The sequence below is a fragment of the Shewanella glacialipiscicola genome (assembly GCF_023283485.1).
Taxonomy (GTDB): domain Bacteria; phylum Pseudomonadota; class Gammaproteobacteria; order Enterobacterales; family Shewanellaceae; genus Shewanella; species Shewanella glacialipiscicola.
This window is the reverse complement of sequence record NZ_JAKILU010000008.1, coordinates 57,672-115,342: the sequence shown is the minus strand read 5'-3', so window position 1 is coordinate 115,342 and position 57,671 is coordinate 57,672. Positions and strand designations below refer to the sequence as shown.

At 44.7% G+C, this 57,671-nt stretch carries 48 protein-coding genes and 1 pseudogene (2 of these 49 cut by a window edge); 29 read left to right on the top strand and 20 right to left on the bottom strand.

Features of this window, described 5'->3' with window-relative positions; genetic code table 11:
- From pnp to deoD, 11 genes are all read left to right on the top strand, one after another.
- Positions 1-78: the end of a polyribonucleotide nucleotidyltransferase gene (gene pnp, locus L2717_RS08840; RefSeq protein ID WP_220773227.1), read on the top strand. The gene continues 2,019 nt to the left of window position 1, outside the view; the window shows 78 of its 2,097 coding nt (coding positions 2,020-2,097); its start codon lies beyond the left edge, outside the window; its stop codon occupies positions 76-78.
- Positions 79-270: 192 nt separating this feature from the next.
- Positions 271-1,173: a lipoprotein NlpI gene (gene nlpI / locus L2717_RS08835; protein WP_220773228.1), complete on the top strand. Its 903-nt coding sequence runs from the start codon at positions 271-273 to the stop codon at positions 1,171-1,173.
- A 99-nt stretch (positions 1,174-1,272) separates the two neighbouring features.
- Positions 1,273-2,853 carry a peptide chain release factor 3 gene (gene prfC / locus L2717_RS08830; protein ID WP_220773229.1) on the top strand — a complete coding sequence of 527 codons (1,581 nt, stop codon included), beginning with the start codon at positions 1,273-1,275 and terminating at the stop codon, positions 2,851-2,853.
- Between the two features lie 81 nt (positions 2,854-2,934).
- Entirely contained in the window at positions 2,935-3,135 is a 201-nt protein-coding gene (locus L2717_RS08825) for a DUF5363 family protein (RefSeq protein WP_220773230.1), read from the top strand.
- Positions 3,136-3,144: 9 nt separating this feature from the next.
- Positions 3,145-3,909 (top strand): TatD family hydrolase, encoded by a 765-nt coding sequence (locus L2717_RS08820; RefSeq protein ID WP_248938029.1) that lies wholly within the window; start codon positions 3,145-3,147, stop codon positions 3,907-3,909.
- A 176-nt stretch (positions 3,910-4,085) separates the two neighbouring features.
- Complete coding sequence (locus L2717_RS08815; protein ID WP_220772861.1) at positions 4,086-5,384, top strand: NupC/NupG family nucleoside CNT transporter; 1,299 nt, start codon at positions 4,086-4,088, stop codon at positions 5,382-5,384.
- Between the two features lie 331 nt (positions 5,385-5,715).
- Positions 5,716-6,567 (top strand): nucleoside-specific channel-forming Tsx family protein, encoded by an 852-nt coding sequence (locus L2717_RS08810; RefSeq protein WP_220772891.1) that lies wholly within the window; start codon positions 5,716-5,718, stop codon positions 6,565-6,567.
- 416 nt (positions 6,568-6,983) lie between these two features.
- Positions 6,984-7,754, top strand: a complete 771-nt coding sequence (deoC, locus tag L2717_RS08805; protein WP_220772862.1) for a deoxyribose-phosphate aldolase — start codon at positions 6,984-6,986, stop codon at positions 7,752-7,754.
- A 183-nt stretch (positions 7,755-7,937) separates the two neighbouring features.
- Positions 7,938-9,269, top strand: a complete 1,332-nt coding sequence (gene deoA, locus L2717_RS08800) for a thymidine phosphorylase (protein WP_220772863.1) — start codon at positions 7,938-7,940, stop codon at positions 9,267-9,269.
- A gap of 9 nt (positions 9,270-9,278) precedes the next feature.
- Entirely contained in the window at positions 9,279-10,493 is a 1,215-nt protein-coding gene (locus L2717_RS08795; protein WP_220772864.1) for a phosphopentomutase, read from the top strand.
- Positions 10,494-10,585: 92 nt separating this feature from the next.
- Positions 10,586-11,296: a purine-nucleoside phosphorylase gene (gene deoD / locus L2717_RS08790; protein ID WP_220772865.1), complete on the top strand. Its 711-nt coding sequence runs from the start codon at positions 10,586-10,588 to the stop codon at positions 11,294-11,296.
- A gap of 113 nt (positions 11,297-11,409) precedes the next feature.
- Here the strand turns inward: deoD and L2717_RS08785 are convergent, their stop codons facing one another.
- Positions 11,410-12,420 (bottom strand): YtjB family periplasmic protein, encoded by a 1,011-nt coding sequence (locus L2717_RS08785; protein WP_246611728.1) that lies wholly within the window; start codon positions 12,418-12,420, stop codon positions 11,410-11,412.
- 64 nt (positions 12,421-12,484) lie between these two features.
- Between L2717_RS08785 and serB the strand changes: the two genes are divergently transcribed.
- Together serB and L2717_RS08775 are read left to right on the top strand one after the other, a co-directional pair.
- The gene (gene serB / locus L2717_RS08780; RefSeq protein WP_220772866.1) at positions 12,485-13,468 is read left to right on the top strand and encodes a phosphoserine phosphatase SerB; all 984 of its coding nucleotides are present in this window, start codon (positions 12,485-12,487) and stop codon (positions 13,466-13,468) included.
- A gap of 126 nt (positions 13,469-13,594) precedes the next feature.
- A complete protein-coding gene (locus tag L2717_RS08775; protein WP_220772867.1) occupies positions 13,595-14,590 on the top strand; it encodes an alpha/beta fold hydrolase in 996 nt (331 codons plus the stop codon).
- A 5-nt stretch (positions 14,591-14,595) separates the two neighbouring features.
- Here the strand turns inward: L2717_RS08775 and L2717_RS08770 are convergent, their stop codons facing one another.
- A complete protein-coding gene (locus tag L2717_RS08770; protein ID WP_220772868.1) occupies positions 14,596-16,968 on the bottom strand; it encodes a PilZ domain-containing protein in 2,373 nt (790 codons plus the stop codon).
- 100 nt (positions 16,969-17,068) lie between these two features.
- On the opposite strand from L2717_RS08770, the gene radA reads away from it, so the two are divergent.
- Entirely contained in the window at positions 17,069-18,433 is a 1,365-nt protein-coding gene (gene radA / locus L2717_RS08765) for a DNA repair protein RadA (RefSeq protein ID WP_220772869.1), read from the top strand.
- 89 nt (positions 18,434-18,522) lie between these two features.
- Here the strand turns inward: radA and L2717_RS08760 are convergent, their stop codons facing one another.
- Complete coding sequence (locus L2717_RS08760) at positions 18,523-18,894, bottom strand: PilZ domain-containing protein (protein ID WP_220772870.1); 372 nt, start codon at positions 18,892-18,894, stop codon at positions 18,523-18,525.
- 199 nt (positions 18,895-19,093) lie between these two features.
- Here L2717_RS08760 and torR point away from each other — a divergent pair, with 199 nt between their 5' ends.
- On the top strand, positions 19,094-19,804 hold the full coding sequence (gene torR, locus L2717_RS08755) for a two-component system response regulator TorR (protein WP_220772871.1): 711 nt from the start codon (positions 19,094-19,096) through the stop codon (positions 19,802-19,804).
- Here torR and torT read toward each other — a convergent pair.
- Positions 19,801-20,892, bottom strand: a complete 1,092-nt coding sequence (gene torT, locus L2717_RS08750; RefSeq protein ID WP_220772872.1) for a TMAO reductase system periplasmic protein TorT — start codon at positions 20,890-20,892, stop codon at positions 19,801-19,803. The two genes, torR and torT, sit on opposite strands and share 4 nt — an antisense overlap.
- Before the next feature lie 58 nt (positions 20,893-20,950).
- Between torT and torS the strand changes: the two genes are divergently transcribed.
- On the top strand, positions 20,951-24,004 hold the full coding sequence (gene torS / locus L2717_RS08745) for a TMAO reductase system sensor histidine kinase/response regulator TorS (RefSeq protein WP_220772873.1): 3,054 nt from the start codon (positions 20,951-20,953) through the stop codon (positions 24,002-24,004).
- A gap of 143 nt (positions 24,005-24,147) precedes the next feature.
- Here torS and torD read toward each other — a convergent pair whose 3' ends face one another.
- The 4 genes from torD to torE all read right to left on the bottom strand — a co-directional run bounded on the left by torD (position 24,148) and on the right by torE (position 28,795).
- Positions 24,148-24,768 (bottom strand): molecular chaperone TorD, encoded by a 621-nt coding sequence (torD, locus tag L2717_RS08740; protein ID WP_220772874.1) that lies wholly within the window; start codon positions 24,766-24,768, stop codon positions 24,148-24,150.
- A 122-nt stretch (positions 24,769-24,890) separates the two neighbouring features.
- A complete protein-coding gene (torA, locus tag L2717_RS08735) occupies positions 24,891-27,380 on the bottom strand; it encodes a trimethylamine-N-oxide reductase TorA (protein WP_220772875.1) in 2,490 nt (829 codons plus the stop codon).
- Positions 27,381-27,395: 15 nt separating this feature from the next.
- Complete coding sequence (gene torC / locus L2717_RS08730; RefSeq protein ID WP_220772876.1) at positions 27,396-28,574, bottom strand: pentaheme c-type cytochrome TorC; 1,179 nt, start codon at positions 28,572-28,574, stop codon at positions 27,396-27,398.
- Between the two features lie 44 nt (positions 28,575-28,618).
- Positions 28,619-28,795, bottom strand: coding sequence for a trimethylamine N-oxide reductase system protein TorE (gene torE, locus L2717_RS08725; protein ID WP_220772877.1), 177 nt, complete (start codon positions 28,793-28,795; stop codon positions 28,619-28,621).
- A 479-nt stretch (positions 28,796-29,274) separates the two neighbouring features.
- On the opposite strand from torE, the gene L2717_RS08720 reads away from it, so the two are divergent.
- Complete coding sequence (locus tag L2717_RS08720; RefSeq protein ID WP_220772878.1) at positions 29,275-30,627, top strand: NCS2 family permease; 1,353 nt, start codon at positions 29,275-29,277, stop codon at positions 30,625-30,627.
- Positions 30,628-30,666: 39 nt separating this feature from the next.
- Here the strand turns inward: L2717_RS08720 and L2717_RS08715 are convergent, their stop codons facing one another.
- Together L2717_RS08715 and L2717_RS08710 are read right to left on the bottom strand one after the other, a co-directional pair.
- Complete coding sequence (locus L2717_RS08715; RefSeq protein ID WP_220772879.1) at positions 30,667-31,098, bottom strand: CBS domain-containing protein; 432 nt, start codon at positions 31,096-31,098, stop codon at positions 30,667-30,669.
- 403 nt (positions 31,099-31,501) lie between these two features.
- Positions 31,502-32,860 carry a YjiH family protein gene (locus L2717_RS08710; protein WP_220772880.1) on the bottom strand — a complete coding sequence of 453 codons (1,359 nt, stop codon included), beginning with the start codon at positions 32,858-32,860 and terminating at the stop codon, positions 31,502-31,504.
- 695 nt (positions 32,861-33,555) lie between these two features.
- On the opposite strand from L2717_RS08710, the gene L2717_RS08705 reads away from it, so the two are divergent.
- The gene (locus tag L2717_RS08705) at positions 33,556-34,257 is read left to right on the top strand and encodes a DUF998 domain-containing protein (protein WP_220772881.1); all 702 of its coding nucleotides are present in this window, start codon (positions 33,556-33,558) and stop codon (positions 34,255-34,257) included.
- 126 nt (positions 34,258-34,383) lie between these two features.
- On the opposite strand, the gene L2717_RS08700 is transcribed toward L2717_RS08705, so the two are convergent.
- Positions 34,384-35,265, bottom strand: coding sequence for a U32 family peptidase (locus L2717_RS08700; protein ID WP_220772882.1), 882 nt, complete (start codon positions 35,263-35,265; stop codon positions 34,384-34,386).
- Positions 35,266-35,300: 35 nt separating this feature from the next.
- Positions 35,301-36,302, bottom strand: coding sequence for a ubiquinone anaerobic biosynthesis protein UbiU (ubiU, locus tag L2717_RS08695; RefSeq protein WP_220772883.1), 1,002 nt, complete (start codon positions 36,300-36,302; stop codon positions 35,301-35,303).
- 137 nt (positions 36,303-36,439) lie between these two features.
- Between ubiU and ubiT the strand changes: the two genes are divergently transcribed.
- Positions 36,440-36,973 (top strand): ubiquinone anaerobic biosynthesis accessory factor UbiT, encoded by a 534-nt coding sequence (gene ubiT / locus L2717_RS08690; protein WP_220772884.1) that lies wholly within the window; start codon positions 36,440-36,442, stop codon positions 36,971-36,973.
- Between the two features lie 71 nt (positions 36,974-37,044).
- Here the strand turns inward: ubiT and L2717_RS08685 are convergent, their stop codons facing one another.
- Both L2717_RS08685 and trhP read right to left on the bottom strand, forming a co-directional pair.
- On the bottom strand, positions 37,045-37,299 hold the full coding sequence (locus L2717_RS08685) for a YfhL family 4Fe-4S dicluster ferredoxin (protein WP_220772885.1): 255 nt from the start codon (positions 37,297-37,299) through the stop codon (positions 37,045-37,047).
- 4 nt (positions 37,300-37,303) lie between these two features.
- Positions 37,304-38,671: a prephenate-dependent tRNA uridine(34) hydroxylase TrhP gene (trhP, locus tag L2717_RS08680; protein ID WP_220772886.1), complete on the bottom strand. Its 1,368-nt coding sequence runs from the start codon at positions 38,669-38,671 to the stop codon at positions 37,304-37,306.
- Positions 38,672-38,970: 299 nt separating this feature from the next.
- Here trhP and L2717_RS08675 point away from each other — a divergent pair, with 299 nt between their 5' ends.
- On the top strand, positions 38,971-39,813 hold the full coding sequence (locus L2717_RS08675) for an HDOD domain-containing protein (RefSeq protein ID WP_220772887.1): 843 nt from the start codon (positions 38,971-38,973) through the stop codon (positions 39,811-39,813).
- 87 nt (positions 39,814-39,900) lie between these two features.
- Entirely contained in the window at positions 39,901-41,394 is a 1,494-nt protein-coding gene (locus L2717_RS08670) for a putative bifunctional diguanylate cyclase/phosphodiesterase (protein ID WP_220772888.1), read from the top strand.
- Positions 41,395-41,453: 59 nt separating this feature from the next.
- Here the strand turns inward: L2717_RS08670 and L2717_RS08665 are convergent, their stop codons facing one another.
- The gene (locus L2717_RS08665) at positions 41,454-41,885 is read right to left on the bottom strand and encodes a thioesterase family protein (RefSeq protein ID WP_220772889.1); all 432 of its coding nucleotides are present in this window, start codon (positions 41,883-41,885) and stop codon (positions 41,454-41,456) included.
- A 133-nt stretch (positions 41,886-42,018) separates the two neighbouring features.
- On the bottom strand, positions 42,019-43,275 hold the full coding sequence (locus tag L2717_RS08660; protein ID WP_220772890.1) for an adenylosuccinate synthase: 1,257 nt from the start codon (positions 43,273-43,275) through the stop codon (positions 42,019-42,021).
- A gap of 140 nt (positions 43,276-43,415) precedes the next feature.
- On the opposite strand from L2717_RS08660, the gene L2717_RS08655 reads away from it, so the two are divergent.
- Complete coding sequence (locus tag L2717_RS08655) at positions 43,416-44,306, top strand: LysR family transcriptional regulator (RefSeq protein ID WP_220773347.1); 891 nt, start codon at positions 43,416-43,418, stop codon at positions 44,304-44,306.
- Between the two features lie 3 nt (positions 44,307-44,309).
- On the opposite strand, the pseudogene L2717_RS08650 reads toward L2717_RS08655, so the two are convergent.
- Positions 44,310-44,570 (bottom strand): annotated as a pseudogene (locus L2717_RS08650) (amino acid ABC transporter substrate-binding protein); the annotation flags it as partial.
- A gap of 153 nt (positions 44,571-44,723) precedes the next feature.
- On the opposite strand from L2717_RS08650, the gene L2717_RS08645 reads away from it, so the two are divergent.
- Complete coding sequence (locus L2717_RS08645; RefSeq protein WP_220773346.1) at positions 44,724-45,152, top strand: OsmC family protein; 429 nt, start codon at positions 44,724-44,726, stop codon at positions 45,150-45,152.
- 114 nt (positions 45,153-45,266) lie between these two features.
- On the opposite strand, the gene L2717_RS08640 is transcribed toward L2717_RS08645, so the two are convergent.
- Positions 45,267-45,893 (bottom strand): TetR/AcrR family transcriptional regulator, encoded by a 627-nt coding sequence (locus tag L2717_RS08640; protein ID WP_220773345.1) that lies wholly within the window; start codon positions 45,891-45,893, stop codon positions 45,267-45,269.
- A gap of 390 nt (positions 45,894-46,283) precedes the next feature.
- On the opposite strand from L2717_RS08640, the gene L2717_RS08635 reads away from it, so the two are divergent.
- The 6 genes from L2717_RS08635 (at position 46,284) to L2717_RS08610 (ending at position 55,416) form a co-directional block, all read left to right on the top strand.
- Positions 46,284-47,522, top strand: coding sequence for an efflux RND transporter periplasmic adaptor subunit (locus L2717_RS08635; RefSeq protein WP_220773344.1), 1,239 nt, complete (start codon positions 46,284-46,286; stop codon positions 47,520-47,522).
- 10 nt (positions 47,523-47,532) lie between these two features.
- Entirely contained in the window at positions 47,533-50,694 is a 3,162-nt protein-coding gene (locus L2717_RS08630) for an efflux RND transporter permease subunit (RefSeq protein ID WP_220773348.1), read from the top strand.
- A 337-nt stretch (positions 50,695-51,031) separates the two neighbouring features.
- The gene (locus tag L2717_RS08625) at positions 51,032-51,709 is read left to right on the top strand and encodes a methylamine utilization protein (protein WP_220773343.1); all 678 of its coding nucleotides are present in this window, start codon (positions 51,032-51,034) and stop codon (positions 51,707-51,709) included.
- A complete protein-coding gene (locus tag L2717_RS08620; RefSeq protein WP_220773342.1) occupies positions 51,699-53,996 on the top strand; it encodes a bifunctional diguanylate cyclase/phosphodiesterase in 2,298 nt (765 codons plus the stop codon). The genes L2717_RS08625 and L2717_RS08620 overlap by 11 nt, the downstream gene beginning before the upstream one ends.
- Positions 53,997-54,097: 101 nt before the next feature.
- Complete coding sequence (locus L2717_RS08615) at positions 54,098-54,964, top strand: DUF3034 family protein (protein WP_220773341.1); 867 nt, start codon at positions 54,098-54,100, stop codon at positions 54,962-54,964.
- The gene (locus L2717_RS08610; protein ID WP_220773340.1) at positions 54,961-55,416 is read left to right on the top strand and encodes a group I truncated hemoglobin; all 456 of its coding nucleotides are present in this window, start codon (positions 54,961-54,963) and stop codon (positions 55,414-55,416) included. Before L2717_RS08615 ends, L2717_RS08610 begins: the two co-directional genes overlap by 4 nt.
- A gap of 88 nt (positions 55,417-55,504) precedes the next feature.
- Here L2717_RS08610 and L2717_RS08605 read toward each other — a convergent pair whose 3' ends face one another.
- Positions 55,505-55,978 carry a LabA-like NYN domain-containing protein gene (locus L2717_RS08605; protein WP_220773339.1) on the bottom strand — a complete coding sequence of 158 codons (474 nt, stop codon included), beginning with the start codon at positions 55,976-55,978 and terminating at the stop codon, positions 55,505-55,507.
- A 214-nt stretch (positions 55,979-56,192) separates the two neighbouring features.
- Positions 56,193-57,671: the 3' portion of a multidrug efflux RND transporter permease subunit gene (locus tag L2717_RS08600; RefSeq protein WP_220773338.1), read on the bottom strand. Its footprint extends 1,662 nt past the window's final position; only the last 1,479 of its 3,141 coding nucleotides appear in the window; its start codon lies beyond the right edge, outside the window — the gene reads right to left on this strand; it ends in the stop codon at positions 56,193-56,195.

Here is a 57,671-nt window from a genome sequence, read left to right as displayed (position 1 = left end):
AAGGTTATGGAAGTGGATCGTCAAGGTCGCGTACGTCTATCAATCAAAGAAGCACAAACTAAAGAAGCCGCTGAATAGTCATTCTTTGACTTATTATCAGCAGATACTTTTTAAGTGATTGCATAAAAAGGAGATCGAATGATCTCCTTTTTTGTTTTTGATATTCAGAAACTCAGTATTAATCTCAATTCCCCAATAGCAGTCCTGTGATGGGATTGCTATCATGAACATTCTTCTGCGTATGTTGGGAATCTAAAAAGGTAGAAATGGATGAGTCTTAAAATTAGAACCGCTGTCGTTGCTGTGCTGGCGGGCGCCAGTCTATTGTTAGCCGGATGCGCTACCACCCAGTCTCCTTTAGATAACCAAAATGATGTTGAAGGTAAATTGGTTATAGCCCCTGTGATGCCAGACTATAAAGTGGAAGTCACGTTAGCTAAGCTTAATGAGATTTTGTCTGCGGTCGAATTAAGTAACGAACAAAGAGCAAGGTTTCACTACGATCGCGGTGTGATCTACGACAGTGTGGGTTTAAGGCTGCTTGCACGGATTGATTTTATTCAAGCGCTGAAACTGCAACCTGATCTCGCCGACGCCTATAATTTTCTTGGGATTTATTACACTCAAGAAGGCGAGTATGACAGTGCCTATGAAGCGTTCGATGGCGTATTAGAGCTCGCGCCTAATTATGATTATGCTTATTTAAATCGTGGCATTGCCTTGTATTATGGTGGTCGTAATGATTTAGCCACTAAAGATATGCAAGCATTTTATGCAGGCGATAATACCGACGGTTATCGCGCATTATGGTTGTATTTAATCGCATCAAAAGATGATGCAGTTGAGGCTAAACAACAACTTATGGCGCATCGCCAGAATTTAGATAACGATGCTTGGTCTAGCGTAATTGTTGATTATTATTTAGGTCAAAAAAGCCGTGAACAGGTGTTTACGGCGGCTAAGGAAGGGCTTACCCATCCTAAAGAATATGCTGAACGTTTATGTGAGGCTTATTTTTATCTCGCTAAAATGTCGATAGAGATGAAGCAATACCAAGATGCTGCCAACTATTTCCGTCTGGCGTTGGCAACCAATATCCATGATTTTGTTGAACACCGATACGCGCGAATTGAGCTAGCTAAAGTCAAAGATTTGCTCGAAGCTACAAAATAACCCTCTTTCGCCCGAGCTCATCTCGGGCTTTGCCTAGCCAAGCTTGAACTGAGGCGCTATAATTTGCGCCTTTTTAGCGATACTAGTGCATAGGTTAACATGTCAGGCAATAAAGTAGAGGTCGATAAACGTCGCACCTTCGCGATCATATCGCACCCCGACGCGGGTAAAACAACCATTACCGAAAAAGTGCTGTTATTCGGCAACGCTTTGCAAAAGGCGGGTACCGTTAAAGGCAAAAAATCGGGTCAGCACGCTAAGTCTGATTGGATGGAAATGGAGAAGGACCGTGGTATTTCTATCACGACGTCCGTAATGCAATTTCCCTATGGTGGCGCCCTCGTTAACCTACTCGACACGCCTGGCCACGAAGACTTCTCTGAAGATACCTATCGTACTCTGACTGCCGTTGACTCTTGCCTTATGGTGATAGATTCTGCGAAGGGTGTGGAAGATCGTACTATCAAGTTGATGGAAGTGACTCGTCTGCGTGATACGCCGATTGTGACTTTTATGAACAAACTCGACCGTGATATCCGTGATCCTATTGATTTGATGGATGAAGTCGAACATGTACTTAAAATAGCCTGTGCACCGATTACTTGGCCTATTGGCAGCGGTAAAGAATTTAAAGGTATTTACCACATACTGCGTGATGAAGTGGTGTTGTATCAAGGTGGTATGGGCCATACCATCCAAGAACGCCGCGTGATTGCAGGCATTAATAATCCTGAACTGGATAAGGTTCTTGGCAGTTATGCCGTTGATCTGCGTAATGAGATGGAATTAGTGCGCGGTGCATCACATGAATTTGATCATGATGCTTTTCTTCAAGGTAAGCTGACGCCAGTATTTTTTGGTACCGCTTTGGGTAACTTTGGTGTGGATCATATTCTCGATGGGATTGTGGAATGGGCTCCTAAGCCATTACCGCGTGACAGTGATGTACGTAAGGTGATGCCTGACGAAGAAAAATTCACTGGTTTCGTGTTCAAAATCCAAGCAAACATGGATCCAAAACATCGTGACCGTGTCGCCTTTATGCGAGTGTGTTCAGGCCGCTACGAGCAGGGCATGAAAATGCACCACGTACGTATTGGTAAGGATGTCAGCATCAGTGATGCGTTAACCTTTATGGCGGGCGATCGCGAACGAGCTGAAGAGGCTTATCCTGGTGACATCATAGGCCTGCATAACCATGGCACGATCCGTATTGGTGATACGTTTACTCAAGGTGAAAAGTTTCGCTTCACTGGTGTACCTAACTTTGCCCCTGAAATGTTCCGCCGTATTCGCCTAGGCGATCCTCTTAAGCAAAAACAATTGCTCAAAGGATTAATGCAGTTATCAGAAGAAGGTGCGGTGCAGGTATTCCGTCCGCTCGATACCAACGATTTAATTGTCGGCGCCGTGGGTGTACTACAGTTTGAAGTGGTCGTAGGACGTTTAAAAAGTGAATATAATGTCGAGGCGATTTACGAGGGCATTAGCGTTTCAACTGCACGTTGGGTTTACTGTAAAGATGAGCGTAAACTTGAAGAGTTCCGCCGTAAGTGTAGCCAAAATTTAGCACTCGATGGTGGCGATAATTTAACGTACATTGCGCCAACGATGGTGAATTTGAACCTCGCTATGGAACGTTACCCTGATATAGAGTTTACTAAAACCCGCGAACATTAATCTCTTTGATTTGTTGTGGTTGGTGAAATGGCGGTAATTTACCGCCATTTTTGTATCTGATTGACTACACTGGACACTCTTATGGCCAATTGGGTTGTTAAAGCATGGCGAGCTTATATTCAGTGGTGTGACCATATGGGACTCACGCCTGAAAATCGTCGTTGTTGTATGCCGCGTCTTGAAGATCCACCACTAGTGATTAAATCTCCTAAAATTACTGCACAGGCTCAAAGCACTCCGCTCTGCAAAGCGCATTCGAGCGGTAAAACGCCATCCGAGTGAGATATGTCTATGATAGATACCCACGCGCATATCGATTTTACGGAATTTGATGCTGACCGCAATGATGTTGTGCAGCGAATGCACAATGTCGGTATTGATAATTTAATCATCCCTGGCGTATCACCTAGCCATTGGCAAAAACAACTCGCAGTCGCAAAACAATACCAATTTTATTACGCACTGGGCATACATCCTTGGTTCTGCCCAGAAGATGTTGATGCAAGTATCTTTGCATTAACATCCCAAGTGTCGGCGTTGCTCGAATGTCCTCGTTTTGTTGCTATTGGTGAATGTGGCTTAGATAAGCTTCATGTTTCAACTTGGCCAAGACAATTAGCTTTTTTTGAGGCGCAACTTCAACTTGCCCAGTCAGTCAACTTACCGGTTATCATCCATAGTGTAAAAGCCCATGCTGAGGTTTTAGCCTGTTTAAAAAAGCATCCATTACCTAGAGGCGGTGTGATACATGCTTTTTCTGGTAGTACAGAAATCGCACTTGAGTATGTTAAACGAGGTTTTAAGTTAGGTATTGGCGGCTTGATCATGAATCCTAATGCCAAAAAATTGCTCAAAACCGTATGTGATCTACCTCTCGATAGCTTCATACTTGAGACTGATTCTCCCGCAATGACACCGATAAATGTAATTGAAAAACGTAATCAACCCGCTAACCTTGTACTATTTATAGACAAAATTGCAACTTTGCAAAAAAAAACAAGTGTTCTAATATCAGAACACTTGATGTCAAATTCAGTGCAACTGTTTGACCTTTAGTAGTTTTTAAATAAACAGGTGTCGATCGCACTTGGGGGGAGTACTAAGCGGTTGAAATTAAACTCCAAAAATATGATCAAAACGACGATTTTCGACTTTGCCTCGGGTATAATCTGACTCGGAAATAGGTTGATTAACAACATAATTAAAAAGTGTTAACAATAGGGTGATGGTTAATGAATATATTAATGAGTTTAGTAGGGGTGGTCACCCTGCTTTTGATAGGTTTCCTCCTATCAAATAACAAAAAAGCAATTAATGTGCGTACAGTGGGTGGCGCGTTAGCCATTCAGGCTGCCTTCGGTGGTTTTGTATTGTATGTTCCAATTGGTAAAGACATTCTGAAAAGTGTGTCTGATGCTGTATCTAGCGTGATTGGTTACGCACAAAGCGGTATTGGCTTCCTGTTCGGCGATTTAGCTAACTTCAAACTTGGCTTTATCTTCGCTGTTAACGTATTGCCAGTTATCGTGTTCTTCTCTTCTTTGATTGCGGTTCTCTACTATTTAGGTGTTATGCAGTGGATCATCCGTATTATCGGTGGTGGTTTACAAAAGGCATTAGGTACAAGCCGTACTGAATCTATGTCAGCAACAGCTAACATCTTCGTCGGTCAAACTGAAGCTCCACTAGTGGTTCGCCCATTCATTCCTACAATGACGCAATCTGAATTATTTGCGATCATGGTGGGTGGTTTGGCATCAATCGCGGGTTCAGTTTTAGCTGGTTACGCACAGATGGGCGTTCCTATCGAATACTTAGTTGCCGCTTCATTCATGGCAGCACCAGGTGGCCTATTAATGGCTAAACTGATGCACCCTGAGACTGAAGTTGCTAAAAATGACATGAGCGATTTACCAGAAGATCCTGATAAACCAGCAAACGTGTTAGACGCAGCTGCAGCCGGTGCTTCATCTGGTATGCATTTAGCGCTTAACGTTGGTGCTATGTTGTTAGCCTTCGTTGGTTTAATTGCAATGATCAACGGCATCATTGGTGGTATCGGTGGCTGGGTAGGTTTCCCACAATTGACACTAGAATTGATCCTTGGCTATGTGTTTATGCCTTTAGCATTCCTAATCGGTGTGCCATGGAACGAAGCATTAGTTGCCGGTTCTTTCATTGGTCAAAAAATCGTTATTAACGAATTCGTTGCCTACTTGAACTTTGCACCTTACATTTCTGATGCTGCAACGGCTTGTACAGCGGTTGCTGCTGATGTCGTTAAAGGTCTGCCGTTATGTGTTGCTGAGACACAGGCTGTGATGTCCCATAGAACTCAAGCGATTATTTCGTTTGCACTGTGTGGCTTTGCTAACTTATCTTCAATTGCGATTCTGCTTGGTGGTTTAGGTGCAATGGCTCCTAATCGTCGTCATGATTTAGCGAGAATGGGCATCCGTGCGGTTATCGCCGGCTCTCTTGCTAACTTAATGAGTGCAACAATTGCCGGTCTGTTCTTAAGCCTAATTTAAGACAGACTTGGGGTAATACCCACTAACTAGGTCCTGCCCTGCATGGTCAGGACCTAAGTTAATTCAACCATTTTCCAGTAGTGAATATTTCTCCAATTGAAGCAAACAGAATAGCACTGCAATGACGCTGTTATTCTGTGTTAAATGTTGTGATGACTCGATTAAGTTAATTAATCATTATTTAAAAGTCGCGACTTTGTTCACAATTAAGAATTTTGTGTTTGTGATTTTGCGCTAGATTATTGAGGTTTTCTTTAATTTAGGTAAAATGCAGACGCCACAAAAAGAACGCTACCCTTGATGGTAGTAAATAAGATAAATGGGGTTGATGATGAAAAACGTTAAAACTTTAGCTTTAGCCGCTACTGCCGTAGCTGCAATCTCTGGCAACGCATTTGCTGCTGATCGTACAGATCTTCACGGTACTGATTATAAGTGGATGCAATTCAATGCTATGTACTCTATTGGTGAAAAGCCAGAGAACCCAGCATCAGGCGATCAGCATAACTATTTAGAAATGGAATTTGGCGGTCGTTCTGGCGTATTCGATCTATATGGCTATGTTGATGTATTCAACTTGGCCAACGAAACATCAAGCAATGGTGATAAAAATCCAGGCACTGGCAAAAGCAAATTGTTCATGAAGTTTGCACCACGTGTTTCTATTGATGCAGTGACTGGTAAAGATTTATCTTTTGGTCCAATCCAAGAAGTTTATTTCTCTACTCTGTTCAACTGGGATGGATTAATTAACGATAATGATGGCTCTGGCGTTAACTCTACGTTCTGGGGTGTAGGCGCTGACGTAAACGTGCCTTGGTTGGGCAAAACAGGTATGAACCTGTACGGTTTCTACGACATGAATGCAAAAGAGTGGAATGGATATCAGTTCTCTGCTAACTGGTTTAAACCCTTCCATTTCTTTGATAACAAGAGCTTCCTGTCATTCCAAGGTTACGTTGATTATCAATTCGGTGCCGACGAAGACACAACTGCTTTCGTACCAAAAACAACTAACGGTGGTAACGTATTCTTTGGCCTATACTGGCACTCAGATCGTTATGCTGTCGGTTATGGCTTGAAAGGCTACAAAGACGTATACCTGTTAGAAGATGGTGCTGGTGCGCTAGCTTTAGAATCAACAGGTTGGGCGCACTACCTGTCAGCAACTTACAAGTTCTAATCTCTTGTAATCCTTGCTTGTTGGAGCCGCATTATGCGGCTCCATTTTTGTTTTACCCTGAGTCTTTATCTAAACTTATTACCCTAAAAAATGTGTTTATATAAAGGTTTATGTTTTTCTCGCGCTAAAACGGATTTTTCGCGGAAAAGTAGGAACAAGACTTTATTCGTATCCTCTCTTCCGGTCTTCAAGGATTCAAGTCGTGGTCACTTATATGTTATTTAAGTGTCAGGATGCTTATACTCTTAGGGGTTAGGCAAGATTGAATACCTACAACAAGATAGTTTGTAACAGCAAATTACTCGGCACCGCCTGAAGGCTCGGCCATATAACAATAATCAAATAATGCCACCTCTTAAGCGTTGCTTTTGTGCAACTCATTTCTATTCATTTTATTTTTATTTTGGAGAGCAATTATGACTGATTTAAAAAAAACAGCACAACGCGCCATTGAGTTAATGGACTTAACGACGTTGAATGATGACGATACCGATCAAAAAGTCATCGACCTATGCCACAAAGCGAAAACACCTGCTGGCAATACTGCGGCTATTTGTATTTATCCTCGCTTTATCCCCATTGCACGTAAAACCTTAGATGAGCTCGGTGCTGAAGATATCCAAATCGCGACTGTGACCAACTTCCCCCATGGTAACGATGATATCGCTATTGCAGTGCTAGAAACTCGCGCAGCAGTCGCCTATGGCGCTGACGAGGTTGACGTGGTATTCCCTTATCGCGCGCTGATGGAAGGCAATGAAACAGTTGGATTTGAACTCGTTAAAGCCTGTAAAGAAGCCTGTGGTGAAGTGTTACTTAAAGTCATTATCGAATCTGGCGTGTTAGCCGATCCTGCGCTTATCCGTCGTGCATCTGAACTATCAATCGATGCGGGTGCGGATTTCATTAAAACCTCTACCGGCAAAGTGCCTGTAAATGCCACGCTTGAAGCGGCTGAAATTATGTTGACCGTGATCAGCGAGAAGAATACCCAAGTAGGATTTAAGCCTGCTGGTGGTGTTCGTGATGCGGCGCAAGCGGCAGAGTTTTTGGGTGTTGCGGAACGTATTTTAGGTGCTGATTGGATCACTCCACGTACCTTTAGATTCGGCGCATCAAGCTTACTTAATAGCTTGTTAAATACCTTAGAATTAGCCGATGCACCTAAGCCAACTCAAGGCTATTAATCGTATATTGCGCTGATTAATACTATCAGCGTAAAGCGAATCTAATTAAGTGTGACCTAAATCTATTTGACGAACTCAAAACTTCGATAGTATCAACTTGTAACATTACTACCGTTTTGATGTTTCATTGCAAAGATAAGCACTGGTAATCCTATTGCTGGTGCCTATCTTGGAGGCAGTATCATGTTTCTAGCTCAAGAGATTATTCGTAAAAAACGTAATGGTTTAGCGCTAAGTTCTGAAGAAATCCAGTTCTTTGTTCAAGGTATCACTACCAATACCGTGTCAGAAGGTCAGATTGCCGCACTAGGCATGGCAGTGTACTTTAATGACATGAATATGGATGAAAGAATCGCTTTAACAACTGCAATGCGTGATTCTGGCACTGTGCTTAATTGGCAATCATTAGGGCTCAACGGCCCTGTTATCGATAAGCACAGCACAGGCGGTGTGGGTGATGTGATTAGCCTGATGCTTGGCCCCATGGCTGCGGCTTGTGGTGGCTATGTGCCGATGATTTCTGGGCGTGGTCTAGGTCATACGGGCGGGACTTTAGATAAGTTTGATGCTATTCCCGGCTATCAAACTGAGCCTTCAAGTGAGTTGTTCCGCAAAGTGGTTAAAGAGGTCGGTGTGGCCATTATTGGTCAAACGGGCGATCTAGTGCCTGCTGATAAACGCTTCTATTCTATCCGCGATAATACTGCCACTGTTGAATCTATCTCCCTCATCACAGCATCGATTCTGTCTAAGAAATTAGCTTGTAATTTAGACGCACTGGCGATGGATGTAAAAGTCGGCAGCGGGGCTTTCATGCCGACCTATGAGGCATCTGAAGAATTAGCTCGCAGTATCGCCGCCGTTGCTAATGGCGCGGGTACTAAAACGACAGCTTTGCTTACTGATATGAATCAAGTGCTTGCATCTTGTGCTGGTAATGCCGTTGAGGTGAAAGAAGCCATCGACTTTTTAACGGGGGTTTACCGTAATCCACGCTTGTATGAAGTCACTATGGGCCTTTGCGCTGAAATGTTGCTGCTTGGCGGTCTTGCAAGTAATGAAGCTGACGCTCGCGCTAAATTAAATCGTGTACTCGATAATGGCCGCGCAGCTGAAATTTTTGGCAAGATGATATCGGGTCTGGGCGGACCGGTCGATTTTGTTGAAAACTACAGTAAATACCTGCCTCAGTCACAAATCATTCGTCCTGTTTTTGCTGATATACAAGGTTATGCCCATAGCATGGATACTCGCGAGCTTGGTTTAGCTGTGGTGACCTTAGGTGGTGGCCGCCGTAAGCCTGGTGATGCACTCGATTATAGTGTTGGGTTAACCCAAGTGTGCGCCTTAGGCGATAAAGTGGATTCATCGACTCCGATTGCGGTTATCCACGCACAGTCTGAAGCCGCCTTCGCTGAAGCAGAAGCAGCGGTGAAAAAAGCGATTCACATTGGTGAAACCGCTCCAGAAAAAACACCTGAGATCTATGCCTATATTCGTGCATCGGATCTTTAAGGAAAGATTATGAAACGTACCATTATTATGATGTTGGACTCCTTTGGAGTCGGTGCTTCTGCAGATGCAGCAAGCTTTGGTGATGTCGGTTCCGATACTTTTGGTCATATTGCCAAGGCCTGTGCTGAAGGCAAAGCTGATATTGGCCGCGAAGGTCCACTTAAATTACCTCATTTATCGCGCTTAGGCCTAGGCCATGCCGCGATGGAAAGTACGGGTGCCTTTGCCCCAGGTTTTGGCGACAATGTTGAACTGATTGGTGCTTATGGTCATGCGCAGGAATTAAGTTCAGGTAAAGATACCCCGAGCGGTCACTGGGAAATGGCGGGTGTACCCGTACTATTCGAATGGGGCTACTTTAGCGAGCACCAAAATTCTTTCCCTAAAGAGCTGACGGATAAGATTTTAGCCCGTGCGGGTCTAGAGGGTTTCTTAGGTAATTGTCATGCCTCTGGTACAACCATTTTAGAAGAGTTAGGCGAAGAGCATATGCGCTCTGGCATGCCTATTTTCTATACCTCAGCCGATTCAGTATTCCAAATCGCCTGTCATGAAGAAACCTTCGGTTTAGAAAATCTTTACCGTTTATGCGAAATTACCCGTGAAGAGTTAGAGCCTTATAATATAGGTCGCGTCATTGCCCGCCCATTTGATGGTACTGGCCCAAGTGACTTTGCTCGTACTGGCAACCGTAAGGATTATTCGCTCGAGCCACCAGCAAAAACCGTATTAGATAAGCTGAAAGAAGCGGGCGGTGAAGTCGTGAGTGTGGGCAAGATTGCCGATATTTATGCATATTGCGGTATCACTAAAAAAGTGAAGGCAAATGGTCTCGAAGCACTTTTTGATGCAACGCTAGCCGAAGTGAAATCTGCTGGCGATAACACTATCGTGTTTACCAACTTCGTGGATTTTGACTCTCATTATGGTCATCGCCGTGATGTGGCTGGATATGCTAAGGGGCTTGAATATTTCGATGCCCGTTTACCTGAAATGCTGGCACTATTAGGTGAAGATGATTTACTGATTTTAACTGCGGATCACGGTTGTGATCCAACATGGCCGGGTAGCGATCACACCCGTGAATATGTGCCAGTATTAGCCTTTGGCGCTGGATTGAAAGCTGGCTCTTTGGGTCGTCGTAAAAGTTTTGCCGATATTGGCCAATCTATTGCGAGTCATTTTAAGCTTGAGCCTATGGCCTATGGCGAATCGTTTTTATAAGCAAGATTAGTATTGAGTTCGATTTGGCGGCTAACATTTGCCGCCAGTAAACAAAGACTTAAGTCTTAATAAAATAAACAGGGGTTATTTCGATGGCAACACCACACATTAATGCTGTAGAGGGCGCATTCGCTGAAACTATGTTGTTTCCTGGCGATCCATTACGTGCAAAATATATTGCTGAAACATTCTTAGAAAATGTTGAGCAAGTGACTGATGTTCGAAACATGCTTGGTTTTACGGGTACCTATAAAGGTAAGCGTATTTCAGTAATGGGTTCTGGCATGGGTATTCCTTCATGCTCTATTTATGCAACTGAATTGATTCGTGATTACGGTGTTAAAAATCTGATCCGTGTGGGTACTTGTGGTGCAATTAGCACTGACGTTAAAGTACGTGACGTGATCATCGGTATGGGCGCTTGTACTGACTCAGCGGTTAACCGTTTACGTTTTAAAGGCCAAGACTTTGCTGCCATTGCTGACTATGAACTGATGAATGCTGTTATCGAATCAGCTAAAGCCAGAGGCATTAAAGTTCGCGTTGGTAATATTTTCTCTGCGGATTTATTTTACACGCCTGATCCACAAATGTTCGACGTGATGGAGAAGATGGGCGTACTCGGCGTCGAAATGGAAGCGGCTGGTTTGTACGGCGTAGCCCATGAATTTGGTGCTCGTGCTCTGTGTGTTGTGACTGTATCTGATCACATCCGTACGGGTGAAAAAACTTCTGCTGAAGAGCGTCAAACCACATTCAATGACATGATTATCATGACATTAGAAGCGGCGATTACGCTGTAATTATGAGGTAGTTGTTACTCTGTAACAATGTACTATAAGAAAAGGGTTCGCATTGCGAACCTTTTTTTATGGCGATTTTAGCGTGTTATCTATTTGTCTGGGTTATTTAGCGCTTAACCCGTTGGGTCGGTGTCGATATCGTTGGGCTTTATTGAAGCTTTAGCTTCTACGTTAGCTTTCGCTGCATGGGTTATGCGGCGGACCGTTTTCACTTTAGGTTTTGCTTTGATGGGGGCTGCTTGACTCGCATCATCATTGGCGTTTTCAACTTGGGCACTCGTTTGTGCCGTTTGTGCTTTTGTTGACGCTTTAGTCGCCTTTTTTTGTACGTTTATCTCATCTACAGCATCTATTACAGCTTTTGGCGTTTCAGTATGCTCAGCGGCTTTTGCTGCTATGGGCTGACCCTCGGTTGACACTTGCGCCGCTTCATCAGTGGTTTTTTCAGTAGGCTCTTTCACTACGGTTTTTTTCTTCGATTTCTTTGCTTTTTTCGGCGTTTTACGTAACTTTACGCGGGTGCGGCGGCGATCGAAGTCGGCGCGTTTGAAAGATAATGAGCGTGAAAGCAACATACCAATCAAGCCTGCAACGAGCAGCATAATTTGTTGCTGCTCCATGTTTAAATTATGAGCTTCTTTGATTTCGTTGAAAAATAATTTGGTATCCAGCCTAACTTCGACATAGCCTAAGTTTTTACCCTCTTGCAGCACAGGCTCCACATAAGGAGGGTATTTGCTGAGCAGCAAATTCATTTCTTCGGAGTCAGGGTCGATCACATCCTTAGTAATGCTTTGGGCGAAGGATAGTCGTATGCCTTGGTCACTGAAGATAGCGGCAGACATCACCTTAGGATCTTCCACCAAAGCGCTAGCAAGCCATTGCAGCTGCTCATCATTTTGTAGTTGTAGTGCGGGCGCAGCGCCATAGGCGGTTTGTTGCACCAGTAATCTTGCCATCTTTTGAGTTTGGCTCTTTAGAAGCAGCTGACCTTGTAGTAGGCTTGTTTGCCACAGCTGCACTAGGCCGATGATGAGGGCGAATGCCACAGCTATTTGGATCAGCCTACTGATTTTATGGCTTTTCTTTAGCCCTTTAAGATATAACACTTTGACCCTTAACATGTAGAGCGCTTACCTCATCATAATTGATTCTGAGTAAGCCCGATAGTTGGAGAATTTAAGTCAGATGGAAAGCTTGAATCAAGATGCGCTTTTTTTGTGGTTAGCTGCTGATCATTCCCTTAGGTTTGAACGCCAAGGGCAAGTGTTTGAACGTTATCAGGAGTCAGCGATACCAGCAGATTCCGCACGTTTAAGGATTATCTACCAAGATATATCAGCACAGGCGAGTTTATCGGCGTGGATAGCCCTGCTGGCTCAGTCCTCCCAAATTATCGGCATTAGCGATATTGAGCGCCAAGTCGGTTTACATTGTATTGAGTTGGCACTGGTCAGCCCTTTATCACAGGCGCAACTCGAGGCATTTCCCCTGTCTGTCGCTGAGCTACATGTGATCACGTTGGCTTTACCCCGTTTGAATCATCCCGGCCTTCTGGTCATGGACATGGATTCAACGGCAATTCAAATAGAGTGTATTGATGAATTAGCGGCAATGGCGGGCGTAGGAGCGCGCGTAGCGGCGATAACGGAGCGCGCCATGCAAGGCGAGCTGGATTTTGAGCAGAGCCTGCGTCAACGTGTGGCGCAGCTTAAAGGTGCCGATGCCAATATTATATCGACCTTGTGCGCTAACTTGCCTTTGATGCAAGGGCTTGAGTCTATGTTAGTGGAACTCAAATCCCATGGCTGGCGTTTAGTTGTTGCATCTGGTGGCTTTACACCGTTTGTTGGTCATTTAAAGCAGCTGCTAAGACTCGATGCCGCCTTTGCGAATGAGTTAGTGATTACTAACGGAAAACTCGCTGGAGAAGTGACGGGCAAAGTGGTGGACGCGCAGTTTAAAGCAGATGTGGTTGAACGTTGTAGCGAGCAGTGGAACATAGCCAAAGGCCAGAGAGTTGCTATTGGCGATGGCGCTAATGATATTCCTATGGTGATGGCCGCTGATTTTGGTATTGCTTTTCATGCCAAACCTAAGCTTGCGGCGGCGGCAGATGCGAATATTCGTCATTTAGATTTGCGGGTTTTGCCATACCTTTTACAAATGTAAACCGTTAGATATCAGTTGGAATAATGCTTTTGGCATAAGGCTAAGGCAATGATTAGAGTAATGGCTCTTGTCTTTTATTAATGAGCTGGTAGTTTAGATAAATTGATAAACTACCTGTGACTTATTTTGACTCCGCTGACCTCAAACGCTATTTCGACCCTTTCACAGTCCTCAATCTATCTGCCGTATCGCGATGGTCAGCTGCATTTACGCCAGTTATTACCGGCAGCGGCTGATTTTTCTAAAACCCCTATCTTAATGCTCCATGGCGCTATGTCTAATGGACGGGTGTTCTATAGCCAGAGTGGCCGCGGTCTTGGCTGTTTTCTCGCTAAAGCGGGATTTGTGGTATATGTACTCGATACCGCAGGAAGAGGGCTTAGCTTGCCTAAGATTAATCGTGATTTTACCCTTGGGCAGGGGGAGGTGATCCGTGAGCAGCTACCTTTAGTGCAACAAGCCATTCTCGATTTACATCAAACAGCCTGCCAACAACAAACAATGGCTCAAGCGAAAAAAATCGTCGCGCCCTCACAAGTGCATTGGTGCGCCCATTCTTGGGGCGGCGTGTTAATGGCGAGTAGTCTGGCGCGTTATCCTACTTTGCAGCAAAGCGTTCGCTCACTGCTGACTTTTGGCAGCAAGCGCACTATTCGAGTGAAGTCGTTTAAAAAGTGGTTGATGGTTGATGTTTTTTGGAACCGCCTAGCGCCGGGCTTAGCGATGGGGCAAGGTTATCTTGCTGCTGATAAGTTGCGTATCGGTATGGACAACGAAAGCCGAGCCTCGTTAGTGCAGAGCATTGATTGGGTGCGAGGTGATTGGCGTGATCACGACGATGGCTTTGATTATGCAAAAGCGGCAAAGCGCGCTGATTGGCCCACTGCTTGGTTCATTTCAGGGCAAAATGATAACGTGTTAGGGCATCCAGAAGATGTCGCAGATATGGTTAGTGAGTGTGGCTTTAAGCGGATAAAATCGACTTTGTTATCTAAGGCGAATGGCTTTAAACATGATTACGGCCATGCGGATATGTTGACGCATTGGGATGCGCCAACCGATCATTTCCCTAAAATCCGCGATTGGTACTTAAGCTTTGATCTTGCTGTATTAAACCGTTAATACCGCTATTGATATAACGCTGGATATCTTAATTCAACTGCTTGGGTGATATCGAGCAGTTCTCCGACACCAATAATTCGCCACAACTGATCTTCTAATTGTTTTGCTTTGTGGTTTGCATGAATATTAATGTATTCAAGCTCATGGCGCAGATAATTCATATCTGGCTTTTCTGTTGCACCGCGGAAAATACGTAGTGCAATGAAACGACCCGCAACTTTACTTTGTTTAATAAAAGCAATTTGACTTTGCTTATCGCCGACGTTGGTTGCTAACACACATTTTAAATGGATTTTCCCGCGCGACTGGCGCGTGAGTTGAATAAATACTTCAATAAAATCCATTTCTTGCTGTGGTTTCATTTTACGAATGGGATCGAGAATATCTCGCTTAAATAGGCCGTCCTTTAACAGCGGCGTTAAGTCATATTGCAGCGTATCTGAAGTGCCAGCAGCAAAAATATCGCATATATCGTCTTGTTGGGTGCTGACACCCAAGCAGGCAATTTGCGCTGACTTTGTCGTTCTCTCAATAAAATAGGGCACCGAATTTAATGTACGCATCAAAATATTTTTTAAGCCGTCGGCAAGCTCTTTATTTTCGCCATTGCTTTCCGTTAGTTGTTCTAATTTCGCTCTATTATGGCTAATGAGTTTATTTAAAAACTCGACCCCAACATGGGGGGTATGGCCCATTACAGCCGTTAGGTGCAGTGTCACTCCATTTTTTCGGGTACGAACTAAACGATAGGGCAGATTCTCTAGTTGAGTTTTACCTGCAATGGTTTGTAGCTTGGGAAAGCTGAGTATCAAGGGCTTATTGGATGAAAAGTCTGTCGCACTATCTAGCGTCAGCTGCATGCCTCGGCTAGAAATATCTAACGTGATCCCTGCGCAGGTCAGTTCGCCTTGAGAAACATTGACTAAGGTTTTAAAGGCGAAACGGGCTTCTTGGCGTCGTTCACTAAATTGCATCGCGATTGATTTAATTTGATGGCTGGTCGAGCGCTGCTGGCCAAAGGTTTTTAGAGCGTTGGCATCGCTTTCATCTTGCCATGCTTTGTAATGCCCTCTGGCATCTTCATTACTGATATCAATAAGCTGAAGTAAATGGCTAAGTTGTGATAATTGCTGCTCGACCAATGGGCTAAATTTTGCTTCATCCCCCGGTAAAGTGGCGTGGCGATACCCTTTGCCATGATAAATTTTATCTGCGGTTAATTTAAATATTCGCCAACTGGGTTTGGTGGAAGCAAAGCCTAAGAATAACGGCATCATGCCCTTAGCTTTTAACTCAGCTAAAGTGGCCGAGTAGAAATACAGATTACCTTGGGCATTATAGGTAAAGCTAAAAAATAGCCCATGGTCGGGGTTTTGCGGATGATTAAATAATGCCGATAACCGCTCTGGCGTTAGCATAGCCGGTATTTGGCTTATATCATTTTCATCTTGAAAATAATGTACTATTTGCTGGTTATCGCGACTGAGCAGCATATGGCTCAAGCCTTGGGTTTGAGTATTAAAATATAAGGGTAAGTGCGGTAGGTGCGGTAAATAGTGGCGTTCAAACCCGAGCCCCGATGCTGTGACTACCACATCATTCACATCGACTTTATATCTTAACTTATAGCCACGGATAAGATTACCTAGCATTTCAGCTAACGCGTCAGTCCCACCGATGCGCCTCAGTCTTAACCAAATATATTCGCTATTGGTTTGGCTATCGACTATCTCATAGTCAACACCGAGTTGCAGATCGGGATAATAAAACTCTTCACTGAGTTCCAGTAATTTAATTCTAAGTGGCTGGTCTAGATTAAAGGGATGATTTGCCGCAATACGAATGCGGGCGCCTCCAATGGATAAATCCGTGGTGATCCCAAGGACTTCGCTGCGGCCCCCTTGCGATGCGCTAATGCGAATACTGTAGTTCATCCGCTCTTCGGCGCGGTTAAAATAGCTGCCTAATACTACGCCAGGCACCATAAAAGGTTCTGGCTCAACTATTTCAATTAGTGGTGCGCTTTGGCGTAATTTTTGGCGACGTTGTTGATGTTCAGCAAGGACATTTTCATATACACCCAAGGTATACTGGTTTCGAAATAAAGAGATAGCTTGATGCAAACTATGTTTGGCGGGCTCATCTAAAAAATGTCGTTGTTGGCCTAGTTTTACTTCTGTACAGGGCAACTCAGATTTATCCCTGAGGTCGATAACCCGTGTGCAAGGTGAGGCCAAACGATTGAGTTCCATTTTTAATAGAAAACGGGTCGAATTGGATTCATCAATCGTCAGCTGTTGAAATATCTCTTGGAAGTTAGGTTCCATCACCAGAGGCTTGAGCTGTTCGATTATCGCGTTGTGGTTATCTAAACTCATTTAGGGTTCTTTTTAATGCTTATTTTGTATTGGACTGTTAGTCTTATGTCGGCAGTATTCGCAGTTACTTAAATTGATTTTATACAGATTTTAATGAGTTATGGCAAAGAATAAAACAGCATACGTGTGTAATGAGTGTGGGCAAGATTTCCCCCGTTGGCAGGGGCAATGTAGCGCGTGTCAAGAATGGAATACGATTACTGAGGTCAGACTCGGTGCAGCTTCACCTGGACAGAGCACTAAGTTTGTCGGTTATGCCGGTGCCAGCAGTAATGAAGTAAAGACATTAGATCAAATCGATCTCAATGCTTTGCCACGGATATTGAGCCATTTCGGCGAACTCGATCGTGTGCTTGGCGGCGGGATTGTGCCTGGCTCAGCCATTTTGATCGGTGGCCATCCTGGGGCGGGTAAGAGTACGCTGTTATTGCAAACCCTCTGTCATTTAGCCGAGCACATGCCGGCGTTGTATGTCACCGGTGAGGAGTCTTTGCAACAGGTGGCCATGCGTGCCCATCGTCTTGGACTGCCGACCAATAAACTGCGGATGCTATCTGAAACCAGTGTCGAGCAAATTTGCCAAGTAGCCCTTAGAGAATTACCCAAAGTCATCGTTGTTGATTCGATTCAGGTTATGCACATGAGCGACGTGGCATCAAGCCCTGGCAGTGTGTCGCAGGTACGTGAATCAGCCTCCTATTTAACGCGTTTTGCCAAAGAAAACGGCATTGCCGTGATCATGGTTGGCCATGTCACTAAAGATGGCAGCTTGGCCGGTCCTAAAGTGTTGGAGCACTGCATCGATTGTTCGGTGATGTTTGAAGGCGATAGTGATAGTCGCTACCGTACTTTGCGCTCCCATAAAAACCGTTTTGGCGCTATTAATGAGTTAGGTGTATTTGCCATGACCGAGCGCGGCCTAAAGGAAGTTGCGAACCCATCGGCAATCTTTTTGTCCCGTGGTGAAGAAGAGTCTTCGGGCTCTTTAGTCATGGTAGTGTGGGAAGGCACTCGGCCACTGCTGGTGGAGTTGCAAGTGCTGGTGGATAGCTCGGCCATGTCTAACCCGCGGCGCGTGGCGGTGGGGATGGACGCTAACCGTTTAGCTATGTTACTTGCGGTAATGCATCGCCATGGCGGTTTACAAATGTCGGATCAAGATGTATTTGTTAACGTGGTGGGCGGCGTTAAAGTTACCGAAACCAGTGCCGATTTAACGCTATTGCTTGCCATGGTATCGAGTTTTCGTGGTGATGTTTTACCGAGCGACTTAGTTGCTTTTGGTGAGGTGGGCTTATCTGGTGAAATTCGTCCAGTGCCTAATGGACAAGAACGGTTAATTGAAGCCGCTAAACATGGCTTTAAACGGGCGATTGTGCCTAAGGCTAATGTGCCTAAAAAACCGTTAGCCGGGATGGAAGTGGTGGGTGTTTCTAAGTTGTCTGAAGCGCTAGAAGCAATCTAAATATCATTAAGTTCTACGTGCGTTGCGATATAAACGTCTTAAATCAAAACAGCGCCATTAGGCGCTGTTTGTGTTTATTATCGTGTATTTTAATCAGTCGTATTATGTTGTTTAATAAATAACATCAGTTCACGATTAAGCAAAGAAGCATCACCTAGATTGAGTTCTACCATACGCTTTAGGTGGCTAATACTGTCAACATCGATGAAGTTGCACTTAAGCCCGAGTTGGGCATTTTTTTGATGCACTAATTCAGTATCTATACTGATTTCAATATCAGATTCTGGCAGAGTGAAGCAGAGTGTAATAGCCTCACCCGAGTTGCTAAAGTGTTGTGGTTCCTCTACCAAAGCACCATTCAGGCTCAGATCGAGAATGGTCGTCTCCCATTTCGTTTCGCCCTGCGTCAGACGAGCATCTGTGGCAAATAGAATCCGCGAAAACATGCGTCTTTCGTCCATACCCAATCCTTTTTCTTTCATAGTCAGCTAAAGAGTAGCCCCATCAGTGCCCTAAGCATAAGTCATATTGATGAGACTGTAAAAGCGCAGTTATTTTTTAGGCAATAAGGCTATCGAGATCGCATATTTAATCTATCACTCATATGCAAATGTGAAAAAGTATGAATAATTCACTTAAGAAAAATAAGAGAAATTGAAAATGGCTTATAGTGTGCTGGTTGTCGACGATGAAGCGGTTATTCGTGCGAGATTAAAAGGATATTTTGAAAAAGAAGGGTATCGCGTTATTGAGGCCGCGGATGGCGAGCAAATGTGGTACGAGTTTAATCGTCAACATATCGATTTGATTATGCTGGATATTAATTTGCCCGGTGTTGATGGCTTGAGTTTAACCCGTGAACTGCGTAGTCGCTCCCATGTAGGTATTATTTTGGTATCGGGGCGAGATGAGTCTATCGACAAAATTATTGGCCTTGAAATGGGCGCTGATGATTATGTGACTAAACCTTTCGAGTTGAGGGAGTTGCTGGTACGGGTTAAAAACCTCTTATGGCGAATTTCACTGGTGAAACAAGCTGAGTTAGCGGTTGCAAAAGCCTTATCTCAGCCAGATGATGTGATTTGTTTCGATGGGTTTCAGCTTGAATTAAATAGTCGTAAATTACGCGATGGCGAGCATGTAATTAAACTGACGAAAGCAGAGTTTGAGTTATTGGTCGTGTTTGCCTTGCATCCGCAACAGGTGTTATCCCGCGAGCGTTTGATGCAGCAAACCAGTCATCGTAATCAAGATGTGAATGACAGAACTATAGATGTGATTATTCGCCGCTTACGTAATAAACTCAACGCAGACTTATTTGTGACCATTCATGGTGAAGGTTATCTTTTTGCCGCAAAAGTGGATGATTAGTCGGTTACAGGCCTGACTTTATACAGTGGATAAAAATCGGCTTCTGCTAGGCTGAAGGTTAATGTCGATAAAGCGTTAGACGGCGTCCGCGCTATAATCGCTGGGCCGATATCTCCGAACGGCTTAGCCCCTTCGAGTTGCTTTACGGCAATATCGATAGCCAGTTTTCCCTGCAGCACGACTAAGTCATCATTACTGTAGATGACTTTTTGTCGTTTAAGCCCGCGTAAAATGGCAGGGGACAAGTAACTGCTCACGAGTTTAATTTGTTGGCTTAATCCTTTTTGCTTCAAGGTGCTGATGGCAGACTCAATCGCCACGGCGCTACCGAGAATATAATCTGGCTGCTGGGCTTTAAGTAGTATTTGCAGCTGATCGCGATAAAGATTGCGATTATTATCGGCATGCTGAATGGCACTAATCGAGACTTGGCTGCCTTCGAGTGCTTGACGAATACCTTGTTCAACCCAATCAGTGCCACCTAGGTTTTCTGGCCCAGCAAGGAGCGCTAAGGTTGCTGTTTTATTGGTGTGTGTTGCTTTGGCATCGGCTTTAATGAATTGACCTGCAGTTAGCCCCATTTGATACCAATTTACCCCAATATGGGTTTGCACTTGGTTGCTATTGAGCCGATTAACTAAGGCTATGACGGGTTTGCTGAGCGGTAGTGTAAATTGAGCTAATAAATCTGGGCTCACGGCGCCAAGCAGTATGGCGTCATAATTGCCTTGCATACAGGTTTTGAGCTGTTCGAGTTGTTTTTCTTGGTGGTAATAACTGCCCGCTTCGAAAAGATCAAGGGAGATGCCGAGCGTTTTAGCGTGGTGAATTAATCCATAGTCGATGCCAATCCAGTAGGCATCTTTAAGGTGCGGTACTAGGGCGCACAGATGCCAAGGCTTTTGTGCTGTTGTCAGCGGTAAGTAAGCTAACGCTTGAGCTTGCTGGATTTTAACATTGAATGGCGTACGCTGCTCTAATGGCCAAGTGATTGTTTGACTAGCCGTAATGCTTGAAAATATCAGGCTAAAGGTGGCGAGTGTGAGCGTGGCAAATAGGTGTAATCGCCGCCAATATTTTTGCATCATCCCGTAGTATCCATTTAGCGTTATTTGGGGTGATATTGTAACAGTTTAAGGAAGATGTGTGACTCCTTTATCTTTATCGCGCACCAGTTTAACCGGTCGATTAATGCTCGCCTTTAGTGTGTTAGGCATATTGTTGTTGCTGCTTGTGAGCCTAGGTAGCTTGAGTTTGCATTGGCTAAAACAGGCCGATAGTTATTTATATGAAGAATCCCTGCCAGCATCTCAGGCCGCACGCCAACTTGTGCAAGCCTCTAATGCGTTATCCGATGGCGTACAGCAACTTGTACGGGTTGAGAATGAACGCCAACGTGAGTTTATTGGCCGTAAACTAAATATTGAAAGTGCCAATATGCTAAATGGCATCAAAATATTAACCACTTTAGATGTTAACGAAACACAACATTTATCGGAGCTGGCTAAGCAAATCATCAGTCAATTAACCTCGCTAGGGAACAGTGTTGGCCACCGGTTGACGATGGGCAGTGAGCTACAACTTGCCGCGGGTAAATTATCCATCGCGGCAGGGCGTACCTCCGAATTACTTCAGTCTGAACTGGCGGTTGTTGACTCGGCTATCTTGGCTAAGTTAAGTCAGGCCTATCCCGATATGGCTGGCATGAGTCGTAGCGGCCAACTGCTCGATGATGTCATTGACCGCGAGTTAGATATTCAAGAGCAACTTAATCGAGCCCTTAAGTTAGTCCATCAAATAGCCCTGTTAGGTCAATTATTTGAATCCTCCGAGTTGCAGTCCCAATTGCAATTAAGTGTGCCAAGTTTACTGGCAACCTTTGCCAGCACTAACCCAGCTTATCGTTCTAAGATTGTTGAGCCCACACTGGCGAGTGCAATGGACAGGGCGTTAGTCCATAAAATAGAGGATACCGAGCCAAGTGGCGTGAGCATCGATTTAATGGCACTTGATAATGTGCCTGAAATTATTCGCGATCCTGGTCGATTGCAGGCCTTAAAAACCAAATTAGCCGTACTGGCAGAAACCCCGCAAATCATTAAACTGCAACGGAAATTGAGCTTAACGCTACAGCAACAGCAGCGGCAACAGCAGGAGTTAGCCGAAAAGCTTTATGGGCTCAATACCTTGGTAGATAGTGCGCTCAATCAGCAACAACAGCAGGCTGAAGTGGCACGCAGCGATTATTTACAGCAGATGTCCCTCGCTCGGCTTGGACTTTGGGGCACGGGTGCCTTGATGTTTGTCGTAATGGGGTTGGTGATTTATCGGGTGATTTATCGTGGTATCGCACTAAGATTAAATAAGGCAACTAAAGCTATGTCGCGTTTGAGCTTAGGCGACACAGATGTGAGCTTAGATGCCCATGGCGATGATGAATTGACTGCAATGGCGAATGCTATCGAAGCCTTTAAACGGAAAACAGCCCATAATCTTAAATTACAGGCAGATTTACGTCAGGTTGCCGATGAATTGATTGAACACAAAAAGGCGTTAGAACAGACCGTTGCCACTCGTACGCAACAACTTGCTGAGACGAATATCCGCCTTGACGCCGAAGCTAAAGGCCATGCTAAGGCACGGCAAATAGCCGAAGATGCAAGTCAGGCAAAATCTCAGTTTCTTGCGACTATGAGCCATGAAATTCGTACACCGCTAAATGGTTTACTTGGCACCTTAACCTTGCTCGGCCACAGTCACTTGCCTCCCGCACAGCAGCAAATGTTAGCTCTGTCGCAATATAGCGGCACGTTACTGCAAACTGTGTTGAATGATATTTTGGATTTTTCGCGTTTAGAGCAAGGAAAATTAACCCACGAGCCAAGGCCTACCGATATTAATAACTTACTTGATGAAGTGCTGGCGATCATGGTGGCGGGCGCCAATTTGGCAGGGCTTAGCCTAACAGTGAACAAGCCTAAATTACCCCGCTGTATCAATATTGATGGTCCTAAATTGCGTCAAGTGCTGTTTAACCTAATTGGTAATGGCATTAAATTTACTCAGAAGGGCGGCGTGACGCTAAATGTCAGCCTGCAAGGGGCTAAATTGTCTTTTGTCGTGCAGGACACTGGCGTAGGTATTACGCCTGCTGCACTAGAGACTCTGTTTGTTCCCTACGCCGCTTCGCCTAACCCCGGGCGTAGCCGCGGCACGGGGTTAGGGCTCGCTATTTGTAAACAATTAGTTGAGTTGATGGATAGTAATGGTCGGGGGATTTGGGTTAAAAGTCAGCCTGAAAAGGGCAGTGAGTTTGGCTTTACGCTGGCCTTTAGCGAATGCGATATGACCCATGCTATAGGAGTAAAAGAGAGCGCCTTAGTCCCCATTAGGCGAGTGCTGGTGGTAGAGGATAATAACGTTAATGCTATGGTGGCGCAGGGTTTTTTAGCGCATTTAGGCCATGAGTCAGTGCTTGCTATCAGCTGCCAGCAGGCGCTTGAGCTTGCTTCATCAAGCGGCTTAAACTTTGATGCTGTGATGCTGGATATCCAGCTCAGTGACGGTTCAGGTATCGATTTATTACCGCAATTAAAAAGCTTGTTCGCCACGCCTAAGGTTAAATTTGCCGCCTTCACCGCGCAGATGCAGAGTGAGGATTTACAGCTTTACCATAAGGTAGGATTTGATACCGTACTCGCTAAACCTCTGAGCCTACAAACCTTAATAGAATGGTTAGGCGTTGCTGTCGCTCTATCACCCAGTGCCGCATTGACAGTGCCATCGGCGGCCAATAACGCGCAAGCCTCGGTATTGGCTCCAATGGCATTAGCGTCTACAGCGCAGGCTATTGATGATGGGCCATTATTAGATTTAACACAGTTAGAGCAAGATAAAGAAGTGCTTGGTGTCAATGCGCTTATTGCTATGTTTGAGTTATTTAGTGATTCCAGTGCTGAACAAATTGCCAGTTTGTCACCCGCTGCAACTAATTGTGACGCAGCAAAACTGCTACATGCACTTAAAGGCAGTAGTGCCAGTATGGGGTTGATAGCGTTAGCGCAATTAGCGAAGAGATTAGAAGTAGTGCCAAAAAGCAGTGCTGATAATGTGTTAGAACTTACCCAGTATCAGCAACTAGAGTCTTGCTGGCGGGCATCGATAGCCGCTTTACAGCAATGGTTAGAACCGCAGAGTTAGTTAACTTATCGGTTTGTTGGCTATTTATGGTCGATAGCCGGAGTTAAAGTGGGTTAATAAAGGCAAAAAGCGAATGTCATCGGCATGATATTCGCTTGGTTGATTAACTCAACACTAGCGGATTAATGCAAGCTTGAGCCCATTTACGCCATCTGTGGTTCAAACTGTAAGGTATCTTGCTTCACCCACTCGAGAGTCAGTATTGCCACCGCGCTATAAAAACCATTTTTGTCGCATTTGATCAGTTGTGCTGTAAACGTGGCTAACCAAGAATTGATGCAGGTTTCCAAAAAACGCAATTGGGTGCTGTCATCACTGTGACAACATAAGTGCGCCATATAGGCGAGCATAACGGCCAAATGGTCTGCAGGCTCTGGAAAATGGCTTTGTACCTGTAATTTACTTTGGTGCAAAAACTCACTCATTTGTTGATGTTGCTGACCAAACATGAGTGGCTCATCTTCCGTATTTAAATACAGGCTCGCATAGGGTGAAGCGCTGTGCTTAGTGCCGACAAGGAAGATACCGCAGTAATCGGCAGCGAGTTCGAGTAGCGCCTCATGGTCTTGTATTCCATTGAGTCTGCAGCGTATTTTATCTACAGATGGCGATAACTGAGTGTCAGCACCAAGCTGGATCCAGAATTGCTGCGCCGCTTCGCTAGTAAGCTCTTTAAGCCTTTTCTCATCAATTTCGCGGGCAAACAGTGACGATAATAGTTGATAAACCAAGGCTCTGGCATGGTTGATATCGACTTGGCTCATTGTATATTCCTCAATGTTGATGCTTAAGTTTGGCGCTAAGATTGAATACTTAGATTTTGGGGATTAGATTTTTACACGCAGGATACGCCATATTCGGCGCACCCAGCGTGATGGGTTTAAGCTTAGATTTCAACTTCCAGTGGGCCATCGAAGGAGCTGACCTTAGGTACTTTACCTTGGTATTTCTCAAACTCAACTAAGCAAGTATAAGCAGAGCAAGCTTGGGCAAGCTTTGATGTGCCTATGTCCAAGGTGAGAGTGTTAGGATCGCCATAGCTACACAACGCGCCGACTTCAGCACCGCCCTCAACGCTGCCATCTTTACCCACAGGGCCATACCAGGCGCCTTCGTGAATACGCACAACGCCTTTAGGGAAATTGTTTGATATCACAGCGCCCGCCAACAGTTGGCCACGGTCGTTAAAGACTCGTACGATATCGCCATCTTTGATGCCGCGCGCTTTTGCGTCGACAGGGCTGATATATACAGGCTCGCGGCCATTGACTGCGTAGGTTTCGCGGTACTCTTGCGATTCACACATCTGCGAGTGCAAACGTTTATCAGGGTGGCAAGATTGTAACCACACTGGGTGTTTGTCTGAACCGGGTCCGCCATGGCTACGCTCGGCTTTTTCCATCCAGGTAGGGTGGCCTTTACAGTCGTCGTAACCAAACTGGTCTATTTTACGGCTAAATATTTCAATTAAGCCTGATGGAGTGCCTAGTGGATTGATTTCTGGATCGTCTCTAAAATCGGCATGGCGCGTCCATACTTCTCCATCGCCAAAATGTACATAACCTTGTTTCCAAAAGGTGGCAAAGTCTGGCATGTCGAATTTGCCTGCATTAGCGGTTTTACAGTCGTTATAGAGGTTTTGGATCCATTCCATTTCGCTTAAGTTACGAGTGTATTCTTTTTCCTTGCCAAGCACGGCGGCAAAACGAGTAAAAATTTCAAAGTCAGACAAACTATCAAATAGCGGCTCAACCATTTTTTGCATAGCCAAAATACCGCGGTTGGCGTAAGCACCATAAACATCAAGATCGTTGCGCTCATAGGTCGTACAAGCGGGTAGCACAATATCCGAGAAACGGCAGGTCGCTGTCCAGTTTACATCGATACTGACCACGCACTCTAATTTGTGGAAAGCCTGCTTCATACGGTTTCTATCTTGATGGTGGTTCCATGGATTATTACCTGAGAACACCATCATTTTAATATCGGGATAGACCACTTTTGAGCCGTTGGCGTCAATAGTTTTACCGGGTTCGAGAATCGCGTCAATCCAACGGGCAACCGGAATGGTACTGCTGGCGCCCTTAAAGTCAGTGCTATCGAAAAGCGGTTTTTGATTTTCGTCTAAGTTACGTGGAAAAGCCCCCGGCGCTGCGGCGCCCGATGCAGGTACACCAATACTTGAGTAGTGGTGACCATAGCTAATGCCACCACCTGGCAGACCAATTTGACCCATCATGGTCGCTAACACCGCTGCCATCCAATAGGGTTGTTCGCCGTGCTGTTGGCGCTGAATGCACCAACCCATCATAAATTGGGTGCGGCCTTTAACTAAGGTTTTAGTCAGGTCGCGAATAACATGGGCCTCAATACCGCAGATGGGCGCGGCCCATTCAGGGGTTTTGGCTATGCCATCTTTAGTGCCCATAACATAGGGAACAAACTCTTCAAAGCCTAGGCTGTAACCTTGGATAAATTTATCGTCGTAGAGTTTTTGACTAATCATCTCGTGGGCGATAGCCAACATTAACGTCACGTCGGTTTGTGGGTTGACGTAAAGTTGCTCGCAATCTAAATAGGTTTGGGTTTTTGATATCACGGGATCGATACTGATCACCCGAATCTTGCCTTGTTTGACCTTTTCTTTTAGCTGCGCAAGGTAGGCAAATGATTCGTGAGTTTCAGCATTCCAACCCACTTGTAGGTTTTTATACGGATCGTTTGACCAGAGGATAATAGTATCGCTGTGCTCTAAAATCAGCGGCCAAGAAGTACCTTGGGCGTAAACCTCCGTCGAACCTAATACATAAGGCATGATGGTTTGGCCAGCGCCAGTCGAATAGTCGCCAATTTTCTTCACATAATTGCCGTGCATACCCACAGCGCGCTGCATATGGCTGGTGCAAGAATGCAGTTGACCCGTGGCTCGCCAACCCGTTTGCCCCGCATGTAGGCCCGATGGACCATATTTGGTTTGTACTTCATCGAGTGAATGTTTAAACAGTCTTAATGCTTTATCCCATGTGACCCGAACGAAGCGAAAATCACCCCGTTGCAAAGTATTACTTTTATGGCCCTTGAGTAAAAAATCTAAACGCACCATAGGGTAACGCACGCGAGATGGGTTATAGACCATGCCGCGGATACCGTTAATCATGTCCGTTGGGTACTTGTCGAGGTCAAAGGGTTTTACCTCGGAAATTACGCCATTTTTGCGCTTAATTTTAAAGGCGCCAAAGTGTGAGCCTGTAGTTAACCATTCGTCTTCATTAATGCCTGTTTTGGCTAAGGCATTTAAGGGCGCTAACACTGAGCTGCCACCTAAGGCGACGAAAGAGGATGAGGCGATGCCTTTTAAAAAATCTCGTCTGTTCATGGTATTACTCCCGAATTAGTGCTCTTTTTTCACAAAAGTAGATGAATGTTCCTGCAGATACTTCTGCACTAACGCTTGGGTGTCTTGATCCATATTCACAAAGGCCAACATGCCTTGGAACATCCCCGGCCAAGTATTGGCATCAAAGTGCGCTTCATCGGGTTGGGTATGACACACACTACAGCTTGAGCGGAAGGTCGTTTTGGCATAACCCCAAAGCGGTTGCAGATCGGTCAGCAGGTAATCTTTCTCGGTCCAAATTTGCGCTTCAACCCGCTGCCATTTTAGGCCTGTCATTGGATCTTCTTTTTCTTCAAAGGTTTGGATAACGCCTTCGGTTTCAGCGGCATCTTTGGTCAACTGTGCAGACAAAATATTCACGCCAAAGTCCATGTAGATCACGCGGCCAGCACCAATCTTTTTACGCCAACCTTCAATGCTAATTTTGATGCGCTTACCTTGGGTATCAAGCACTTTGACTTTAGTCGCTACATTGAGTGTGCCTGCTTCCACATCGCCCTTATCAGTGAAGAATAAAGGCTTAGTCAGAGCACTGTAATAGCTTTGATTGGTTTCGACTGAGCTAACACCTGAGCCAACTTCGGCAATCAGTTCTGGCGCTCGAGCAGTACCCATTTCAGGTAAATGGTGAGCAATACCTTTGTGGCAATCGATACAGCTTTGGTCGATTTCGGCGGCACGTTTCATCTGTTTTTGGGCCAGCGGTGACATGGTTTCCCATTTCATCGAGTTGTAGTTGTGGCAGTTTTTACAGGCTAAGGAGTTATCTCTATCAAAACGTTTCCATTCACGACTCGCCATTTCTAAACGTTTAGCTTCAAATTTTTCAGGGGTGTTAACGGTATTAAATAACCAGCCCCAGACATCGTGGGAGGCTTCCATTTTTCGGGCGATTTTACGGCTCCAGTTATGCGGCACGTGGCAATCGGGGCAGGTGGCGCGCACACCAGAATGATTCGACCAATGCACGGTTTCTTGTAACTCTTGGTACGGTTTGCTTTCCATACTATGACAGCTGATACAAAAAGCTTCTGTGTTGGTGGCTTCGAGCGCAGTGTTAAATCCGCCCCAGAAGATAATGCCCATGATAAAAGCGCTGATACTCACGGCGCCTAAGGTGAGCGCTTTGGTGGGTTGATTTAGTGTGCGCCAGAGGTTAGTTAACCACTTCATAATCGCGTCCTCAAAAAAGTAACTGCATGTTAAATAGCTTTGGATTAGTGGCTGACAACGCCGCCGAAGGCTTGGATCATCCAAATGACGAGCCCATAAAAACCGATCCCAGCGATGGTGAGCGCGGGGAAGAGTAGGAATATGATGAACCCAAGCGCTTTTAATTCACGGCCGCGCGTGGATGATTCTGGTGTTTGTGCTTGCATATTGGACTTTGCCATTGGGATAGTCTCCGATCGAAAGCGATTTTTGATAGGGTTACTATAAAGTGTAGGTGTGAATAGGCTTGCGTGTAGGCATGAACGAGATTTGATAAAATATGAAAGATTATGAAAATTTGTAATGACGATTTATTGTTGGTGATAACTTTCATCTAGGTTGTTTTTTCAAACAACAGAGTTCTGTTTTTACTGCTAATTATTTACCAAAGTCTCTGTTGTGCCTTAGCTTTTTTCGGTTTTTTCCCGTATTATCCGCGGCCAACAACGGCTGTGTTTATTAGCTTAACTACGGTTAACTCTCGAAAAGCATACAGCTTGCAGATCATGGATTTTTCCCATAATAGGAAAATGATATGGATCTCTCACCTAAGTCTTACTGAGATTTAGGGCTCTAATCTGCCGCAGTCCGTGTCGTCAATTGCATTTTAAGCCAATTGGTATCGACCCTATTTTAAGAGATCACAAGGTATAACCCTATTATGTCTGAGCAATTGAGTTCAACAGCCGTACCCTCTGGTTCGTTTCTGGACCGTTATTTTTCTATCCAACAACGTGGCAGTAGTGTTCGCCAAGAAGTGATTGCGGGATTGACCACTTTTTTGGCGATGGTTTACTCCGTCATTGTGGTGCCAAACATGCTAGGCCAAGCGGGGTTTGATCCTGGCGCTGTGTTTATTGCTACCTGTTTAATCGCGGCCTTTGGTTCATTGCTGATGGGCTTATGGGCTAATTTACCTATGGCCATTGGTTGCGCTATTTCGCTGACGGCCTTTACTGCTTTTAGTTTAGTGCTCGGTCAGGGCATGTCGATTCCGGTCACATTAGGCGCCATCTTCTTGATGGGGGTGATGTTCACATTAGTGAGTGTGACGGGGATTCGCCAATGGGTACTGGCTAATTTGCCCAAGGGGATAGCCCATGGTACAGGTATCGGTATTGGCTTGTTTTTACTCTTGATTGCCACTAATAGCGTGCAGTTGATTGTGGCTAATAGTGCGGGTTTACCGGTGAAGTTAGGTGATATTAATAGCTTACCTGTTATCGCGACTGTTTTAGGTTTGGCGGCGACTATCGGTTTAGAACGTCGCGGCGTACCTGGTGGGATTTTACTCGTGATTATTGTGTTGTCGCTATTTGGCTTAGTGTTTGACCCGAGCGTTAAATACCAAGGTTTGTTTGCCTTACCCGACTTAACCTCTGAACATTCCCTGATTGGTCAGCTTGATATTATGGGCGCTTTTAATCCTGTGGTATTGCCTATCGTGCTCGCATTAGTTATGACGGCGATTTTTGATGCCACAGGGACTATCCGCGCCGTGGCAGGGCAAGCAAATCTACTTGATAAAGATGACAATATTGTCGGCGGTGGCAGAGCCTTAACCTCAGATTCTGTTAGCAGCATGGTGGCTGGCTTGGTTGGCGGCGCACCGGCGGCGGTATATATCGAGTCGGCGGCGGGTACTGCTGCGGGTGGTAAAACGGGGTTAACGGCGACGATTGTTGGCGTACTGTTTTTATTGATGATGTTTCTAGCACCGTTAAGCTATTTAGTGCCAGCTTATGCGACAGCGCCAGCGTTGATGTATGTGGGACTATTGATGCTGAGTAATGTAGCAAAACTCGACTTTAACGATAAAGTCGATGCCATGGCAGGCTTAACCTGCGCTGTATTTATTATTTTAAGTTGTAATATCGTCACCGGTATTATGTTGGGTTTTGTCACGCTGGTGGTGGGTCGTATTTGTAGCGGTGAGTGGCGCAAACTAAAAGTAGGCGTGTTAGCAATTACCCTAGGTTTAGTGGTGTTTTATATGGGTGGTTGGGCAATTTAAATACTCAAACGTTATGCTAAAAAGCGAGTACTAACTGACTTAGCACTCGCTTTCTGCCAATGAAAGATGTTCTGAATAAGCTCGAAGTAAGTCTTTCCAAGTAACGATACCCACTAAGCGGCCATTATCGAGTACCGGTAAGCACCCAACATGATGGTCTAAAATAAGATGGGCGGCGGTGTCTAAGCACACATTTGGGGCAACGGTGATGGGGTTTCGAGCCATAACCTGATGCACGCGTTTTTGTAAGGTTTCTAAGTCCTTAACTGTCTCGCCGATACTGCCAATATGAGGGCTAATGGCACGTAATAGATCTCGCTCTGAAAGTACTCCTTCCAGTTTGTTATTATCAACCACTAATAAGTGATGGAAATTTGCTTGTTCGAATATATCTTTTACCACATTGAGGCGATCGTCCATTTCTATCGTGACGATACGGGTGCTCATAATATCGGCGACAACAATCGACATAATACTCCCCTCCATAACTTATCCGCCCTAAGGCTGATTGATTTAATTCGCTTCATTACAGCTACTTATAACAGAGTGCTAGTTAATTAGCTAACCCCATTACAAACTATTAACTTAATGCTCATTACTCCAAATTATGTGCCTATTCAGTAGCCGTGCGACTTTCAGTGTCGGGTTCAATAAGGTCATGATGGTTTTTGTTAGAAATAATGGTGCACTAATGTGGCAGCGTTGGTCGATAGATAAGTACGCTATGTACCTCAAAGACGATAGGCATTGAGTATGATGAGTCTTGAAACGTAAACATAAAAAAGGAGCCCAGTAGAATGGGCTCCTTTTTTAATGGTTTTTATGGCTATCTGCTAATGTTGATTTGACGTATTGGACTTACATTAGCGGAGCATTAAAAGAGTAAATGCGCTACACCCGCGATAACTGGCAGTGTGACTAAAGTCCGTAGAATAAACACCACGAACAGCTCAACAAAGTTTACTGGGATTTTACTACCAATAAGTAGTGCGCCTACTTCACTCATGTAAATCAATTGAGTTACCGATAAAGCTGCAATCACGAAGCGGGTCATATCCGATTCAATCGAGCTGGCAAGAATTGACGGAATAAACATATCCGCAAAACCGACGACAATCGTTTTAGAAGCTTCAGTGGCTTCTGGAATATGCAGTAATTCCAGTAATGGAATAAATGGCATGCCGAGATAGTTAAAGATAGGTGTGTGCTCGGCAATAATCAGCGCCATGGTACCAATGGCCATGACCACGGGAAGAATACCAAACACCATATCGAGAACGTTTTTAATCCCTTCATTTAAAACGGCTTTGATGCCACCAGCGTTGGCCGCTTTCTCTAAGGCTTTATCAAAACCCCAAGATAACGCGCTGTGTCCAGCGGGGATCAGCTCATCATCTGGCGTACGTGGCGTATCGTCGATGTAGTTGTCTTTCTTCCACGACAGTGGTGGCAACTTAGGCACAATCACTGCTGCAGCAAAACCGGCTAAACATACTGTTAAATAGAAGGGCACAAACATGTGCTCTAACTTAACCTGCGAGATAACCACTAAGCTGAAGGTAATCGATACCGCCGAGAACGTGGTGCCGATAACGGCGGCTTCTCTTTGGGTATAAAAGCGTGCTTCATATTGTTTACTGGTTAGTAAAATCCCGACACTGCCATCACCTAACCAGGATGCCATACAGTCGATGGCGCTACGACCCGGTAGATTAAATACTGGACGCATGATTTTAGTTAGCAGTGTGCCAAATAGTTCAAGTAGGCCAAAATTAAGCAGTAGTGGCAGTAACATGCCGGCAAAGATAAATACCGAAAATAATACCGGTAGTAAATCGTTTAAGACTAAAGCCCCAGTGCTTGATGAGTTAATCACCTCTGGGCCTAAGCCTAAGTAAGTCAGTACGATAAATACTGCACCTACGATACGTGCCGTCAACCATAAAGGACTGACATTTAATAAGCCATTTAGGAAGTGACTCTGAGTCACAAACTTGGGTTTAAGTACTTTTGACAGTAAAGATGCCAGCGCCATTGCCACCACAATAATGGTCACTATCAGGGTTAATACACCGCTTAATGCGCTTTGTAATGCTTTAGAAATGATCGCGATAGGAATAGTAATCGCATCGTTATAGCTGATAGGTGTCATAAATAATAACAGGCCGATCAACGAAGGGACGATAAAGGTGAGTATCGTCTTTATATTGCGGTTTTTATTTTCAGTAGCCAATTTTGTACACCTTAAAGTACGAGTCGTACATGATAAATTTGAAATTTTTAGCCATATCTAGCAGGTTTTTACTGTCCACTTAGATGCATTTAAATTCAACTCAAAAATGAGAAGGGGAAGATTACTCGCTTAGCCTTGCTATGTAAAACGATTCGCTAGTTAGTTTGATATAAGCAGCAAAACAGCATAGTTATTTTGCTTAAGTTGTTGATGATATTTATGCAGTACTTTTAAGTGTAGAGGTTTATAAATTATTTAAAACAATGGGTTGGCTCAAATTGTTATCGAAGTGCTTTTATGATGTTATATTTTTTTATTGAAGCCATGTGCCAGCTTTTTTTGAACAGAAAAACGCCCGTAATATGGCCTAGTAGCAGTATTTGTTGGGTTATTGCTCGATTACTGTCTGCTAATCCGATATTTATGGTTGAAGGGCCATGTTTAGGATGGTTTATGGATATTGCCGTGATATTCAACATACTTTGGCGTATAGGGTACATTTTTATGCGTAAAAGATTTTAGTCTTTATGTATATAAAGAGGTTGTTGCAAGCAACGCTTCCGCTAGATGGCCTGACTAAAAAGTCGTTAATAATGAAGAAAGTAAAAATTTTTATTCATAAACAGGATGTCCGCCGCTTTAAATCTTCTTATTTACATGTAACTTAGTCATATTGTTATCTAACTTCCGTATTCATGATTGATAAAGTAGAGCAGATGACGACAAAAGGCGCCTCAACATTAGCCATTAAATTTGGGTTTATGGGGATTTATGGGCTGCTAGTCGGGATTATTGTTGGGGTTTTGGGGTTTGCGGGTTCGGAATCGCAGGGCTTCAATTTTTTAAATCATACCTTAAGTGAATTAGGCACTTACGGTCATTCCTCTTTGGCTGTTATCCTTAACGGTGGCTTGTTTTTTGGCAGTTTAAGCGTGGTTTTATATTGCTTATCTTCCTTACCGCACTTGAGCTCGTCATGGGAATCGCCCTTCTTTATTTGTTTGGCATTAACGTTTTTGGCTCTGGCATGTATGGGATTATTTCCGGTAAACGTGTACCACTTACATGTTTTGGGGCTGAAATGGTTTTTTTACTTAGGGAGCTTAAGTGCATTTTTACACTTAAGTTTAATTTGTTTTGGTCAGTCTCAGTTTAGCCGTTGGACAGGGTTACTGGCTCTGATCGTATTGTGCAGTATGATGACATTTTTATATGCACCGCAATTACAGTTAGGCCTAACCGAGGGTGATAGGCCATTTTATCAAGAGATGGTGATGCAGTTACCCCGTCCACGTTTGTGGTGGCCAGCCCTATTGGAATGGATAGGGCTGGGGAGTTTATTAAGTTGGACAAGCGTCTTATTGTTCAGTCAGTTAAGGACCAAGCTTAGATCGTAACCCTGCCTCTCTCTTCTATTTATACTCTATACGATCAGCAACTTTGCGCTAATAGCCTGTTTAGCGTATCCATTACTTCAATATTGTCCTTTGATAGCGGCATGATTTTTTTACTGGAAACATGGTTTATTCACTGTGATGCATGGTTAATCCCGCCTCTCCAAACCAATAGCCATTACATTGTTCTGCACTTAACGGCACCGTATTAGACTGAAGCGCTGATGGTGTGTTAATGCTATCGACTAAGGCGCTGGCTTTGGCAATGCACTCTAAGCCACTGGGCGATACTCGAAATACATCGACTCCCATTTGCGTCATGGCGGCGAGTTCGCTGCGTAAATCTAAGCAGGCCGCCGATTGAGTTTGAATACCATTTAAGCGTAATAGTGGCTGTTGTTCTTGGGTTTGCGCGAGCAGCCCTTTGCTGTATTGACGGCAAATGGTTTCGCAGCTGTCTTTGGTGAGTTGCTTATGGCGTGCAGTAAAACAGCGGGCTGAATGGGCTAAAGGCAAATAACCGTGCCCGAGGACTTCTACTTCAAACGCTGGTTTATCTTGGATCACTTGGCTAAGCCATGCCTTAGATAACTCAATCGGCATGACAAATCGTTGCATACCAAAGCGCGCTAAAATATCTAAACTGGCGCGATTATAATTGTTGATACTCGCACCGCACACGAAAGGTAGCTTATGTTCTTTGGCCAGATAAACCGCCGCCATATCGTTGGCTTCAATGATAAACTCTCCATTATCGACTTGACGTTTAAGCTCGGTATATTCAGATGGCGCTTCAATAAGTGCCAGCGTCGAAATCACTACGTCTTTACCCGCTTGTTTGAGCATCTGCGCAAGCTCAAGATAATCGCCCCATTTGAGTTCACGTCTACGGCTACAAACGGCTTCACCGAGATAAACTAACGGAATGTTACTGGCTGCGACTTGCTGATAAAAATCTGATACCTGTTGTTTCTGCCAGCAATATAACAATGGGCCTAGGGAAATGTTCATAGGTGTCCTTTCTTCTCATTAGGTGTGATTGCCGATTATTGCCAGTTGCGCTCGTAGGCACCCAGTGTGGTGATTTGGCCTTCAGAGACCTTAGCAAGGGCTTGCTCCCAGTGGGATTGGGTTTGAAACTTATCGGGATGGTGCAAATAGGTGTCTATTGCTTGGCGCCACACTTTAGTGACTTGCTCAACATAGGCTGGACTGCGTTGGCGACCTTCAATTTTAAGCGACACAATGCCTGCTTTGGCGAGCTCAGGGAGCAAACTGAGTGTATTTAAGCTGGTGGGGGATTCGAGTAAATAGCTAGGAGAATCTTGCTCATCTGTTAGATATCGACCTTTGCAAACAACAGGATAGCCCATTTGTTCATCAAGGGTCGATTTATCAATCAACACATCATTGAGGCGGGTTAATCTATCTTGGCCTTCCTCTTGCCAGCGCACATGTTTAGCGGGTGAGCATGAGCCGCCCGTATTGGGGGATTGCCCCGTCACATAGGAAGACAGATGACAGCGGCCCTCGGCCATAATACAGAGGCTACCAAAGGCAAATACCTCAAGATCAACAGGGCTCACCTTAGCAAGATCGCGCACCTGCTTCATCGATAACACCCTTGGTAATACAACGCGGGCAATATTGAACGCTTCTTTATAAAAATTCAGTGCGCCAAGATTGGTGGCACTGGCCTGTACCGAAAGATGTAGCGGCAGTTGCGGATAATGTTTATGGGCATAATCGAGTAAGGAAATATCGGCGACAATTAGGGCATCCATACCGAGTTTTGCAGCTAAATCAATGGCCTGATACCAGCGGTGTTCTTCAGTCGGCTTAGGGAAGGTATTGAGAGTTAAAAAGATTTTTTTACCACGGGTTTGAGTGAACTCAGCGGCTTCTTGTAATTTGTCTGGGGTGAAGTTTAATCCCGCAAATGAACGCGCATTAGTATCGTCTTTTAATCCTAAATACACAGCGTCAGCTCCGGCTTGTATAGCCGATTTTAGCGAGGCGAGATTTCCTGCTGGACACAACAGTTCCATAATGATGCTCCCGATAAAAAGATAGTCGCAGAGTTTAGGGAAGATTGAATGGCGGTGAATTGATTTAAAACAGGTTTAAGATCATAAAATCTCGTTAAACTGCGATATATGTATTTATTTTTACTAGGTAAGCGCCCATGTCTGCTGTTTTCTCTGCAAATTTAGCAAAGCAACTTCTTGAATTTACACCTAAATTGATAGGCTTCCCCCTTGCTAAGGTGCCGTTTAGCTTTAAGGCAAAAGCCATCAGCCAATTACTTGGGGTGTTATTAGCGCCACAAACCCAAACCGATGAGCTCGATTTTTTGGCTAATAAATGGGTGGCCATTTGCGTAGAAGACTTAAAGCTGGCATTTGAGGTGAGTTTTGATGGTCAATGGCAAGTCAGACCGTTAACTGATGCTCAGGTCACTTTTAGTGCCAATTCGGCAGAGCTGATTTTAGTGGCAGCCGCAAAGGAAGATCCAGATAGTTTGTTTTTTCAACGTAAACTGAGTATTCAAGGTGATACAGAATTAGGACTTGAAGTGAAAAACCTTTTGTTAAGCATAGAGTTTGCCTCTATGCCTGCACCTATTCGTCTTAGCGTTGAAAAATTAGCCGCAGCCATTGAGCGGTTACAAATCGAAGCTAAACCAACGAGCATTCTGTCTAAATCAGCGAGTTTTTAATGTAAGTTATTGGTATTTACCATTGCGCTCAGCAACAGCCTTATCACTGATAGGGCTGTTTGTTTATGCTGTTATTCGATTTTTTGCGTTAATACAGCAAATTTGACTAATAGCTCATCGTTGGATTCGACGTGGTTAGGATCAGGATCGATACAATCAATCGGGCAGACCGAAACACAAGTGGGCTTATCGTAGTGGCCAACGCATTCAGTGCAGCGGTCAGGATCGATTTCATAGATCTCCTCACCGAGCGTGATCGCCTGATTAGGGCATTCAGGCTCACACATATCGCAGTTGATGCAGCTGTCGTCGATCAGTAGTGCCATCTGGTTAACCTAGTTCATGTGGGTTACGAGTATCTTGGCCCTGTGGCAAGTTACGCAGTAAAATCCCGTGACTGACATCCACCTCTTTAGGTACAGGTAAATAAACGGTATGTCCAGAGCCGAGTCCGGCTTCAACTGATTCCGCTTTTCGGTTTTCAAGATGCTTAATTGTCAGGCTGATATTGCCTTGCGGCGTCATCAACTCGACGCTATCACCCATTAAAAATTTATTTTTGACTTCAATTTCAGCAAGGCCCGCAAGATTACGTTTACCCGTCAGTTCACCGACAAATTGTTGGGTATCGCTGATAGAGTAGCCATAATCGTAATTTTGATATTCATCATGCACATGGCGACGCAAAAAGCCTTCGGTATAACCGCGATGGGCTAAGCCCTCTAATTGGTTCATCAGGCTGCGATCAAAATCTTTGCCCGATGAGGCATCTTCAATCGCTCGGCGATACAGTTGCGCGGTACGTGCAACATAATAGAAAGATTTTGTTCTGCCTTCAATTTTGAGCGAGTCTATACCCATCTTAGTTAGGCGTTCTACGTGCTGAATTGCCCGTAGATCTTTGGAGTTCATAATATAAGTGCCATGCTCATCTTCAAAGGCGGGCATATATTCGCCCGGACGATTGGCTTCTTGTAGTAGGAATATTTGGTCCGTTGGTGTCCCAGCGCCTAAGGTTGTTGGGGTTTCAATTTGCACTGCACTAGGCATAGCTATGATGTCGCCACTGTCGTTTTGCTGTGCCTCGTGCACATCGTATTTCCAGCGGCAGGCATTAGTACAAGTGCCTTGGTTTGGATCGCGTTTATTCATATAGCCCGAGAGCAAACAGCGTCCAGAATAGGCCATGCACAAGGCGCCGTGAACAAACACTTCAAGCTCAATATCTGGGCAACGTTGGCGAATTTCTTCAATTTCATCTAAAGATAATTCACGGGATAAAATCACCCGTTTAATCCCTTGGGTTTGCCAAAATTTGACCGAGGCCCAGTTAATGGCATTCGCCTGTACGGATAAATGCACTACCTGATCGGGAAAGGCTTCACGCACCATCATGATAAGACCGGGATCTGACATGATCAGCGCATCAGGCTTCATCGCCACTACGGGCTCCATGTCTTTGATGTAGGTTTTAAGTTTGGCATTGTGCGGCGCAATATTACTCACCACATAGAGTTTTTTACCAAGCGCATGGGCTTCTTCAATCCCTGTGGCAAGGTTTTCCATTTTAAAGTCATTGTTACGTACCCTTAAACTATATCTCGGCTGACCGGCATACACAGCATCTGCACCATAGGCAAAGGCGTAGCGCATGTTTTTTAAGGTTCCAGCTGGAGACAACAGCTCAGGTTTAAACATAATAACTCTCGAATTGGTTGATATTGACGCAGTGCGCGGGGGGCGAATTTTACATAATAGCTGTCAGCTTGTGCAAATTGCCTTAGTTAACTTTAGTGGTACTTCACACTTTATGAATATAGCCTGTTTGACTTTAGCCAAGGAGAGGTCAGTATTTGACGGACTAAGTGCTTGAAGTAAATTAATTAACCTAATCATACAAATTATTAATATCTGCTAGTTTTTGTACGCATCTAATTACAAGCAACTGATATACTGCCATTATACCGTGTTCATGTTTACATACTGTGGGAGCTAAGATGTCTACCGAACATCTACTATTAGTCAGTTTATTAAAAAAACTAAAAGATGATGCCTTAGTTTTACCTACCTTGCCTGAAGTGGCAATGCGGGTGCAAGAGGTTGTAGGGCGCTCGGATACAAGCCTTAAACAAGTGGCTGAAGTGATTGGTCAAGATGCGGCGATTTCAGCACGTATCATTAAGGTGGCCAATAGTGCCTTGTATAGCCGTGGTATCCCGGCTGAAAGCATTAACAGTGCCGTTTCACGTATTGGTTTATTCCAGATTAAAAGCATTGCGACGTCAGTGGCAATGGAGCAATTGTTTATTTCTACCAATGAAATGGTATGGGAAGTGATGGATGAAGTCTGGCGTACTTCCATTGATGTTACGGCTGCTGCTTGCGCTATGTTACAGATGTATAACAAACGCCATTCCAGTAGTAAATTAAATGTGGATACTTTGACCCTTGCAGGATTGGTGCACAATATTGGCGCCTTGCCAGTATTGACTGAGGCCGAGGCGCAGCCGCACTTATTTACTAGTATTGATCAATTACGGGCACTGGTTAGAAAAATGCAGGGCCCTTTGGGCCGTGCAGTGTTAAAAAGCTGGGACTTTTCTAGCGAAGTGATGGAGGTGGTTGAGCGTTGGGCCGATTTACCTTATTTACCCGATGAAGTAACCTACCTTGATTTTATCCGCGCCGCGGCATTTTACACAGGTGAGTTACGTGCGGGTACTGAGTTGGAGCAACGTCTTGGCGTGTTTGTTGCCCGTGGATTACCAGTGACAACGGATAATTTAGCCAGTGAAGAATTTATGGAAAAATTCCATTCGATTAGAGAAAGTTACCAATAATTATTTGGCGTTCATGGAACAGAAGTGATGTTGATATCACTGCACTAGAAAGCCATTTTTAAGCGTTATAAATCAGGTGAGGTTGAAATGCTCATAATAGGATTGTTTGTCGCCTCCTTCACTTTATTGATTGTTTTACTTTATCTTTTACAAGCAAAATTCAGTGCACTACGATCACAACAACAATTCTTAGCACAACTCTGCTTTCAGTTAGAACAACAAAAACTTGAACGCAAAGCGTTAAATATCACCATTGTCCCACAGGAATTTGCCGCGCTTTATCACACCCTTGATGAATTATTAAAGGCGCTACCAGCCAATGTCGGTAAAGACAAACTGACCGGTTTAGCTAACCGTGTGGGACTTAAACGCGCATTAACTGCAATGATGCCGCTGACTCACGGCACCATAGTGTTGATTGATATTTATCGGTTTCGCTATGTGAGTGATCTGTTTGGATTCATTTTTGGAGATATGCTGCTAAAGCAATTTGCTGAGCGTTTAAATGGCTTAAGTTTAGCGCCAAGATTAGTGGCAAGACTCAATGGCGATGAGTTCTTTTTGTATTACGAGCAAACGTTAACGGAAGATCAGCTGGTTCATTTACGCGGGCGTTTACAAGTACCTTTTAACATTAAGGGTATTCCTGTGAGCGTAAAACTTCAAATTGGCTGTGTGCACTTACAACAACACAATGCCGATACGAGCCAAATGTTACGTCGAGCCGATTTAGCACTCAAGAAAGCTCGAAACACTCGCAGCGCCATTGCGTTTTATGCCGATAATGATGATATTCGTCAGCTCAGAGAGTTGAAAATTATTGATAGTTTACCCAAAGGTCTGCAGCGCGATCAGCTCTATATGGTATATCAAGCCAAACAGGATATTGCCACAGGACGATGTTTTCAGGTCGAAGCGTTAATGCGCTGGGAGCATGATGAACTGGGCTCTATCTCTCCAAGTGAATTTATCCCCTTAGCCGAATACGCTGGCATGATTGATTTAGTCAGCCAGTGGGCACTCGATCAGGTGTTAGCGCAGCAAGCAAAATGGCGCGCAGCAGGAATGCATCTTTGTGTTGCGGTTAATCTATCGACCCGTGATCTTGATTGCGAAACACTTCCCCAAGACATCGCAACAAGGCTAGCCCATTATCAGTTGCCACCCGAGTCTTTGATGATTGAGATTACTGAAAGTACCTTGATGGCCGACCTAAATAAAGCGGTGAAAACGCTAACAGAGATCCGAGCGCTAGGCGTTAAACTCGCGATTGATGATTTTGGTACCGGCCATTCATCTTTAGCTTATTTAAAACATTTGCCAGTTAATGAAGTCAAAATTGATAAGGCATTTTTACAGGATCTTGGGCAGGATAAACCGTCGGAATATATTCTGGAGGCCAGCATTAATATCGCCAAAAAACTGGGTTATGAGGTGACGGTAGAGGGAATTGAAACACTTGATATTAAAAACATGCTCGTGGATATGGGGGTTGATACCTTACAAGGCATGTATTACGCCAAGCCAATGCGTGCTGCTGAGCTAGAAACGACTTGGGAGCAGCTACATAATCCCGCTTAAATAGAGCCTACATCCAGTCATTGAGCCTTTTTATGACTTGATTGCATACAACGGCAAGATTATTCCTGCGTGATGGCTACAAATCCGCGACTTAATACCGCAATCAACTCTGCCGGCATAGGTGCTAATTGACGAGCTTGATTCATGCATACCATTTCAATTGTCGCTGTTACTGCAGGTTTTTTACCTTGAGGTCGCCAAATCTCCTGTTGCCATACCGTGCGGTACTTACTCTCGAAGTAAAACTGAGTACGGACATCGATAATATCGGCAAACTCCACTCCTTCATGGCACAGCATATCACTGCGATATACGGCAAAACCGAGCTGGTTTTGTTGCCATAAGGCACTTAGCCGTTCTGCACCAATCACATGTTCACGGGCACGCTCGAAATATTTTAAAAAATTAGGGTGATATACCACGCCAGAAAAATCGGTATCTTCGTAGTAAATTTGAACCGGAAAGGAAAACATAGGGCTAAATTGTGGCATGGAATTTACATCAGTTTGGGTGATTAGCGTAGCGCGCCAGTTTAGCGGTTTATCGGCTTGAACAACACCATAACAAGCAAAAAGCCATATTCACTTAAGCGAATATGGCTTTTATCGAATCATTGACGCTATGTTAGCGAATGATCATTTGATCGCGCTCAGGTCCAACAGATACCATGCTAACACGCACACCCATTAGGGCTTCAATACGTTCAACATATTGTTGGGCACCGATAGGCAGGCTTTCAAAGGTGCGACAACCGGTAATGTCTTCGCTCCAACCCTGCATTTGTTCATACACAGGCGTTAGTGCAGCAGTTTGCGGCCAAATCGGGTTCTCAGTGTGCTCGCCTGCATAGGCAACACAGATTTTGAGATCTTTCATGCCAGATAAGCAATCAATCTTGGTTAAGGCGATTTCGGTAGCCGCTTGTAATTCAACACCGTTACGAGTTGCCACAGCATCAAAATAACCCATATCACGTGGACGACCAGTAGTTGCACCAAACTCGTTAGCACTTTCACGGAATGCGTCTTGCTCTTCCATTGCGGTTACTAAAGTGCCTGTACCTACAGATGAGCTAAAGGCTTTTGCTACAGCAATTATGCGCTCAGGACGCAGTGCAGGTAAACCACTGCCGATACCAGCATAAGCTGCAGTGACGTTTGATGATGTGGTGTAAGGATATTCACCATAGACTAAATCGCGGCCAGCACCCAATTGCGCTTCAAACAGTAAGTGAGCATCTTGTTTTTGCAATGCTTTTAACGGTTCAGTGACGTTGCAAATAAATGGACGCCAAGGGGCGGTCACTTCTAATAACCATGCGGTCATTTCAACGGCAGTTTGCTCAAAATCGCAGCTTGGATAAAGTGCCTTTAATTGTGGCATTTTCCAATCAAGCATAAATTGAATGCGCTCTTGTAGCACTTCAGGTTGGTTTAACCAGCCGACTAGAATGCCTTTTTTCATCACGCGGTCGCCATAGGCTGGTGCAATCCCTTGACGGGTTGAACCATAGGCTAAATCGCCTAGACGCTGTTCTTCTAAGGTATCTTCTAATGCATGCAAAGGTAAGCACAGTGTTGCACGGTCTGAAACGCATAATTTAACGTCAACACCTGTTGCTTGTACTTCAGCAATTTCTTGGCTCAGTGCCGCTGGGCTTATCACCATGCCAGGGCCTAATACTGCAATGCAGTTAGGATTGAATATGCCACTGGGTAATTGGTGTAATTTAAAGGTACCATAATCATTGACTACAGTATGGCCTGCGTTGTTACCGCCTTGGAAGCGGATACTCGCTGCAGCATTAGCGGCTAAATAATCTACGATGCGGCCTTTGCCTTCATCACCCCAATTTGCACCCACAACCACGATCGACGGCATAACAACATCTCCTCATTGGATTAAGAGGCTATGCTAGACCTGTCATTTGAATAAGAGAAATTAATTATAGTTATCATCTCAATAAGGATTTCATATATCATTGGTTACTATTAACTCTAGTTCTACTTTGGTGGTGAAAAATGCTCGATATTCATTGGTTAAAAACCTTTGTCACCTTAGCGCAGTACAAACACTTTGGTAAGGCTGCTACAGCGCTACACATGACACAACCTAACGTCAGCTTGCATATTAAGCAGTTAGAGCAAACGACTCGGGTAAAGTTAATTGAGCGTAACCCTTTTAAGTTAACGCAGGCGGGATTTCGTTTATTGGAAAGCAGCGAAAGGACGTTAATGGAGCTACAAATCTGTCAGGCGGATCTCAATGCGATTAATAATCTTAGCCAAGGTACATTAACGATTGCCGCAAGCGATATCATCTCGCGGTTATTATTAATCCAGCCATTTCAGCTTTTTAAGTCAGAGTTTCCGGGAATTGATTTTTCATTGCTCAATACCACGTCATCACAAGCTTCTGAATTAGTGACTAATGCTGAAGCAGATCTTGGTTTTGTTATTGCGCAAAAAGAGAGCCAACCACTGCATTTTACAGAGTTACAACAAATTAAATGGTGTGCATTAGGGGATAACTTACAGCAATGGCAGCAGGCAAAACGACCTATCAATGTGAGTTTAACCGAGCAACCGACGTTAATTTTACTCGGTCATGATACTCGTACCCGTGAGTTGTTAGATCCCGCATTGCCCTCACTTAATTTACCGAATTACAGGATTATGGAAGTCGGCAGTGTTGATGCTCAAATCGATTGGGCTGAAGCAGGGTTTGGCGTTGCGATTGTGCCAGAGTTTTCTGTTTATACTAAGTCGAATCTCACCACAAAAATTACTCCTCTCCCACAATTCCCTACAACGAGCTTAGGCTATATTGTGCGGCAGAATCAGGTCCTGTCTAAAGCTATCAAACAATTGTTATATTGGGTAAATCAAGAGATTATTCGCTCACAACGCTAGCTATTAGTGAACTGCTGAGAGTAGCGTGTCATACTGTCCGGTTGTTTTTAGCAGCGATAAGCCTTCATCGAGCTGTTTTGCTAAGTTCTGTGCTTGCGGATTTTGCTTAGAAAATGCGAGATAAATATTGCTACTATGATTTGTAAATACGGGGGTAACATCATGGTCTACTCCCATTTTTTGCAGATATTCCTTTGCGACTACATCAAACATCAACGCTGTATCGATACGACCTATCAGTAATAGGTTAATCAGCTGGCGACGGTAACAATATTCAGTAGTACTTTTATAGGAATATGTTGGGAAACCTTATCTACGATGACATTACTCATTAGTATTGTGATCTTAGGCGATGATTTTTATATAATCAACCATTAGAATAATCTGATTGAATAAAATCTAATGGAGTATTTATCAATGGCTGAAAAAGTAATTGAGGTAACAACACATATGGCTGGAGATTGGAAAGTCACGGCTCAGATCCGTGAGCATCTTTTAGTGATTGATCAGCCTACAGCAACAAATGAAGGTGCTAACCCTTTAGAGACGTTTTTATTTTCTTTGGGCGGTTGTATCTCTGCGATTGCTAGGATGGTTGCTCGCGAACAGAAGATTGAGTTGCGTCAGTTTGACGTACATGTTCGCGCTGTGATGAATAGTGCTGGTTTGCTTGGTCAGCCTTCGGATGACCCTGTGGGTTTTAAAGATATTGCCATTAACGCGAGTATAGATGCCGATCTTACTGAGGAGCAGAAGCGCACATTTTTAGATGCGGTATGCCACCGTTGTCCAGTGCATGACAATTTATTGCATCCCACACTCGTGACCCATGCCGTTAAAAATTAAGTCATTAGCGTTAATATTTAGCGTTTGCATATCCCCCTTGTTAGATAATTGTCTTATCGGGGGGATATGATTAGGATTATATTCTTCTTAGCAGTTATATCGGGGAATACAGGGTTAGTTTTTAGAAAAAGCGTCCCGAAAATGTGTCAGAACCAGCTCAGCCACGCTGCGCAGTTCCTTTGGACAAATGCCATTGGTTGCTTGAACAGCCATACCTTGCAACATAGTGCCTATGTAGCGTGCCAGCAGTAAAGGATCGGCATGTGCGGGTAAATCCCCCTCATCTTTAGCGCGTTGCAAGCGCTCACAGAGTGCTATTTCACCGTCGCGGCGACGATTGATCAAGGTTTGTTTGATGGCTTGTCCCGCCTCACTACAGGCCAAGGCACCTTGAACAATCAAGCAGCCTTGCGGGTGGCTTTCATCAACTAAGGAGCTGGCTGCACCTAATAACATCGCTTCAACAACTTGATAGGCGGTTTCTTGTTCTAATGAAGGGTAGAAAAATGCACAGGGACGTTGTTCATATAATTCTATTGCTTTGATAAATAACTGCTCTTTATTACCAAACGCGGCATAGAGGCTAGGTTTATTAATGCCCATTGCTTGGGTTAAGTCCGTTAATGACGTACCTTCAAAACCTTTGCGCCAGAAAACTTCTAAAGCTTTTGCTAATGCATCTTCAGTGTCGAAAGCGCGTGGGCGACCTACACAGGGCGTCTGGGTGACGGTTGACATCATTAGGCTCCTTAATTCTCAATTGTCCCTAGGATAGACATGGGTTTAGCTGGTGTAAAGCCACTCTTGCTGACTAATCACCGATACAAGTGAATATGTCTACTTAGTCATCCTAGGTGGCAGCTAAGTTCATCGTTCAATGTATAACCGCCATTAAACGCCTTCACACTCACTAATCAGCTATAAAAATCAATTGCTCTTCCTAAGACCTGCTCATGCAATACCTTCTAGTAATCCGTTCGCTAATTAAATTTATACCGATTGGTACATAAATTATTGACAACGTCATTTTACGCTATATATTACCGATCAGTACAGAACATTCTTTACCAATCGGTATGTATTTTTTGAGTTCGAATTGCGTGAAATGCCCGCCACTTTAAGGATTGCAATATGATGACGAATAACTTTTTACGAATGATGACGTTAACGGCTATAGCCGCTTTCGTTCTTTCTGCTTGTGGTGAGCAAACCGCACCGCAGGCGCAAGCACCGAGTGCACCTATGGTTGATGTTGCCCAAGTCTTACACGAGCGAGTCACCGAGTGGGATGAGTTTACCGGCCGTTTACAAGCGCCAGAAAGTGTCACGCTGATTCCGCGCGTGTCGGGTTATATCGACTCTGTCAATTTTAAAGAAGGCGCGATAGTGAAAAAGGGCGAGGTGTTATTTCGCATCGACCCGAGCGTGTTTGAGGTTGAAGTGGCCCGGTTAAAAGCAGATCTTGCTAGCGCTATCTCTGCTGAGCAACTGGCCACAAATGACTTTGAACGAGCAGATAAGTTGTTTGATCAAAAGGCGGTATCGGCAGAGTTGCTTGATACCCGTAATTCAAATAAGCGCCAAACGGCTGCTGCTGTTGCCTCAGTAAAAGCTGCGTTGATGCGCGCCGAGCTTGATTTAGCTTATACCCAAGTACAAGCACCGATTGATGGCCGCGTGTCCTACGCCAATGTGACCGCGGGTAACTATGTGACCGCAGGGCAGAGCGTGCTGACCAGCTTAGTGTCTACCGCCAGCATGTATGCCTATTTCGATGTGGATGAACAAACTTACCTTAAATACGTAAAGTTAACCGCGCAGAATAAGCGTAATGATCCGCGCGCGGGTGACAACCCTGTGTATATGGCTTTAGCAAATGAGCGCGATTACCAACATATCGGCATGGTCGACTTTGTTGATAATGCGATGGATAAGCAAACCGGCACCATTCGAGTTAGAGCTATCTTTAATAATGAAGACAATAACTTGCTGCCAGGTTTGTTTGCTCGCCTTCGCACTGCAGGTAGCGGCGCCTACGAAGGTATTTTGATTGATGATAAAGCCGTTGGTACTGACCTTAATAATAAATTTGTGTTAGTGGTTGGCGCCGATGGCACGCTTGAATATCGCGGCGTGACCTTGGGCGAAAAAGTACAAGGGTTACGCATAGTCACTCAAGGTTTGGTGGCAGAAGACCATATCGTTGTTAACGGCATGCAGCGCGTGCGACCTAAAATGCAGATTACTCCGCACATGGTTGAAATGGTCGACAGCGATAAACTGGAAGCAATACGTCAAGCTCAGTTAATGCTCGATAAAAAACAAGATCATTTGACGGCGCAAGCGGTTGAAACGGCTAGTCGCGGTTAAGGAATAACACATAATGTTGTCGCAGTTTTTCATTAAAAGACCGATATTTGCAGCCGTATTGTCACTGCTGTTTTTTATCACTGGGGCGATTGCCGTTTGGCAGTTACCTATCACCGAATATCCAGAAGTCGTGCCGCCCACAGTAGTGGTGACTGCTAACTATCCTGGCGCGAATCCTAAAGTGATTGCTGAAACAGTGGCTTCGCCGCTGGAGCAAGAAATCAACGGCGTTGAAGACATGTTGTATATGTCATCGCAGGCAACGTCTGATGGGCGCATGACGCTAACGGTTACCTTTGCCATTGGTACGGATGTAGACAGGGCGCAAACCCAAGTGCAGAGCCGAGTCGATCGCGCTATGCCGCGTTTGCCGCAGGAAGTACAACGCTTAGGCATAGTGACTGAAAAGTCCTCACCCGATTTGACCATGGTGGTGCATTTACTGTCACCGGATAACCGTTATGACATGTTGTATTTGTCTAACTACGCTGCGCTGAACGTCAAAGATGAGTTAGCACGCATTAAAGGTGTGGGCGGAGTGCGTTTATTTGGTGCTGGCGAATATAGTCTACGAATTTGGCTCGACCCGAATAAAGTCTCGGCACTGGGCTTATCGCCCGCCGATATTATTGCCGCCGTACGTGAGCAAAACCAACAAGCCGCCGCGGGTAGCTTAGGTGCTCAGCCCAGTGGTAGTGCTGATTTTCAGTTACTGATCAACGTGAAAGGCCGTTTAACTGAGCTGTCTGAGTTTGAAGATATCATCATTAAAGTCGGCCAAAATGGTGAAGTAAATCGTCTGAAGGATGTGGCTCGGGTTGAGCTTGGCGCGACGAGCTATGCGCTACGTTCACTGCTGGATAATAAAGACGCGGTGGCGATTCCGGTATTCCAAGCATCGGGTTCAAATGCGATTCAGATTTCTGACGATGTGCGCGCCAAAATGGCAGAATTATCTCAGTCTTTCCCTGAAGGATTAGAGTACGAAATTGTTTATGACCCAACAGTGTTCGTGCGTGGCTCGATTGAAGCTGTGATCAAAACATTGCTTGAAGCCGTGCTGCTGGTGGTGTTAGTGGTAGTGCTGTTCTTGCAAACGTGGCGCGCCTCAATTATTCCGCTGGTGGCTGTGCCTGTGTCGTTAGTTGGCACCTTTGCTTTTATGCATCTGCTGGGTTTTTCGCTCAACGCGCTGTCGCTGTTTGGACTGGTGCTCGCCATCGGTATTGTGGTCGATGATGCGATTGTGGTGGTCGAAAACGTTGAGCGTAATATCGCCGCTGGTTTAAGCCCTGTTGCGGCAACGCAAAAGGCGATGAAGGAAGTCACTGGCCCGATTGTGGCAACTACCTTAGTGTTGGCGGCGGTGTTTATTCCAACGGCCTTTATGAGTGGTTTAACCGGGCAGTTCTATAAACAGTTTGCGCTGACTATTACTATATCGACCTTTATTTCGGCGATTAACTCGCTCACCTTGAGCCCAGCATTGTCCGCGTTATTGCTCAAGAGCCATGATGCACCAAAGGATGGCTTAACCCGTCTCATGGATAAGTTGCTCGGTAGTTGGTTGTTTGCGCCTTTTAACCGCTTATTTAGCCGTGCATCCGATGGCTATGGTTGGTTAGTGCGTAAGGTGATCCGTTTCGGCGGCATTATCGGCCTAGTGTATTTAGGTATGGTAGCGCTAACAGGCGTGCAATTTGCTCACACTCCAACGGGTTATGTACCAGGGCAAGATAAACAATATTTAGTCGCGTTTGCTCAGTTGCCCGATGCATCGTCTCTTGAACGTACTGATACCGTTATCAAAAAAATGTCTGAAATTGCGCTTAATCATCCTGGTGTGGCGCACTCGATTGCTTTTCCTGGTCTTAGTATTAATGGTTTTACCAATAGTCCTAATTCGGGCGTGGTGTTTGTTGCGCTTGATGATTTTGATGCGCGTCAAAGCCCTGAGCTAACGGCTAACGCCATTGCTGGGCAATTGAATCAAAAGTTTGCCGGTATCCAAGACGCATTTATTGCTATCTTCCCGCCGCCACCTGTGCAAGGCCTTGGCACCATAGGAGGGTTCCGTCTGCAAATTCAAGACAGAGCCAACCTGGGTTATGAGGCCTTGTATCAGGTGACCCAACAAGTGATGTACAAGGCGTGGGCCGATCCTCAATTAGCCGGAGTGTTCTCTAGCTATCAGGTGAATGTGCCACAACTTGAACTGGATATTGACAGGACTAAAGCGAAACAGCAGGCCGTATCGCTTGATCAAATTTTCCAGACATTACAAACCTATATGGGATCGACTTATGTTAACGACTTCAATCGTTTCGGTCGAACCTATCAGGTGAATATGCAAGCCGACGAGGCATTCCGTCAAAGCCCGCAGCAGATAAGTCAGCTAAAGGTGCCCAATCTGAATGGCGACATGATCCCGTTGGGCTCATTTATCAACGTCAGCCAAAGTTCAGGCCCAGACAGAGTGATGCACTATAACGGTTTCACGACTGCAGAAATTAATGCGGGCCCAGCAGCGGGGGTGAGTACAGGTCAAGCACAAGCTGCAATTGAGAAAATCCTCGCAGAGACGCTGCCAAACGGCATGAGTTATGAGTGGACTGAGCTGACCTACCAGCAGATATTAGCGGGTGATACGGGTTTGTTAGTCTTCCCATTGGTGATCTTGCTGGTGTTCATGGTGCTTGCAGCCCAGTACGAGAGTTTAAGCTTGCCATTGGCAATTATCTTAATCATCCCAATGACTTTGCTCTCAGCCCTCAGTGGGGTGTTAATTTACGGTGGTGATAATAATATCTTCACCCAAATTGGCCTCATCGTGCTGGTGGGGCTGGCGACGAAGAATGCTATCTTGATTGTCGAGTTTGCAAAGGAAAAACAAGATCATGGAATGGCTCCTATGGAGGCGATTTTAGAAGCGGCAAGACTACGTTTACGCCCTATCTTGATGACATCTATCGCCTTTATCATGGGTGTGGTGCCTATGGTGTTCTCCACGGGCGCTGGCGCTGAGATGCGCCAAGCTATGGGTGTGGCGGTATTCGCCGGTATGATTGGGGTGACAGTGTTTGGCCTTATCTTAACGCCGCTGTTTTACTACGCATTGGCAAAGCGTGGCAGCAAAAAAGTCGATAACGATAATGAGGTTAAAGCAATTTAGGTTGTGCCCCTTTATTGAAAGATGAATTACATCAGGGCTTACATTATGTAAGCCCTTTTTTATTTGCGGTACAACAGGATGAGAAGCAGCGTTAAGCTCTTTAGATTAGGACAGCGCCATTAACGCCTCTAGATTAGATTTTTTTGTTACTATTACTGGCAGTACATAATACGAAACGACTGTTATGATGTACTGCTGCATGATTGGATTGAGTATCGCTCTCGCGCTCAATATAAGTGACGAATGTTAAAACGATATTAAAGTGAAACGGTTTACTTTACATGGCGTTTTTAACTAATACTGGTGGGCATAGTATTGTTAGTCTTTGAGGTAACTGATGACTTTATTTCGTATTGTATTTTCTCTCCTGCTTAGTGCTTCGGTGACGTTTACTTATCCAGTTATGGCATCTGAGCTTAATATCAAGGTGGTTGATTTGCAGCAGTTGTCGATTGCCGATGCCGTGGTAGAACTTATTCCTGCGGTAACGCCAACTCAAGTCGCCGATATTCAGCATTATCAAATGTCGCAAAAAGATCGAACCTTTGTGCCCTTTGTATTAGCAGTGCCTAAAGGCGCTAAAGTGGATTTTCCTAACTTAGATCGCACTCGCCACCATGTATATTCCTTTTCAGAAACAAAGCCTTTTGAGCTTAAACTCTATGTTGGACAGGCAGAAGCCCCGATCTTATTCGATAAATCGGGTTTAGTCGCGCTGGGCTGTAATATTCACGATTATATGCAAGCTTTTATCTATGTTGCCGATAGTCCATTGGTGGCGGTTGCAAACGACAAAGGTGAGATCCAATTCAATGACCTAGCAGTGGGTCAATATAAAGTTAAGTTGTGGCATCCATGGCAAAAAATGGCCACGGAACCAACCGATTTACTCATTACGCAAGGACATAATTCATTGAGTTTATCTTTAGATATTGAGCGTCAGGCTAAGCCGTCGGCGCCGCCTGCGGGATTTGGCCATTTTGATGCTGAAGGCAATGCATTACATGTTAAATAGTTTTCGCGCTCGGCTCATTTTAGTCTTTTTTATTGTGCTGACCTTAGTGCAGTTTGCTACCGCATTTTCTGTGTTGACGGCGACGCAAAGAGACAACTTTTTACAGCAACAGAAAAGCCTCGATATTGGCGCTAACGTATTCCTCGAGGTGTTATCTAATCGCGGTATACAGCTAAGCCAGAGTCTCTCTGTGCTCAGTGCGGATTTTGGTTTTAAACGGGCGATTGCAACGGGTGAGCAAGAGACCATTGAGTCGGTATTATCTAATCATGGCTCGCGTATTGGCGCCGATGCCGTGGTGTTGTTATCACCTAAGGGGGCATTATTAACCTCGAGTATTCCTGGGCTTGACCAAGAGGATATTCAGTCTTTATTTGATATGACCACTAGCAGTATGGCGATATTAAACTTTGACCATGTAAGTTATCAGTTTGTATTGCAACCAGTTAAAGCCCCTACCTTAATTGCGTGGGTTGGCATGGGCTTTGTGTTAGATGAAAAAGTGGCCCAGCAAGCTAAAGCGATTACGGGTATTGATGTCAGTTTTGTCAATCAAGATACCGGCCGCACCGAAATAGCTTCCACTTTATCCGATGATGAAAAATTGAGTGTATTAACGCAAGCGAGCTTGTTACCTAATTTACTCACCATACCCAGTGAAATGATTCCGGTAGATCATCTGACCATGGCTCTCAAGTTGTACGACCGCAATGGTAGCCAGTTAGCGTTGTTGCATCAATCGAACCTTAAATGGCAACAAAGTTACCAGCAGTTACGTAATAACATGCTGCTTATTTTTGCCATCACGTTAACGCTGGCTATCGTGATTGCCATTTGGTTGTCGGGCAGTTTGATGGCACCGGTGCACCAACTGGTGACCTACGCGCGTAAAATTGGCCAAGGCGTGGTGCCGAATAAAATTCAAGGTGCTCCTGCTGAGTTAGAAGTGTTAGCCAGCAGTTTATCTTTGATGCGTGAAGATATAGAGGCGCGTGAAAAGGATTTAGTGTATCAATCTCGCCACGATAGCTTAACGGGTTTACTTAATCGTTTTGCCGCGAAGCAGTGTTTGGCTGAGCTTGGGCAAGGTTTATCCGGTGTTATGGTATTACTGGATATTAAACATTTTCGTCATATTAACGACATTATTGGGTTTGCCAATGCGGATAACTTATTAATCTTATTTGCGCGCCGCTTAGAGCAATTAGCACCGACACCCGATTTACTTGCGCGTTTAGATGGCGATTCGTTTTTACTGCTTTATAGCCAAGGAATACATCCCGAACACTTACTTAAATCACTGGATATGCTCGAAGCACCATTTCCTGTTCAAGGTTCGAATATATCTTTGACGGTAAGGGCAGGTTTACTTGTCATTGATGGCAATGGTACCGATGTCGATGTGTTAGTGCGCCGCGCCGAAATTGCCCTTAATCAAGCCTGTCTCGAAGAGCTACGGGTGGTGAGTTATCGTCAGGGCGATGATGAGAAATACCAGCGCGAACTTACGCTTATTCGTGATTTACCGATAGGCTTGGCACAAAATCAACTCTATCTCGTGTTTCAACCAAAAGTGGATTTGCATTTAAATCAATGCACTGGCGCTGAAGCATTAATTCGTTGGCAACATCCAACCTTAGGGTTTATTCCTCCCGATGAATTTATCCAACTCGCTGAAAACTCAGGCAACATTGATATCGTCAGTCAATGGGTGCTCACGCAGGCTATTAAACAATTAGTTATATGGCAACAACAGGGCCTAGTGCTTAAACTGGCCATTAACCTGTCGGCCCACGACTTAGTTGATACCCGCTTACCGAATCAAATCGCCAGTTTATTAAAGGATAATAATCTGCCGAGCGGGGCGTTATGCATTGAAGTTACCGAAGGCGCTGTGATGAAAGATGCACAAACAGTCGTGGGTGTATTGCAGCGCTTTCGTGACATTGGTGTATCGGTTGCCATTGATGACTTTGGCACAGGTCAATCATCGTTAGCCTATTTGAAAATTTTACCCGTTAATGAAGTGAAAATTGATCGTAGCTTTATTAAAGATATGCTGACTGACTGCCAAGATGTGATGATCGTCAATACCAGTATTCAATTGATCCACGGCTTAGGATTTACGGTTGTGGCTGAAGGCGTTGAAGAGGCTGAAGGTGTGGATATTTTACGTCATTTAGGTTGCGATATGGTTCAAGGCTATGTGTTTTCAAAACCGTTAAGAGTGGCAGATTTTGATCTGTGGTTTGAAGCCTTTAATTATCCAAAAACCACTGAAGCATAAGCATAAGCATAAGTTAGTTCGTTCAAATTAACGTTCAAATCAACCTTAAAAAGACATTAAACGAAGCTTTGTCTTCGCTCAACGTAATCGCGGAGTATCTAGTGAACATTGCCATCAATTCATTCGTTTTGAATTATGTAAAGGCTTTACCTTGGCTATGTTTGCTACTGGGCTCAACGACTGCTTTAGCCGAAGGTAGCCGTGTAGTGGCAACGGGCGGTGCAACAACTATTGAGGGCAGTGCAGGCGGAGGCATAGTGCCGTGGGCGGTGATCAACGGTTATGGCAGTAGCTGCGAATGGTCGGCAACAGCGATGGCAACGGGTGTTTATGTCGATGATTTTACGCTTAAGGTTATTGGCGCATCTTTGAGTTTTGATAATCGATTTGAGCTGAGTGTGGCTCGACAAACCTTTGATTTAGATACAATGGGCGGCGAGTTAGGCCAAGATATTGTTGGCGTTAAATACAAGGTGGTAGGAGAGCTGCTTTATACTGCAATGCCACAAATCACCTTAGGCGCACAGTATAAAAAAGTCGATGACTTTACTCTCCCTCAGGCAGTTGGCGCGCGGGATGACAGGGGAATTGATTGGTATGTTACTGCCAGTAAAATATTTTTTGATGCGCTGGCGGGACGCAACTTATTACTCAATGGCACAGTGCGTGCGACTAAGGCGAATCAAACTGGACTATTGGGTTTCGGCACTCAAGCCAGTAATGATTACCTGTTTGTGCTCGAAGCGTCTGCGGCGGTGTTGTTAACGGATAATTTGGCGCTGGGTATTGAGTATCGGCAGAAACCCAATGAACTCGGCTTTGCCCGTGAGGACGATTGGCAGGATGTGTTTTTAGCGTGGTTTATCAATAAACATCTTTCCGTCGTTACCGCTTATAGCAAATTAGGCAGTATTGCAGGTTTTGATGATCAGCAAGGCTGGTATGTCTCGATTGAGGGCGGTTTATGAGCCGTTTATGGACAACAATGGTGGCGTTAATCTTTGTGCTACTCAGTAGCGGATGCGCCGACAAATCGGTTCACCCCGCCCCTTTGCAAGCGGATACTACAAGCCTATATCAAGCTTTAGGGAATGATGCGGGCGTCAGTGCGATCATTGATGGATTATTAAAACGTATCTCAACAGACACGCGTATCGTACATCACTTTGATGCAACCGATATTGCGTTATTTCGTGAGCGATTAATTGAGCATATTTGTTGGGTTGCCGATGGTGATTGTGAATATCACGGTGAAAGCATGGAAAAAACACACCAAGGTTTAAATATTACCCAAGCGGATTTTGATGCCTTAGTGGGGCATTTGATCGCATCGATGAAAGAGCAACACATACCATTAGCGACCCGTAATGCACTACTAAAAAGGCTTGCGCCTATGTATTCAGACATTACCTATCATTAGACATGTTGTAACGCTCAAAAAATCGCCGATCAAAATAGTGAACTTCATATGCTGCTGTCATGATTGATAGCAGCATTTTTTATGGGCACTAGAGCAAGAGTGCTGCATCGATAGGATGAAATTGAGATGCGGAATCCCTTAAGGATTTAGCCGTTAGGGTAGGTACGCCATAGACTTGGGTTTCAACGCCATATTTTTGATGAATTTTTTGCAGTAATAAATCGAAATCACCATCACCAGACAGCAAGATCACTGAATCCACTTCACCCGCGGCTTCCATAATATCTATGGTGATCCCTACATCCCAGTCGCCTTTGGCCGAACCATCGCTGCGCTGAATAAACGGTTTTAGCTTTACCTCAAAACCGATATGCTTTAACGCGTCTTGAAATTTTAATTGACCATCGTCGCCCTTGTGGATGGCATAAGCCACGGCCAATACAATATCGCCCTCATAACCTAAGTGTTGCCACAATTTACGATAGTTAAACTGGCGGCCATAGGCTTCACGGCAGGTGTAATAGATGTTCTGCACATCGACAAATAAAGCTATTCTTTTCAATACAGTGTCCCACCTTGGTTGAGAAAATCACTATAACATACAAACATAATTACAAAGGCTAAGGGAGCATTTATCACTTGGATCCGTTTGCAGATATAAACTAAGCATATGCACTTGGCATTGTTTACTCAAAAATTTGCAGGGCGTTAGGATTTGAAGGCCAAAAATAAAAAGCCAAGGCATCAACACCTTGGCTTTATGACATCATAGCGGTTTACACTTTAGGCATGAGTTCCTGCTGTTTCGCTGCCTCTTGCGCTGCTAATTCTTGGGCTTTAATTGCCGCTTCTAGCTTAGCTTCAACATAGCCTGGTGAATGGGTCGCTGCTGAAATTAATCGATACATAGCAGGGATAACGAGTAGGGTTACAAAGGTGGCAAATGCCATACCAAAGAACACCACAGTACCTACGGCAATACGGCTTTCTGAACCTGCACCGGTTGAAAATATTAACGGTACCGCGCCAATTAATGTCGTAAAGGCGGTCATCAGAATAGGTCGTAATCGGCGTGATGAGGCGTCGATAATGGCTTTATCGAGTTCAAAACCGCGGTCACGCAATTGGTTCGCAAACTCGACAATTAAAATACCGTTTTTGGTCACCATGCCAATCAACATGATCATGCCTATCTGGCTATAAATATTAATCCCTTGGCTGGTAATCAGCAGGCCTAAAAAACCACCGAATATGCCCATTGGTACAGTAAACATCACTACTAATGGGTTGATAAAACTCTCAAATTGCGCGGCTAAGACTAGATAAGCCACCAACAAAGCTAAACCAAATACAATAAAGATACTGCTCTGGTTTTCTTTAAAGTCTTTAGATTCACCGGTATAACCAATCGAAATGTCTTTAGGTAACAACTCGATAGATTTATTTTCGAGAAACGTTAAGGACTCCCCTAAGGTGTAGCCTTCACTGATGTTGGCTTTAAGGGTAATGGATTTTTGTTTATTGGTGTGGCTTAGCCTTTGCGCCGAGGCGATTTCTTCAATATAGGTGACGGTATCAAGGGTGATAAGTTCGCCTTTGCCTGAGCGCATATAGATTTGGCTCAAGTCGCCGACGTTATTGAAACTGTTTTCATCACCGCGCAAATACACATCATACTCTTCACCGCGATCGACATAGGTGGTTTCTGTACGCCCGCCCAGCATGACTTCTAAGGTTTGCGATACATCATCAACACTGATCCCAAGCTCTGCTGCGCGTTCTTTATCGACAGTCACAATCAATTCAGGTGTGGTCTCGGCGTAGTCTAGGTCAGCGCCTTCCATCATTGGGCTGGCGTTGGCTTCTTCTTTTAATACCTGTGCCCACTTAAACAGCTCGGCGTAATCAGAGCCGCCGAGTACAAACTGTACGGGTTCACTCGATTGGCCTCTAAAGCCGGGCATCATAGGGCGAACCATCACATCGGGAATATCTTTTAAGGTATTACTCACAATACCGAGGGCTTGCGGAGCCGTAACATCACGATTTCCCCAATCTTCTAACTGCATGATGACAAAGCCGGTTTGATCGCCTGCACGGCCACCAAACGCGGGGGCTTGTACGCTAAAAGAGCGTAGTACGCCTTGGCCTAATAACGGCATAAGTCTATCTTCGACAATGTCCATATTGGCGGTCATACGGTTATAACTGGTGCCTTCAGCGCCTTTAACGAAAGCATACAATACGCCGCGATC

Excerpts from the sequence above, each read along its gene's own strand:
- L2717_RS08640 (WP_220773345.1), bottom strand. The coding sequence starts at position 45,893 with ATGATGTCAACCGTCACCCAGACGCCCTGTGTAGGTCGCCCACGCGCT.
- L2717_RS08635 (WP_220773344.1), top strand. The coding sequence starts at position 46,284 with ATGATGACGAATAACTTTTTACGAATGATGACGTTAACGGCTATAGCC.
- deoD (WP_220772865.1), top strand. The coding sequence starts at position 10,586 with ATGGCAACACCACACATTAATGCTGTAGAGGGCGCATTCGCTGAAACT.
- L2717_RS08620 (WP_220773342.1), top strand. The coding sequence starts at position 51,699 with ATGTTAAATAGTTTTCGCGCTCGGCTCATTTTAGTCTTTTTTATTGTG.
- serB (WP_220772866.1), top strand. The coding sequence starts at position 12,485 with ATGGAAAGCTTGAATCAAGATGCGCTTTTTTTGTGGTTAGCTGCTGAT.
- trhP (WP_220772886.1), bottom strand. The coding sequence starts at position 38,671 with ATGTTTAAACCTGAGCTGTTGTCTCCAGCTGGAACCTTAAAAAACATG.
- nlpI (WP_220773228.1), top strand. The coding sequence starts at position 271 with ATGAGTCTTAAAATTAGAACCGCTGTCGTTGCTGTGCTGGCGGGCGCC.
- L2717_RS08655 (WP_220773347.1), top strand. The coding sequence starts at position 43,416 with ATGCTCGATATTCATTGGTTAAAAACCTTTGTCACCTTAGCGCAGTAC.
- L2717_RS08705 (WP_220772881.1), top strand. The coding sequence starts at position 33,556 with ATGATTGATAAAGTAGAGCAGATGACGACAAAAGGCGCCTCAACATTA.
- L2717_RS08625 (WP_220773343.1), top strand. The coding sequence starts at position 51,032 with ATGACTTTATTTCGTATTGTATTTTCTCTCCTGCTTAGTGCTTCGGTG.
- torD (WP_220772874.1), bottom strand. The coding sequence starts at position 24,768 with ATGAGCCAAGTCGATATCAACCATGCCAGAGCCTTGGTTTATCAACTA.
- L2717_RS08700 (WP_220772882.1), bottom strand. The coding sequence starts at position 35,265 with ATGAACATTTCCCTAGGCCCATTGTTATATTGCTGGCAGAAACAACAG.
- torA (WP_220772875.1), bottom strand. The coding sequence starts at position 27,380 with ATGAACAGACGAGATTTTTTAAAAGGCATCGCCTCATCCTCTTTCGTC.
- L2717_RS08760 (WP_220772870.1), bottom strand. The coding sequence starts at position 18,894 with ATGGACGAAAGACGCATGTTTTCGCGGATTCTATTTGCCACAGATGCT.
- L2717_RS08720 (WP_220772878.1), top strand. The coding sequence starts at position 29,275 with ATGTCTGAGCAATTGAGTTCAACAGCCGTACCCTCTGGTTCGTTTCTG.
- L2717_RS08670 (WP_220772888.1), top strand. The coding sequence starts at position 39,901 with ATGCTCATAATAGGATTGTTTGTCGCCTCCTTCACTTTATTGATTGTT.
- L2717_RS08785 (WP_246611728.1), bottom strand. The coding sequence starts at position 12,420 with ATGTTAAGGGTCAAAGTGTTATATCTTAAAGGGCTAAAGAAAAGCCAT.
- L2717_RS08770 (WP_220772868.1), bottom strand. The coding sequence starts at position 16,968 with ATGAGTTTAGATAACCACAACGCGATAATCGAACAGCTCAAGCCTCTG.
- ubiT (WP_220772884.1), top strand. The coding sequence starts at position 36,440 with ATGTCTGCTGTTTTCTCTGCAAATTTAGCAAAGCAACTTCTTGAATTT.
- L2717_RS08675 (WP_220772887.1), top strand. The coding sequence starts at position 38,971 with ATGTCTACCGAACATCTACTATTAGTCAGTTTATTAAAAAAACTAAAA.
- deoA (WP_220772863.1), top strand. The coding sequence starts at position 7,938 with ATGTTTCTAGCTCAAGAGATTATTCGTAAAAAACGTAATGGTTTAGCG.
- radA (WP_220772869.1), top strand. The coding sequence starts at position 17,069 with ATGGCAAAGAATAAAACAGCATACGTGTGTAATGAGTGTGGGCAAGAT.
- torC (WP_220772876.1), bottom strand. The coding sequence starts at position 28,574 with ATGAAGTGGTTAACTAACCTCTGGCGCACACTAAATCAACCCACCAAA.
- deoC (WP_220772862.1), top strand. The coding sequence starts at position 6,984 with ATGACTGATTTAAAAAAAACAGCACAACGCGCCATTGAGTTAATGGAC.
- L2717_RS08685 (WP_220772885.1), bottom strand. The coding sequence starts at position 37,299 with ATGGCACTACTGATCGACGACAGCTGCATCAACTGCGATATGTGTGAG.
- L2717_RS08815 (WP_220772861.1), top strand. The coding sequence starts at position 4,086 with ATGAATATATTAATGAGTTTAGTAGGGGTGGTCACCCTGCTTTTGATA.
- torR (WP_220772871.1), top strand. The coding sequence starts at position 19,094 with ATGGCTTATAGTGTGCTGGTTGTCGACGATGAAGCGGTTATTCGTGCG.
- L2717_RS08825 (WP_220773230.1), top strand. The coding sequence starts at position 2,935 with ATGGCCAATTGGGTTGTTAAAGCATGGCGAGCTTATATTCAGTGGTGT.
- L2717_RS08610 (WP_220773340.1), top strand. The coding sequence starts at position 54,961 with ATGAGCCGTTTATGGACAACAATGGTGGCGTTAATCTTTGTGCTACTC.
- L2717_RS08715 (WP_220772879.1), bottom strand. The coding sequence starts at position 31,098 with ATGTCGATTGTTGTCGCCGATATTATGAGCACCCGTATCGTCACGATA.
- L2717_RS08660 (WP_220772890.1), bottom strand. The coding sequence starts at position 43,275 with ATGCCGTCGATCGTGGTTGTGGGTGCAAATTGGGGTGATGAAGGCAAA.
- prfC (WP_220773229.1), top strand. The coding sequence starts at position 1,273 with ATGTCAGGCAATAAAGTAGAGGTCGATAAACGTCGCACCTTCGCGATC.
- torE (WP_220772877.1), bottom strand. The coding sequence starts at position 28,795 with ATGGCAAAGTCCAATATGCAAGCACAAACACCAGAATCATCCACGCGC.
- L2717_RS08810 (WP_220772891.1), top strand. The coding sequence starts at position 5,716 with ATGAAAAACGTTAAAACTTTAGCTTTAGCCGCTACTGCCGTAGCTGCA.
- L2717_RS08820 (WP_248938029.1), top strand. The coding sequence starts at position 3,145 with ATGATAGATACCCACGCGCATATCGATTTTACGGAATTTGATGCTGAC.
- torT (WP_220772872.1), bottom strand. The coding sequence starts at position 20,892 with ATGATGCAAAAATATTGGCGGCGATTACACCTATTTGCCACGCTCACA.
- L2717_RS08795 (WP_220772864.1), top strand. The coding sequence starts at position 9,279 with ATGAAACGTACCATTATTATGATGTTGGACTCCTTTGGAGTCGGTGCT.
- L2717_RS08645 (WP_220773346.1), top strand. The coding sequence starts at position 44,724 with ATGGCTGAAAAAGTAATTGAGGTAACAACACATATGGCTGGAGATTGG.
- L2717_RS08665 (WP_220772889.1), bottom strand. The coding sequence starts at position 41,885 with ATGCCACAATTTAGCCCTATGTTTTCCTTTCCGGTTCAAATTTACTAC.
- ubiU (WP_220772883.1), bottom strand. The coding sequence starts at position 36,302 with ATGGAACTGTTGTGTCCAGCAGGAAATCTCGCCTCGCTAAAATCGGCT.